General features: G+C 44.6%; 60 protein-coding genes, 1 tRNA gene, 1 pseudogene and 1 riboswitch (2 of these 63 cut by a window edge). Of the genes and pseudogenes, 26 read left to right on the plus strand and 36 right to left on the minus strand.

From position 1 onward, the window contains the following. The 5 genes from serS to AC58QG_RS12175 all read right to left on the minus strand — a co-directional run. Window positions 1-380: the 5' portion of a serine--tRNA ligase gene (gene serS, locus AC58QG_RS12155; protein ID WP_497362296.1), read on the minus strand. The gene continues 904 nt to the left of window position 1, outside the view; only the first 380 of its 1,284 coding nucleotides appear in the window; the start codon lies at window positions 378-380; its stop codon lies off the left edge, out of view. 302 nt (window positions 381-682) lie between these two features. Next, a complete protein-coding gene (gene pfkA, locus AC58QG_RS12160) occupies window positions 683-1,651 on the minus strand; it encodes a 6-phosphofructokinase (RefSeq protein ID WP_497362297.1) in 969 nt (322 codons plus the stop codon). 36 nt (window positions 1,652-1,687) lie between these two features. Then, complete coding sequence (locus AC58QG_RS12165) at window positions 1,688-2,713, minus strand: tetraprenyl-beta-curcumene synthase family protein (RefSeq protein WP_497362844.1); 1,026 nt, start codon at window positions 2,711-2,713, stop codon at window positions 1,688-1,690. A gap of 43 nt (window positions 2,714-2,756) precedes the next feature. Next, a complete protein-coding gene (locus tag AC58QG_RS12170) occupies window positions 2,757-3,389 on the minus strand; it encodes a hypothetical protein (protein WP_497362298.1) in 633 nt (210 codons plus the stop codon). 28 nt (window positions 3,390-3,417) lie between these two features. Continuing rightward, on the minus strand, window positions 3,418-3,732 hold the full coding sequence (locus tag AC58QG_RS12175; protein WP_497362299.1) for a hypothetical protein: 315 nt from the start codon (window positions 3,730-3,732) through the stop codon (window positions 3,418-3,420). Window positions 3,733-3,902: 170 nt separating this feature from the next. Here AC58QG_RS12175 and AC58QG_RS12180 point away from each other — a divergent pair, with 170 nt between their 5' ends. The 3 genes from AC58QG_RS12180 to AC58QG_RS12190 all read left to right on the plus strand — a co-directional run bounded on the left by AC58QG_RS12180 (window position 3,903) and on the right by AC58QG_RS12190 (window position 7,236). Then, the gene (locus AC58QG_RS12180; protein WP_497362300.1) at window positions 3,903-5,237 is read left to right on the plus strand and encodes a multi antimicrobial extrusion protein MatE; all 1,335 of its coding nucleotides are present in this window, start codon (window positions 3,903-3,905) and stop codon (window positions 5,235-5,237) included. A gap of 19 nt (window positions 5,238-5,256) precedes the next feature. After that, window positions 5,257-6,435, plus strand: coding sequence for an MFS transporter (locus AC58QG_RS12185; RefSeq protein ID WP_497362301.1), 1,179 nt, complete (start codon window positions 5,257-5,259; stop codon window positions 6,433-6,435). Between the two features lie 153 nt (window positions 6,436-6,588). Continuing rightward, window positions 6,589-7,236, plus strand: coding sequence for a nitroreductase family protein (locus AC58QG_RS12190; RefSeq protein ID WP_497362302.1), 648 nt, complete (start codon window positions 6,589-6,591; stop codon window positions 7,234-7,236). 49 nt (window positions 7,237-7,285) lie between these two features. Here the strand turns inward: AC58QG_RS12190 and AC58QG_RS12195 are convergent, their stop codons facing one another. Further along, on the minus strand, window positions 7,286-9,511 hold the full coding sequence (locus tag AC58QG_RS12195; protein ID WP_497362303.1) for an MMPL family transporter: 2,226 nt from the start codon (window positions 9,509-9,511) through the stop codon (window positions 7,286-7,288). A 126-nt stretch (window positions 9,512-9,637) separates the two neighbouring features. Between AC58QG_RS12195 and AC58QG_RS12200 the strand changes: the two genes are divergently transcribed. Beyond that, window positions 9,638-10,258: a TetR/AcrR family transcriptional regulator gene (locus AC58QG_RS12200; RefSeq protein ID WP_497362304.1), complete on the plus strand. Its 621-nt coding sequence runs from the start codon at window positions 9,638-9,640 to the stop codon at window positions 10,256-10,258. 169 nt (window positions 10,259-10,427) lie between these two features. Here the strand turns inward: AC58QG_RS12200 and AC58QG_RS12205 are convergent, their stop codons facing one another. Both AC58QG_RS12205 and AC58QG_RS12210 read right to left on the minus strand, forming a co-directional pair. Continuing rightward, window positions 10,428-10,625 carry a cold shock domain-containing protein gene (locus AC58QG_RS12205; protein WP_028556542.1) on the minus strand — a complete coding sequence of 66 codons (198 nt, stop codon included), beginning with the start codon at window positions 10,623-10,625 and terminating at the stop codon, window positions 10,428-10,430. Window positions 10,626-10,764: 139 nt separating this feature from the next. Beyond that, complete coding sequence (locus tag AC58QG_RS12210) at window positions 10,765-11,469, minus strand: class I SAM-dependent methyltransferase (RefSeq protein WP_497362305.1); 705 nt, start codon at window positions 11,467-11,469, stop codon at window positions 10,765-10,767. A gap of 189 nt (window positions 11,470-11,658) precedes the next feature. Here AC58QG_RS12210 and AC58QG_RS12215 point away from each other — a divergent pair, with 189 nt between their 5' ends. The 4 genes and pseudogenes from AC58QG_RS12215 to AC58QG_RS12230 all read left to right on the plus strand — a co-directional run bounded on the left by AC58QG_RS12215 (window position 11,659) and on the right by AC58QG_RS12230 (window position 15,755). Further along, complete coding sequence (locus AC58QG_RS12215) at window positions 11,659-11,904, plus strand: hypothetical protein (RefSeq protein ID WP_310225134.1); 246 nt, start codon at window positions 11,659-11,661, stop codon at window positions 11,902-11,904. A 261-nt stretch (window positions 11,905-12,165) separates the two neighbouring features. Beyond that, window positions 12,166-12,807 (plus strand): annotated as a pseudogene (locus AC58QG_RS12220) (TerC family protein); the annotation flags it as partial. A 740-nt stretch (window positions 12,808-13,547) separates the two neighbouring features. Next, window positions 13,548-15,338, plus strand: coding sequence for an oligoendopeptidase F (pepF, locus tag AC58QG_RS12225; RefSeq protein WP_497362306.1), 1,791 nt, complete (start codon window positions 13,548-13,550; stop codon window positions 15,336-15,338). A gap of 111 nt (window positions 15,339-15,449) precedes the next feature. Next, entirely contained in the window at window positions 15,450-15,755 is a 306-nt protein-coding gene (locus AC58QG_RS12230) for a LapA family protein (RefSeq protein WP_497362307.1), read from the plus strand. Here the strand turns inward: AC58QG_RS12230 and AC58QG_RS12235 are convergent. Next, entirely contained in the window at window positions 15,729-16,556 is an 828-nt protein-coding gene (locus tag AC58QG_RS12235; RefSeq protein ID WP_497362308.1) for a DUF92 domain-containing protein, read from the minus strand. The genes AC58QG_RS12230 and AC58QG_RS12235 overlap by 27 nt on opposite strands. A 189-nt stretch (window positions 16,557-16,745) precedes the next feature. Between AC58QG_RS12235 and AC58QG_RS12240 the strand changes: the two genes are divergently transcribed. Beyond that, window positions 16,746-17,933: an HD domain-containing phosphohydrolase gene (locus tag AC58QG_RS12240; protein WP_497362309.1), complete on the plus strand. Its 1,188-nt coding sequence runs from the start codon at window positions 16,746-16,748 to the stop codon at window positions 17,931-17,933. Between the two features lie 62 nt (window positions 17,934-17,995). Here AC58QG_RS12240 and AC58QG_RS12245 read toward each other — a convergent pair whose 3' ends face one another. Continuing rightward, on the minus strand, window positions 17,996-18,622 hold the full coding sequence (locus AC58QG_RS12245; RefSeq protein WP_497362310.1) for a fumarylacetoacetate hydrolase family protein: 627 nt from the start codon (window positions 18,620-18,622) through the stop codon (window positions 17,996-17,998). A 16-nt stretch (window positions 18,623-18,638) separates the two neighbouring features. Further along, a complete protein-coding gene (locus AC58QG_RS12250) occupies window positions 18,639-19,907 on the minus strand; it encodes a CapA family protein (RefSeq protein ID WP_497362311.1) in 1,269 nt (422 codons plus the stop codon). Between the two features lie 149 nt (window positions 19,908-20,056). Between AC58QG_RS12250 and AC58QG_RS12255 the strand changes: the two genes are divergently transcribed. Then, a complete protein-coding gene (locus AC58QG_RS12255; protein WP_497362312.1) occupies window positions 20,057-20,956 on the plus strand; it encodes a metallophosphoesterase family protein in 900 nt (299 codons plus the stop codon). Between the two features lie 628 nt (window positions 20,957-21,584). Here AC58QG_RS12255 and AC58QG_RS12260 read toward each other — a convergent pair. Beyond that, window positions 21,585-22,220, minus strand: coding sequence for an O-methyltransferase (locus tag AC58QG_RS12260; protein WP_497362313.1), 636 nt, complete (start codon window positions 22,218-22,220; stop codon window positions 21,585-21,587). A gap of 136 nt (window positions 22,221-22,356) precedes the next feature. Between AC58QG_RS12260 and AC58QG_RS12265 the strand changes: the two genes are divergently transcribed. Beyond that, window positions 22,357-23,502: a THUMP domain-containing class I SAM-dependent RNA methyltransferase gene (locus AC58QG_RS12265; protein WP_497362314.1), complete on the plus strand. Its 1,146-nt coding sequence runs from the start codon at window positions 22,357-22,359 to the stop codon at window positions 23,500-23,502. A 168-nt stretch (window positions 23,503-23,670) separates the two neighbouring features. On the opposite strand, the gene gloA2 is transcribed toward AC58QG_RS12265, so the two are convergent. From gloA2 to AC58QG_RS12285, 4 genes are all read right to left on the minus strand, one after another. After that, the gene (gene gloA2 / locus AC58QG_RS12270) at window positions 23,671-24,066 is read right to left on the minus strand and encodes an SMU1112c/YaeR family gloxylase I-like metalloprotein (RefSeq protein WP_497362315.1); all 396 of its coding nucleotides are present in this window, start codon (window positions 24,064-24,066) and stop codon (window positions 23,671-23,673) included. 73 nt (window positions 24,067-24,139) lie between these two features. Further along, the gene (locus AC58QG_RS12275) at window positions 24,140-25,054 is read right to left on the minus strand and encodes an exopolyphosphatase (RefSeq protein WP_497362316.1); all 915 of its coding nucleotides are present in this window, start codon (window positions 25,052-25,054) and stop codon (window positions 24,140-24,142) included. 145 nt (window positions 25,055-25,199) lie between these two features. Continuing rightward, window positions 25,200-25,505, minus strand: coding sequence for a hypothetical protein (locus tag AC58QG_RS12280; RefSeq protein ID WP_497362317.1), 306 nt, complete (start codon window positions 25,503-25,505; stop codon window positions 25,200-25,202). Between the two features lie 118 nt (window positions 25,506-25,623). Beyond that, window positions 25,624-25,717, minus strand: a riboswitch (cyclic di-GMP riboswitch). A 114-nt stretch (window positions 25,718-25,831) separates the two neighbouring features. Continuing rightward, the gene (locus AC58QG_RS12285) at window positions 25,832-27,055 is read right to left on the minus strand and encodes an MDR family MFS transporter (protein ID WP_497362318.1); all 1,224 of its coding nucleotides are present in this window, start codon (window positions 27,053-27,055) and stop codon (window positions 25,832-25,834) included. Between the two features lie 192 nt (window positions 27,056-27,247). Here AC58QG_RS12285 and AC58QG_RS12290 point away from each other — a divergent pair, with 192 nt between their 5' ends. Together AC58QG_RS12290 and AC58QG_RS12295 are read left to right on the plus strand one after the other, a co-directional pair. After that, window positions 27,248-28,138 carry a TIGR01777 family oxidoreductase gene (locus tag AC58QG_RS12290; protein WP_497362319.1) on the plus strand — a complete coding sequence of 297 codons (891 nt, stop codon included), beginning with the start codon at window positions 27,248-27,250 and terminating at the stop codon, window positions 28,136-28,138. Between the two features lie 70 nt (window positions 28,139-28,208). Further along, window positions 28,209-28,703 (plus strand): glutathione peroxidase, encoded by a 495-nt coding sequence (locus AC58QG_RS12295; RefSeq protein ID WP_497362320.1) that lies wholly within the window; start codon window positions 28,209-28,211, stop codon window positions 28,701-28,703. Between the two features lie 52 nt (window positions 28,704-28,755). On the opposite strand, the gene AC58QG_RS12300 is transcribed toward AC58QG_RS12295, so the two are convergent. Together AC58QG_RS12300 and AC58QG_RS12305 are read right to left on the minus strand one after the other, a co-directional pair. Further along, on the minus strand, window positions 28,756-28,977 hold the full coding sequence (locus tag AC58QG_RS12300; RefSeq protein WP_028556521.1) for a YuzB family protein: 222 nt from the start codon (window positions 28,975-28,977) through the stop codon (window positions 28,756-28,758). Continuing rightward, window positions 28,977-29,279, minus strand: a complete 303-nt coding sequence (locus AC58QG_RS12305; RefSeq protein WP_068662170.1) for a heme biosynthesis protein HemY — start codon at window positions 29,277-29,279, stop codon at window positions 28,977-28,979. The genes AC58QG_RS12300 and AC58QG_RS12305 overlap by 1 nt, the downstream gene beginning before the upstream one ends. 214 nt (window positions 29,280-29,493) lie before the next feature. Here AC58QG_RS12305 and AC58QG_RS12310 point away from each other — a divergent pair, with 214 nt between their 5' ends. From AC58QG_RS12310 to ytvI, 3 genes are read left to right on the plus strand one after another with little or no spacing between them, the layout of a single operon-like run. Beyond that, window positions 29,494-29,853: a winged helix-turn-helix transcriptional regulator gene (locus tag AC58QG_RS12310; RefSeq protein ID WP_056616422.1), complete on the plus strand. Its 360-nt coding sequence runs from the start codon at window positions 29,494-29,496 to the stop codon at window positions 29,851-29,853. Between the two features lie 37 nt (window positions 29,854-29,890). Next, window positions 29,891-30,637: a type I methionyl aminopeptidase gene (gene map, locus AC58QG_RS12315; RefSeq protein WP_310222393.1), complete on the plus strand. Its 747-nt coding sequence runs from the start codon at window positions 29,891-29,893 to the stop codon at window positions 30,635-30,637. Between the two features lie 18 nt (window positions 30,638-30,655). Continuing rightward, on the plus strand, window positions 30,656-31,768 hold the full coding sequence (ytvI, locus tag AC58QG_RS12320; RefSeq protein WP_497362321.1) for a sporulation integral membrane protein YtvI: 1,113 nt from the start codon (window positions 30,656-30,658) through the stop codon (window positions 31,766-31,768). 49 nt (window positions 31,769-31,817) lie between these two features. On the opposite strand, the gene AC58QG_RS12325 is transcribed toward ytvI, so the two are convergent. Beyond that, the gene (locus tag AC58QG_RS12325) at window positions 31,818-32,597 is read right to left on the minus strand and encodes a helix-turn-helix domain-containing protein (RefSeq protein ID WP_497362322.1); all 780 of its coding nucleotides are present in this window, start codon (window positions 32,595-32,597) and stop codon (window positions 31,818-31,820) included. A gap of 120 nt (window positions 32,598-32,717) precedes the next feature. Between AC58QG_RS12325 and AC58QG_RS12330 the strand changes: the two genes are divergently transcribed. Together AC58QG_RS12330 and AC58QG_RS12335 are read left to right on the plus strand one after the other, a co-directional pair. Next, on the plus strand, window positions 32,718-34,964 hold the full coding sequence (locus AC58QG_RS12330) for an FAD-dependent oxidoreductase (protein ID WP_497362323.1): 2,247 nt from the start codon (window positions 32,718-32,720) through the stop codon (window positions 34,962-34,964). 260 nt (window positions 34,965-35,224) lie between these two features. Then, complete coding sequence (locus tag AC58QG_RS12335) at window positions 35,225-35,404, plus strand: hypothetical protein (protein ID WP_497362324.1); 180 nt, start codon at window positions 35,225-35,227, stop codon at window positions 35,402-35,404. A 333-nt stretch (window positions 35,405-35,737) separates the two neighbouring features. Here AC58QG_RS12335 and AC58QG_RS12340 read toward each other — a convergent pair whose 3' ends face one another. From AC58QG_RS12340 to AC58QG_RS12360, 5 genes are all read right to left on the minus strand, one after another. Beyond that, on the minus strand, window positions 35,738-35,950 hold the full coding sequence (locus tag AC58QG_RS12340) for a hypothetical protein (RefSeq protein WP_310222383.1): 213 nt from the start codon (window positions 35,948-35,950) through the stop codon (window positions 35,738-35,740). 105 nt (window positions 35,951-36,055) lie between these two features. After that, the gene (locus tag AC58QG_RS12345; protein ID WP_497362325.1) at window positions 36,056-36,931 is read right to left on the minus strand and encodes a M14 family metallopeptidase; all 876 of its coding nucleotides are present in this window, start codon (window positions 36,929-36,931) and stop codon (window positions 36,056-36,058) included. 127 nt (window positions 36,932-37,058) lie between these two features. After that, complete coding sequence (racE, locus tag AC58QG_RS12350; RefSeq protein WP_497362326.1) at window positions 37,059-37,868, minus strand: glutamate racemase; 810 nt, start codon at window positions 37,866-37,868, stop codon at window positions 37,059-37,061. Window positions 37,869-37,981: 113 nt separating this feature from the next. Then, window positions 37,982-38,989, minus strand: coding sequence for a polysaccharide deacetylase family protein (locus AC58QG_RS12355; protein WP_497362327.1), 1,008 nt, complete (start codon window positions 38,987-38,989; stop codon window positions 37,982-37,984). An 88-nt stretch (window positions 38,990-39,077) separates the two neighbouring features. Further along, window positions 39,078-39,500 carry a disulfide oxidoreductase gene (locus tag AC58QG_RS12360; protein WP_497362845.1) on the minus strand — a complete coding sequence of 141 codons (423 nt, stop codon included), beginning with the start codon at window positions 39,498-39,500 and terminating at the stop codon, window positions 39,078-39,080. Window positions 39,501-39,705: 205 nt separating this feature from the next. Here AC58QG_RS12360 and AC58QG_RS12365 point away from each other — a divergent pair, with 205 nt between their 5' ends. Then, complete coding sequence (locus tag AC58QG_RS12365; protein ID WP_497362328.1) at window positions 39,706-40,368, plus strand: helix-turn-helix domain-containing protein; 663 nt, start codon at window positions 39,706-39,708, stop codon at window positions 40,366-40,368. Window positions 40,369-40,485: 117 nt separating this feature from the next. Beyond that, entirely contained in the window at window positions 40,486-41,616 is a 1,131-nt protein-coding gene (locus AC58QG_RS12370; protein WP_497362329.1) for a phosphodiester glycosidase family protein, read from the plus strand. Window positions 41,617-42,080: 464 nt separating this feature from the next. On the opposite strand, the gene AC58QG_RS12375 is transcribed toward AC58QG_RS12370, so the two are convergent. Next, entirely contained in the window at window positions 42,081-42,446 is a 366-nt protein-coding gene (locus tag AC58QG_RS12375) for a YtxH domain-containing protein (protein ID WP_497362330.1), read from the minus strand. A 14-nt stretch (window positions 42,447-42,460) separates the two neighbouring features. After that, the gene (locus AC58QG_RS12380; RefSeq protein ID WP_497362331.1) at window positions 42,461-42,907 is read right to left on the minus strand and encodes a DUF948 domain-containing protein; all 447 of its coding nucleotides are present in this window, start codon (window positions 42,905-42,907) and stop codon (window positions 42,461-42,463) included. 179 nt (window positions 42,908-43,086) lie between these two features. Here AC58QG_RS12380 and AC58QG_RS12385 point away from each other — a divergent pair, with 179 nt between their 5' ends. Next, on the plus strand, window positions 43,087-43,722 hold the full coding sequence (locus AC58QG_RS12385) for a bifunctional 4-hydroxy-2-oxoglutarate aldolase/2-dehydro-3-deoxy-phosphogluconate aldolase (RefSeq protein WP_497362332.1): 636 nt from the start codon (window positions 43,087-43,089) through the stop codon (window positions 43,720-43,722). Window positions 43,723-43,817: 95 nt separating this feature from the next. Here the strand turns inward: AC58QG_RS12385 and AC58QG_RS12390 are convergent, their stop codons facing one another. From AC58QG_RS12390 to AC58QG_RS12400, 3 genes are all read right to left on the minus strand, one after another. After that, window positions 43,818-45,071 (minus strand): S1C family serine protease, encoded by a 1,254-nt coding sequence (locus tag AC58QG_RS12390; protein WP_497362333.1) that lies wholly within the window; start codon window positions 45,069-45,071, stop codon window positions 43,818-43,820. Between the two features lie 274 nt (window positions 45,072-45,345). Next, entirely contained in the window at window positions 45,346-46,014 is a 669-nt protein-coding gene (locus tag AC58QG_RS12395; protein ID WP_497362334.1) for a helix-turn-helix transcriptional regulator, read from the minus strand. A 47-nt stretch (window positions 46,015-46,061) separates the two neighbouring features. Continuing rightward, window positions 46,062-46,493 (minus strand): DUF86 domain-containing protein, encoded by a 432-nt coding sequence (locus AC58QG_RS12400; protein ID WP_497362335.1) that lies wholly within the window; start codon window positions 46,491-46,493, stop codon window positions 46,062-46,064. 272 nt (window positions 46,494-46,765) lie between these two features. Between AC58QG_RS12400 and AC58QG_RS12405 the strand changes: the two genes are divergently transcribed. Next, window positions 46,766-47,827: an acyltransferase gene (locus AC58QG_RS12405; protein WP_497362336.1), complete on the plus strand. Its 1,062-nt coding sequence runs from the start codon at window positions 46,766-46,768 to the stop codon at window positions 47,825-47,827. A gap of 11 nt (window positions 47,828-47,838) precedes the next feature. On the opposite strand, the gene AC58QG_RS12410 is transcribed toward AC58QG_RS12405, so the two are convergent. Then, window positions 47,839-48,504, minus strand: a complete 666-nt coding sequence (locus tag AC58QG_RS12410; RefSeq protein WP_497362337.1) for a tetratricopeptide repeat protein — start codon at window positions 48,502-48,504, stop codon at window positions 47,839-47,841. A 157-nt stretch (window positions 48,505-48,661) separates the two neighbouring features. Between AC58QG_RS12410 and AC58QG_RS12415 the strand changes: the two genes are divergently transcribed. Then, the gene (locus tag AC58QG_RS12415; RefSeq protein ID WP_497362338.1) at window positions 48,662-48,925 is read left to right on the plus strand and encodes a hypothetical protein; all 264 of its coding nucleotides are present in this window, start codon (window positions 48,662-48,664) and stop codon (window positions 48,923-48,925) included. A gap of 17 nt (window positions 48,926-48,942) precedes the next feature. On the opposite strand, the gene AC58QG_RS12420 is transcribed toward AC58QG_RS12415, so the two are convergent. From AC58QG_RS12420 to AC58QG_RS12430, 3 genes are all read right to left on the minus strand, one after another. Then, a complete protein-coding gene (locus AC58QG_RS12420; protein ID WP_497362339.1) occupies window positions 48,943-50,739 on the minus strand; it encodes an ABC transporter substrate-binding protein in 1,797 nt (598 codons plus the stop codon). Between the two features lie 261 nt (window positions 50,740-51,000). Beyond that, entirely contained in the window at window positions 51,001-51,519 is a 519-nt protein-coding gene (locus AC58QG_RS12425; protein WP_497362340.1) for a VanZ family protein, read from the minus strand. A gap of 15 nt (window positions 51,520-51,534) precedes the next feature. Further along, on the minus strand, window positions 51,535-51,822 hold the full coding sequence (locus tag AC58QG_RS12430; RefSeq protein WP_497362341.1) for a hypothetical protein: 288 nt from the start codon (window positions 51,820-51,822) through the stop codon (window positions 51,535-51,537). A gap of 209 nt (window positions 51,823-52,031) precedes the next feature. Between AC58QG_RS12430 and AC58QG_RS12435 the strand changes: the two genes are divergently transcribed. Further along, window positions 52,032-52,104: transfer RNA gene (locus AC58QG_RS12435), tRNA-Ala, on the plus strand. Between the two features lie 90 nt (window positions 52,105-52,194). Here AC58QG_RS12435 and AC58QG_RS12440 read toward each other — a convergent pair. Next, window positions 52,195-53,370, minus strand: a complete 1,176-nt coding sequence (locus tag AC58QG_RS12440) for a tyrosine-type recombinase/integrase (protein WP_497362342.1) — start codon at window positions 53,368-53,370, stop codon at window positions 52,195-52,197. A 72-nt stretch (window positions 53,371-53,442) separates the two neighbouring features. Then, on the minus strand, window positions 53,443-53,631 hold the full coding sequence (locus AC58QG_RS12445) for a helix-turn-helix domain-containing protein (protein WP_497362343.1): 189 nt from the start codon (window positions 53,629-53,631) through the stop codon (window positions 53,443-53,445). A 735-nt stretch (window positions 53,632-54,366) separates the two neighbouring features. Here AC58QG_RS12445 and AC58QG_RS12450 point away from each other — a divergent pair. Together AC58QG_RS12450 and AC58QG_RS12455 are read left to right on the plus strand one after the other, a co-directional pair. Then, window positions 54,367-55,113, plus strand: coding sequence for a hypothetical protein (locus AC58QG_RS12450; RefSeq protein ID WP_497362344.1), 747 nt, complete (start codon window positions 54,367-54,369; stop codon window positions 55,111-55,113). A 16-nt stretch (window positions 55,114-55,129) separates the two neighbouring features. Continuing rightward, a complete protein-coding gene (locus tag AC58QG_RS12455; RefSeq protein WP_497362345.1) occupies window positions 55,130-55,681 on the plus strand; it encodes a hypothetical protein in 552 nt (183 codons plus the stop codon). 624 nt (window positions 55,682-56,305) lie between these two features. Here AC58QG_RS12455 and AC58QG_RS12460 read toward each other — a convergent pair. Continuing rightward, on the minus strand, window positions 56,306-56,628 hold the 3' end of the coding sequence (locus tag AC58QG_RS12460) for a transposase (RefSeq protein WP_497362846.1). It continues 448 nt past the right edge of the window; 323 of the gene's 771 nt are visible here — the last part of the coding sequence; its start codon lies beyond the right edge, outside the window; the stop codon is at window positions 56,306-56,308.

Consider the following 56,628-nt stretch of genomic DNA (forward strand, 5'->3'; position numbering starts at 1 on the left):
ACCTTCAGTTCTACGTTCTCCTGATCGCTCGCACCTATTGGCGTATCCAGCGAGGCTAGATTCGGTATCTTCATCATGAGCGCCTTGAACCTTTGTTCATACTCATTCAATTCCGCTTCCAATACCGCTAAGCTCTGATTCCAGCCACGAACTTGCTCTTTTAAGCTTTCTGCCTCAAGAGCCTTCTTCTGCGACATATAGGTAGCAATCTGCTCCGATGCTCGATTGCGCTCAGCTCGAAGTTGATCCACTTGCCCTAATAATTCTCTTTTCTTCTCATCGACGATGAGCAGTTCATCAACATGGCATGCTACCCCTTTTCGAGTAGCCGCTGTTTTCACTTGCTCTTGATTGTTACGAATCCATTTCATATCCAGCATTTCCCGTCACCGCTTCCTCTTCGAATGTGTGAAAAAGACAAAGAACGCCCTCAGTCCGATTGGGACGAGGAGCGTTCTGCTCGCGGTGCCACCCAACTTGATGATGACATGATCTGTCATTCATCCGCTTGGTTCCGCGATAACGGGCGGTGCCGGTTTATTTAGAGAAAGACCCTAAGATCTTTCCGATCATGAACGTCTCCGAGTTGGATGCTCTTCATAGACATGATGTCGATGTATACGTTGTTCGCTATTATAGCTGAATTATGAATGAAGATCAATACTCATTCACGAATTTAGGCTTATTGTGACAAACGGCTAGCCAATTCATAAAGCTCCATGTTAAAGGTACGTTTCGTGTTCACAACAAGATCGATATCTGTTGCCACAAGCTCACCTTTGATGATGCCGCAAGCTTTGGAAGAATCACCCTCCATGAGTTTACGAACAGCAAAATCACCTAAACGGCTTGCCAAAATACGGTCGTTGTGCGTAGGCGCACCTCCGCGTTGAATATGACCAAGCACGGTAACACGTGGCTCAATGCCGTTCGTTTCCGTGATCTTCTTAGCAATACCCTCGCCAGTTCCTGCTCCTTCAGCTACAAGGATAATACTATGACGCTTACCATGGTTGAAGTTATCCTTCATGCGGTTAGCGACTTCCGTAATATCAACATGCACTTCTGGTACAATAATGGTTTCAGCACCACTTGCTAGTCCCGCATACAGGGCAATTTCACCACAATGACGTCCCATAACCTCGACAACCGATGAACGCTCATGTGATGTCATGGTATCACGCAGTTTATTAATCGCATCCACGACAATGCTAACCGCTGTATCAAAACCGATTGTAAAGTCAGTGAACGGGATATCGTTATCAATCGTACCCGGTAGACCCATCGTTTTGATACCTAACTTACTAAGCTTGTTCGCCCCTTGGTATGAACCGTCCCCACCAATAACTACCAAGCCATCAATTCCGCGTTTGCGCAAGTTCTCAGCGCCCATTTGTTGACCTTCTGGCGTCATAAACTCTTTACAACGAGCCGTTTGAAGGATCGTACCTCCACGTTGAATGATGTCACCTACACTGCGCAAGTCCATTTTACGAATATCATCGTTAATGAGACCTTGATAACCACGTTGAACGGCATACACTTCGAGCCCATGGTATAATGCACTTCGAACAACCGCTCGAACAGCTGCATTCATCCCCTGAGAATCTCCTCCACTAGTTAAAACCGCAATTGATTTTACTGCTGACATTTTAATTTCCTCCTTCATAATTCTTGTGAATGACATTCATGATGTCGTACGGATGTACATGCTATTTATCCAGAAAAAGAGCCTTGTAAGAGGACTATTTTTCATCAGACGCTTTGAAATTTTCTTCACTTGGTGTTGACTGTTGACCTTAGGGTCAGATAAATAGAGAGCAAGCAAACCTTCGATTATCATACGATGAAATCTCGGATGTTCCAAGAACAAAATTTTAGATCTCGCCTCTTCAACAATGAAAGCGATTCGCTCCACGGTTGTATCTAACGAGTCATAGTAAGTACAGAAATTCAGGTCTCCACCTTCACTATCTTCTTCCTGATCTATCAAATAATCAAGCAGGATATGAAGTCCACACACATAAGGGAAATAAGCTTCCCGAATAGCATCCACCTGCTTGTCCGTCAGAACGGGGTCACATGCAGCCAAAAATAACATGAACATGCCTAATGTTGAGCCTGTTGCGGCGGCAAACTCATTCCAATCAATCTGGCGATACTTATGGTGATGGTTATCCCACCATTGATGCAGCTGAGGCTCACGCAAATCCTTACGGATATGCTTGTACACCTGCAAATCACAGTATAAGCCTACGAATTCTTTGACTTGATCAGCTACTTTCACATACGAGGGCATCTGGCTGATCGACGTCTGACATTGCTGAACAAGATCTGATAAATAACCGCCATCATCTTTCTCGGCTCTAAACGCATAGTAATCCTGCTGAGGCTTCGCAGGATCAACCGCATCCAGCATCGATTGGTGCAATTGCCGGAAATCCAATGGATCTAGCGAGGTGCTGCGATCACATAAATTATCTAAGTAATCGCTAATCGACTGGAATGCGACAATTAGCGGGATCAGCACATGACGCATCGATAAATGAGCAGCTGCATAAACAGCTCCTCCTTGGCAATGGAATTGCTTAGTGGTAATGCTGGCTAGTGCCTGGGTACGCAGCTCTTCATCAGGAATATTCGCTGCTTTGGTTTTCCATAAGGTCAATTGTTCATTGACTGCTGGCAAAATATAGCGATATACACTGATCATTAATCGGACGGGGCCTTGCGGAACTTTTGCATGGCTCCTAATCCTACTTCTGGCCAATGGCTTCAAGTAAACTTCCTCCACAACTTTGTTCATAGCAGAATTGAAGTAACAACTGCATTTCAGATCGCTGTATTTGGCGAAGCCAACTGTCTACGGTTGGATTCTGCACAAGCGACACCTGAATTTCAATCACATCAATAAATACATATGGATTCCAAACTGGCGATGTTACAAGTACTTCAAGCTTATGGCGAAGAGCTTCATTTTCCAATTCAATGAAGTCCTTGAGCGATAGATTATCTCTAACAAATTGGATTAAATTAGAAAAAATAGGATGATGACCAACATCATTAAACCAGTATTTCGCATTGCTATAGTCGCCTTCCATCCGATGCATGAGCGCATGCCAGTAGCTTCCCGTAGCATTCGTAATCTCCTGCGCAATATCGTGCGATTTATCGAGACTTTCATTTAGAAGAAAGAGTCCTGCTTTGATAGCTAAACCATAGGGCAGCTGCTCAGGGCTGCCTTCCGTAATCAACGAAGTCGAGAGCGCTTCAATCCGTGCATCCATCGCAACATCCCACTCTTCAATTGGATAAAGTGCCGGGAGATGCTCTAGAAGTGGTTTCGCTATCGTTCCAAGCCAGTTATTCCCATCCTTATTGCTATGCATGCAGTCATTCTCCCTTCGTTGACAACCATTAATGGTGGGTTTTTGATTCCAAATCCTGATTCGTACGGAACCAGAGATGAAGATCATTTATGATTGAAGCCAAGTCAGCAATATCGGAATTTAAACGGCAAGAGGTTACAAAATCGTCTTCCTTATCGAGTCTATTTTGCTTTTCTATGATTTGTGCTTCCAATTTGATAATCCTATCCGGGATAACGCCTCGAATTTGTTCCCACTGAAGTAAGAGATCTATGCGAACGGCAGCATCATACATGTCCCATTCCAATTCCAGAACGGGAATCGCAATGCCGAGCCTTTCATCATACTGAAAATAGCTGTTCATTCTTCTATACCTCCTTGCAGGCAAAACTGTCTGTCTTGTTCAAGAAACATTCTACCTTTAAATGTATCACTTCAAACCTTGGGTTTCCAGTTAAAATTGTATGTCATCCTGATTTCATTTTCTGATATACTTAAGAAATGTTTTGCAAAACGCGAAGGAGTGCGATTTGGATGAATGCTAAGACATTAAAGGAAACCATCACATGGAAACAGCTCATCTCCTTTTTCCTCCCCCTCGGACTTTCTGCAACGCTCGTAACCCTCTCCCATGTTATTATTAATAGCACTTTGGCTAGGGCTGATAACCCTGAGCTCGTCATTGCCACTTATGCTATACCCCTAAGTTTACTAGGATTGACGGAAAGACCCGTTGTATTGCTACGACAAGCGTGCTCTGCACTCGTGAGGGACAGGGTTTCGTTCCGAGCTATGAGCGTTGTCAGCTCTTATGTATTTGCCTGTATTATTCTGCTTGGTCTCATACTTTGCTACACACCGGTTGGCGAATGGGTGTTTCTTTATTTTTTCGGGGTAGAACGCGAAATACTAGCCTCAACCTTAAGTGTGTATCGCATTCTCATGTACGTTAGCATTTTCTCCGGTCTCCGATGTTTATTTCACGGGATTATTATATTTAATATGCGGACCAAGTGGCTAACCATCGGTATGGGCGTTCGAATCATCGCGATGTACCTCTTATCGTTATATTTCATTACAACAGATAACGTCTCCAGCGGTAAAGTCGGCGCCATTATTTTCCTTGTCGGTATGATTATCGAGGCCACAATTGCCATTTGGGAAGGTACAAGCTTGCTGAAGCGAGTCATTCCCGAAAAAGCACCTAATCATCCAATTGAAACGAAGCAGCAAATCTTCAGCTTCTATAAACCGCTCTTATATTCATCCGTTATTGCTGTAATTATCGGACCTTCTATTAATGCGATGTTAGGCAAAACAACACATATCCATCTAGCGATCTCTTCCTTTGCGATTGCTGGATCCTTAACGCAATTGGTGATGAGTTTCTTCTCGTACATACATCAAATCGTCCTGAATTTCTATCGGAAAGATGCAGAACGCGTGAAAAAATTCATTCTTATATTAAGCTTCATTCCAGGAACACTCATTGCAATCATGGCCTATACACCGATTGGTCCCTGGTTTATGACGCATGTCATGGGTGTGAATGCTGAGCTGAGACAAGCCAGCTTGAGTGCAATGCGTATTTTTATGATCATGACGATTGTATTCCCATGGCTTGATTATATGAATGGAATTATTATGCTGCGCGGCCAAACAAAAATCATGGTTTTCTCGCAATCTGCGAATGCTACTATTACGGTATTAACTTTATTCGTTGCCATTGCAACGGTTCCTGGCTGGAATGGGATGATTGGCGCACTTGCGCAATCGGTAGGCATGCTGGCTGAACTTCTTGTTGTCATCTATGTGCTCAAACGAACAGCCGATGTACAGCAGCCTAGTCTACCTCAAGAAAATATGTAACGAAATGGTGATGATTACCTTGTCTAACTCAAATGCTATAGATCGGAACGACCGATTGCTTAAAATGTTTACACTCTCTTTTTTTATGACGATGGGGATTGTAGTTACCTTTTTTCCCCTGTATTTCGATTATAAAGGATATTCTAAAATCCAAATCGGCTTGCTCTATGCCATTGGTCCGTTGATCGGTATTGCAACCAATTTACTCTGGGGCTTCTTGAGTGATCGGTTTCAAACGGTAAAAAAAATCATGATCATTCTGATCCTCGGTCAACTTCTGACAGCTATTATGGTATTTACTGCAGGGTGGTTCTCCCTGTTATATGTCTGCTTAGCAGCGTTTTTCTTCTTCCAGCAACCGGTTAACTCCTTGAATGATAGCCAAGTCATGCTGCATATTCGCTCTAGCGGAAAAAGTTATGCTTCCTTCCGCGCGTATGGCTCCATTGGTTTCGCGCTTTCTGCTGGAGGGTTCGGCTTACTATTGCGTGCTTATGGAACAGGACTAACACCTGTCCTTCTTTTCATAACGATCAGCTGTACATTAATCATTCTACTTCTGCTGAAAGATACACGCCAAGGCGGTAAGAAGATGGCCTTCGGCGGTATGGTTAACATTATTCGATCCAAAAAATTCATCTGGTTTCTTGTACTCGTGATCATCATGTCCGTTTCCCATCGCTTCAATGATGGTTTCTTAGCACTCTATATGCGTCAGCTAGGCGCTTCTGATTCGCTGATCGGCTATGCTTGGATGACATCAGCGCTAAGCGAAATCCCCGTATTTTTCTATCTAAGCAAGCACGGGCATCGCTTCAAGGAACTGCCTTTACTTGCTTTTGCGGGTGTGATTTACGCATTCCGTTTCGTGATGATGAGCTTCATCCAAGATCCAACTTGGATCATCGGCATCCAGCTTCTACACAGCTTAACTTTCGGTGTTTTCTTATTTACAGCGAATCGTTATTTGAGCCAGATTATTCCGGATGAATACCGCTCCTCTGGGCAGGCCATTTTCGCTGTCGCATGGTCGAGTATTGCTGGTTTGATCAGTGGAACAGCGGGTGGTTGGATCTATAACGCAACAAGTGGCAGTACGGTTTATCTCATAGCCGCTTGCTTATCAACTACGTCTGCTATTGGTTTTCTGTGCACCTACCTTTTTCAGAAGAATGAAGATGCCCTTCCTAGTCGATGATACAAGAGTACGTCACTGGCATAGCTTTAACAGATTAACTGTCGCGGTAGTTGTACTCCTAGCCTATCTCCCCTATAATAAGGATATAGTCTTAGTACCAAGTAATAAATTACATGGAATAATATGAGCAGCAAAGGTAGGTACACATTTAATATGAAGTATGAAGAATTCAAAACCATCGTTCTAGATCGACGCAGCATTCGTAACTTTACAGAGCAAGAAGTCGCAGTTGAAGATATTCGTGAAATTATAGACTGTGCGCGGTATGCTCCTAGTGATACGAATTCACAAACGTGGAAATTCATCGCCATTCGAAATACAGAAAAGATTAAACATATCGAGCAATTAACTTGGGATCAACTTCACTTGCGTGCCGCGGCAGCAGAGGAGAAGGGACTATCTAGAGAAGCTCGCATGCTCGTAAGATCTTTCGGACCTTACGCGACAGCCTTCTCGGATGCGCCTGTTCTCATCATTTGCTTGGCGACACCATATGAATCCAAGTTCCGCGATCGTATATTCGACCCTATTCAATTAGTCGATGATCATGTATGGGCTGAAGAAGGCATCAAGAGTTCCTGCCTTGCTTCACAGAACTTGATGCTTGCCGCACATGCGAGAGGATTAGCAACCTGTCCGATGACAGGCCCAGTTCTGCTCGCACAGGACCAAATCCGTGCTTATCTTGAGATTCCAGCAGAATATCAAATTAACATGGTGATTTCCCTTGGCTATCCGAAGGAACGACCTGGTAAGATGGCACGTAAAGAAGTAGACGATATTCTTCAAATTATCGACTAACAAGTAGGAGCTGTCCGCAACATGCGGGCAGCTCCTTTTTACACTTAAATTAGTTGTCGGACACAGCTTTTTGTGAGCCTCTCTTCACTTTGCCTGGCCAGAACACGGCATTTCCTAACAACATGGTAATCGAAGGAACAAGGAATGGTCTTACGATGAATGTATCTAAGATGACACCAACGGCACAAATCACACCGAACTGCACAAGTACTTGAATCGGCAGCGAGGCTAGTACCGCAAAGGTGCCTGCTAGAATCAAACCGGCTGATGTAATAACACTGCTTGTTGAGCTTACACCTAATCGAATCGCATCTTTCAGAGACAACCGATCCTTTGCCTGCCAAATGCTCGAAATCATGAAGATGTTATAGTCCTCTCCCAGCGCAACGAGGAAGACGAACGCATATAGCGGAATTAATCCTTGAATCGCAGCCGTATCCATAAAATAGTGTAAAATAAGCCAGCCTGCACCTAACGCTGAGTAATAGGAAAGCAGTACTGTTGCGATCAGATAAATGGTTGCGACAATGGAGCGTAAATACACGAGTAACAGTATCGCGATCACGGTGATAACTACGGGAATAACAATCTTGGTATCGCGCTCCACAACCGTTTTGGTGTCATATTGTGTAGCCGTTTCACCACCTACCCAAACTTGAGGTGAAGCTACACCAGCTTCTACAAGCTTCTGCTCCGCACTGCTCCTAATCTCTGGGATTCGATTGATGACATCCAAATCATAGGGATCCTGCTTAAAAATCAACTCATATGCCTTATAATTGGCATCCTTCTTACTATCCTCTGGCTTGCTTACGGATTCTACATAAGATAACTTGGCAAGTGCTCCTTGAACATCTGCGTTCTTACCCTCCGTGTTGACTACAACTTTAACAGGAGCAAGCGATCCTGGTGAAACATGCTCAGACAATAAGCTAAAGCCTTCTCGAGACGGCATTGTGGAAGGGAACGACTCCAAAATGTTATACGTGAACTTGATCTGTGGGGCAAAAGCAGCAAGCGCAATAAGAATGATTAAAGAGATAGCCAGCACACTTTTTGGTTTCTCAGTTACTACACGCCCTAATGCAGCATTTAATGCGCCGACAGACTTTTGCTCGCGAATACGTTTCCCTTTGCGCGCTTCTTTCTCCGCTCGCATTTCTGCCGTCAGAGGAATGAACGGGAAGAAGGACACGCGGCCGATGATGGCAAGCAGTGCGGGAACAAGCGTTAGACTGGCAATTGCCATGATGAAGATCGCTACACTGAATGGGATCGCGAACCGATGATTGGATCCATAGTGAGCGAATAACAAGCCAAGTAAGGAGACAATTACGGTGAGCCCGCTCATCCCGATCGCACCAGTTGAACCGCCGAATGAAACGCGAAGTGCGTTATATTTGTCTTTCTCCTCCAATAGCGCTTGTCGGTAACGAGCAACGAAGAAGAGGCAATAATCCGTTCCAGCGCCGAACAATAAGACGGTCATAATCGAGATGGACTGAGCGTCTACCGTGATCCAACCTTGTTTCGCCAGAAAACCGAGAATTGGTGAAATGATTCCGTAGGCAAATCCTACTCCTACCAAGGGGATAATAGCCAATATTGGCGACCGATACAGTAAAATGAGGAGAATAAGTACGAGCAGCACGGTAGCCATCAATAGGGCAAAGTCGGCTCCTTTGAACAGGGCAGTCGCATCCGTTTGAATCCCTACAGGACCTGTTATCCGGGCATGTAATCCTTCTTCATCTACGTTAGCTTCGAAAGGGTCACTGCCTAACTGACTAACTGTTACTTCTTCCAGCTGCTTCATGCTTTCCTGAAGAACTTCCGTTTGCGTTCCTTCGTTGAACGAAATCGGCAGAACCAGAAGCTTGCCGTCCTTGGATACCATGCCTTTTAGCGCTGGCGCCGGCATCTGATGCAGCGGAGGCAATCCCTTCTGAGCGGCTAACGGTGTTTCGGTAAGCTGTTTCGTTACCTTTTGAATAGCTGCCAAATCTTGATCTGTCAATCCTACACCTCGATACCAAACGACAAGAGCGGGAATGCCTTCATTACTTGGAAACTGCTCCTTCATCAGCTCAGTTGCTTCAAGCGACCAAGCATCGGATGGCAGTTGCTGTGCAGCATTATTTTCTTGTGAATTGACGTTAGGTAGAAAGACAGATAGAATGCCAGTAAGTAAAATCCAAATGGCCAGTGTTACCCATTTGCTGCGACGACCTGCAACTAGGCCGCCAATTTTACTGAAAAAAGGGTTTTCATGCATATCGTAGCCTCTCTCTCAAAAAATGAAATAGTGATATAATTAATCTTGTAGCAGAATTAATTATATATACTACATAGTTAATTAATCAAGCTTTATTTAGAATTGTCTCAGGAGTGACACAAACTTATGGAAAAAAAATCAAAACCTCTCGGCAGACCCCGTGTCTCACACGGAGAAATGCCTCTTAATCAGAAAATTTTAATGACGGCCATTCCCTTATTCTTATCTCGCGGCTTCGAGTCTGTCTCCATGGATGATATTGCCAAAGAATGCCAAGTGACAAAAGCATCGGTTTATTATTATTTCCCTTCCAAATCCGATCTGCTTACAGCTTCTATGGTTCAGCTCATGGATAACGTCAGGCAAATAACCATCAAGCGCTTAAGTGAGCCCGCTCCTCTTCGTGAGAGACTGCTCGGAATTACCGAAGGACATCTGAAAGCAATCGATTTCGATCTCCATTCCTTCATGCGCAAGATGGAAGCTACACTCTCGGAGGAGCAAATGAAAGCCATGCGTAAATCCGAGCAGGGCATCCTAGATGTACTCGAGCATGAGTTTCAAAAATCAATCGATACTGGTGAAATCGGTCCTGTCAATCCTCGTGTGATCGCACGCGCCTACACCTCCCTCCTTATGATGGGTCATGCGCGTGATGGGAACGGGCATAACATGTTTCCACATGAGGGTGAAGCTGCATCTCAAATTATCGACATTCTCTGGCATGGCTTATACCCGCCGAAATGAATACACGAAAAAAGAAGCAAGCCCGAGCAATCTCCGTGACAAGGAGGCGCTGGGCTTGCTTCTTTCGTGAATGTTACTCAGGAACAAAAAAGACAGCCCCGAGTGAACCCGAGAACTGCCTTTATTGCTTGTGCTATGACACTATTTATAAGTAGGGAGTCCCAGAATCTTATAATTTGGTGACGTTAGCTGCTTGAGGACCACGGTTTCCTTGAGTAATATCAAACTCAACGGATTGGCCTTCTTCTAATGTTTTGAATCCTTCGCCCTGAATTGCGGAGAAGTGAACGAATACATCGTCGCCTCCATCAACAGAAATAAAACCGTACCCTTTTTCTGCGTTAAACCATTTCACTGTACCCTTCAAATGAACAACCTCCTAAAAATATCGCCATCTATGACGAATAAGGAAATTATACCATTTGCATGGTGAAAAATCAACGGAAATTCCGAGGTGGATAAGCTGAAATTTGTTGATGTACCAAGGTTTTCCACTATGCAGAGGGCTACTTTTTTATGCTTAAATATTGATGAGAATTTGGTAAAAAAGGTAGACTAGCTTCTCTCTTTTGAACGGTAAAACTGTCACCTTCCAATTCGCTGATTAGGACATGGAGCTGGGCATATTCCACTTGCCGGAAACTCAGCAACGGATATAATCTCACTTCGCCGCCTTGCTTGCAAACTCGAAGCAGTTCCCGAATCGCAGCTAAGTGAAATGCATAATCAAACTGCTCTTCATATAGAAACAGAAAATGACTGCACAACACGAGGTCGAAGCTCTCCGCTTCAAACGGAAGTGAAGATAAAGAAGCTGTATGATATCTAGCTGCGCCTTCCGAGCTTGCATAGTCTTCGATAAATCGCTGAAGCGCTTGGATACGACCTTCCTTATGGTTCTCAACAGAACCGTAAAAAGTCCAATCGTACACATTCGTTAACTTCGCCATCTTCGCAGCAACAAGTTCAATCTCATGCCGACCATGCTCGGCAATTGCACTTGGCGACTTCTCATACAACGGATCAACCGCCTCAGCGTAGGTTCCAAGCTGCCTGGCTTCTGCCGTAAACGAAGATGCGCCACCTGCGACATCCAATACCCGTTTGCCAATTAATTCGGCTGTCTGTAACATAAACATTTTCTCATACTCCACATACGATCTCGAGGTCATAGCAACCCCAACTTGCTCATAAACAGGCTTCTGTTCCATGCTCATCTCTCCTCAACTCGGCTCATAACCCCTTCCCTCTGGAAAGGATTAGGAGAATTCTATCATGAGAGATTCCCCAGCGCAACAACAAAATAACGAAAAAAACGATCCCCTTGTTTGGAAATCGCGGCATTTTATGATACCATTGTTTACATCTATAAGCTTATTACAGAAACGAGGAAAAAAGCCATGTCGCATCAACCCTTCAAAAGACATACGATTTATAAAAAAGATAAATGGAACATGCTCAATGTCGAGGTTCAGGGCACGAAAATTGTGCTAACCGAAATTTCCGACCAATGGGGCGAAGAGTGCCACACTTTTATTGGACGACCTGCTATGCTGCACTGGGCTAGCGAGCGATTTGCCAAAGATAAATTCGATGGCACCGAAGAAGAATGGCAAGCCATTATGGATGCTTTCAAAAACGTATAATTTTTTTGTTCTATTTTGAAACGCACTGCATATAATAAACGTATAATCTCATAGTAACACTCCAAAGGGGAGTAGCTGATACAGTAAAGTCGTCAATTCGGATCCTCATCAGATCCCGGCTTTATTGGCAACGACAACGTTGTTAGCAAGACCTTTGCCATGTTCATTGGTGAAGGTCTTTTTTGATGAATTAGAGCCTTCACCGGTCATCGGTGCTGGGCTCTTTTTGCATCTAAAAACCTTGAAGGAGTGTGTTCGCGTATGGATTGGTTGTCAACGGGCTTTTTCGTCTCTCTGCTTAGTATTATCTTGATTGACTTGGTGCTGGCAGGTGATAACGCTATTGTAATTGGGATGGCCGCACGTAATTTGAAAAAGGAAACGCAAAAGAAGGTCATTCTCTGGGGCACGGTTGGCGCGATTATTATTCGAGCTTTGGCCACGCTTATTGTAGTTACATTGCTCAAAATACCTGGACTGCTGTTAATCGGCGGTATCTTGCTTCTATGGATTTCGTATAAGCTTCTCAGCGAGAAGAAAAATCATGAAAATATGCAAGTGAAGGACAGCATGTGGGCCGCTATTCGAACCATCATTATCGCTGATGCGGTCATGGGTCTAGATAATGTCATCGCAGTAGCTGGTGCCGCACACGGCAATTTCCTACTCGTGGTTATTGGTCTACTGATCAGTGTTCCAATCGTGGTCTGGGGAAGCACATTATTCATTAAGTGGATTGAAAAGTATCCGTCGATTATTTATATCGGTGCTGGCGTACTTGCACTTACCGCAGGAAAGATGATTACAGGTGAAAAGTTCCTTGCCCCCTTCTTCGAATCCAACCTGTTAGGGAAATGGTTATTCATTGGTCTTCTTATCGTCCTCGTGCTGGGCGCGGGCAAATGGTCGAAAATGATTGGCTACCAGGTAAGTGTCGGGGATAGCGGACAGTTAACACTTCCCAAAGAGCTTAGTGAAGAAGCACAGATATCCCCTGAGGATCGCTATACCGTCAAAATGGATTCTCGCGGCAAATTCATTCTTGTTAAAGAGGAAGACGAGGAAGAGTCGACTAGAGACACGATGCAGCATGCCGGTTGAAAAAGGAGTTTGACCCCGCATAGCGAAAATTAGTATGATACGAAACAAGTGTCATACTCTACAGGAAAAAGGATGATTTTCGATGACCGATTCTGGATCTATTCTCACATTTGTAATTGTATCCTTTTGCCTGGCGATCATTTTGATAATGAAAAAAGACAGCCTTCCGGCACAAATGAAACGTTACCTTGCTTTATTAGCGATTGTTATGGTTTCCATATCCTTCGTTCTGATCTTACTTAGCTTCTTCCGAGCAGGAACTTGAATTTCCTTCCATATGCGCTCGTACATCATGGACGACAGAGTCGTTTGTTTTGTATAATAATAATTGATTACGCAATCGGTCATACTAGGTGAAAACCATGGAATGGGATTTCAGTTAGAACATCCCTCATGGGAATACGCCGGGAGCGATGACCGCAATGCGCCTTCTTTATGTAACGGCTGTAATGGGAATTCTGCTAAGCTCAATCCCTATAGCTGACTTACACGCAAAGGATACCAGCTTACCCCAATCTCAAAACAAGGACAGGAGGGCTCCGATGACTCAATTATTGGAACGCAAGCAAGTACCGGCCGAGCACCGTTGGCAGTTGGAGGATTTATTTGCCGATCAGAAGGCTTGGGATCAAGAATTTCAAGATGTGAAAGGCTCGCTTAGCAAAGTCAGCGCCTTCCAAGGAAAACTTACCGACGCCGCAGCTGTGAAGCAAATTTTCCAGTTGGAAGATGAGCTCTCTGTAAAGATGGAAAGATTATATGTCTATGCCAACATGAAGCATCATGAAGATACAGCTGAACCTGTTTATCAGGCATTATCCGAAAAAGCAAAAAAACTCAGTGTTGAAGTTGGAGAAGCAGCTTCCTACATTTCACCTGAAATTCTAAGCCTTTCGGACGAAAAGCTTCAGCAGCTTGTGAGTGATCCTTCCTTATCTTTTTATAAAGATACGCTTGAAGAAATGATTCGTCAGAAGCCTCATACGTTAAGCAAAGAACAAGAAGCGCTTCTTGCTCAAGCGGGTACGATGGCAGGCGCGCCTAGCACGATTTTTGGCATGCTGAACAATGCTGATCTGAAGTTCCCGAAAGTGAAGAACGAAAAAGGTGAAGAAGTCGAGCTTACGCATGGCAGTTATATTCAATTCCTTGAGAGTCGTGATCCGGAAGTTCGAAAAAATGCGTTCAAAGCGGTTTATGAAACGTATCGCAATAATCGGAATACCATTGGCGCGACGCTAAGCGCAAACATCAACAAAAACATTTTCTACGCTAAAGCGCGTCATTACCCTTCCGTTCTTGAATCCACACTGTTTGGGGACAATATCAAGAAAGAAGTGTATACGAACTTAATTTCCACCATTCATGAATCCTTGCCTCAGCTGCAGCGGTACCTCAAACTCCGTAAAAAGCTGCTCAAGGTCGATGAATTACATATGTATGACCTATTTGCACCGCTCGTTGAAGAGTTCAAAATGGATATTACTTATCAGCAAGCAAAAGAAGAAATCAAGAAAAGCTTGGCTCCGCTAGGTGAAAATTACTTGAAAATTCTTCAAGACGGCTTCGACAATCACTGGATCGATGTCTATGAGAACAAAAATAAGCGCAACGGTGCTTACAGCTGGGGTGCTTACGGCACACATCCTTACGTACTGTTGAACCATAAAGACAATTTGAACAGCATGTTTACACTGACACATGAGATGGGTCACGCGATTCATTCTTATTTGTCGGATGAGAATCAAGAGTATCGTTATGCGCAATACACGATTTTCTTAGCTGAAGTTGCTTCAACGCTCAATGAAGCCCTGCTCATGGATTACCTATTGAAGCGTGTAACGGATCCGAAGGAAAAAATGTACTTGCTCACGTACTACGCTGATCAGTTCCGTACGACGGTATTCCGTCAAACGATGTTCGCTGAATTCGAAATGATCACGCATGAAAAAGCAGAAGAAGGCGAGTCTCTAACTCCACAAGAGTTCAGTGAGATCTACTATGGCTTGAATAAGCTCTACCATGGCAATGACATGGTTGTGGATCAAGATATCGAGATGGAATGGGCTCGGATTCCTCACTTCTACAACAGCTTCTATGTTTATAAATATGCGACAGGCTTCTCTGCTGCTACTTCCTTTGCGAAGCAGATTTTGGATGAAGGCCAGCCAGCGGTTGACCGCTACCTCGGCTTCCTCAAAAGCGGCGGCAGTGACTACTCGCTGAACATTCTCAAGAAGGCCGGCGTGGATATGTCTACACCTGAGCCGATCAAACAAGCGATGAGCGTATTCAGCTCGTTGCTGGATCAAATGGAAGAGCTCACGAAGTAATTGAATGATCGATATACCCCCTCTCCAAGTCAGAGAGCGGAATGTAAGACTAAAAAGGTTGAAAGCCTCTGCTTTCAACCTTTTTCTTAAACTCGAGAGGATGATGGACACTTGAAAATACAATGGATTCTCATCAGTGCTTTAGTGTTTGCTTTACTTACGGCGGTTTTTGCTGTCGTCAATGTGGATCCCGTGCAAGTGAATTTCATATTCGCAACGACTTCCACACCTCTGATTCTCGTCATTTTAACTTCAACCTTACTAGGTGGTCTAATTGTCGGTCTCTTCGGTATGGTTCGTCAATACAAGCTGCAGCGTAAAGTGAAACAACTAGAAAAGCAACTTCAAGAAGCGTTACATCCGACAGCTGCATCGTCAACTGAATCCAATTTAGAACAAAGCGAACCAAGTGTATAAGGCGAGACAAATTCCCCCTCCGATGAATGATGATCCTGCATTAACGGCATCATTGCTCATCCCTCGGAGACCACGAATTTGTCTAGCTTTCCTATTACAATGCTCCTGTTTCTCAATCGTTTTACCACAAACCTCACAATGAAACATCACCTGCAACGTACCCCCTAGCCAGGAATCGACGAGCGATCCTCCTAATCCTGCAAGTGCACCCAGCAAGATTAGGAGCACGATCGAGCTGTTCACCACTTCCGACTCCCCGAGTTGATTTAGAATCCCCCCTATGAGACCGATAAAAGCCCCTCCAAGAATAGAAGCTAGCAACCCTAAACCCGTAATTCCTCCTGAAGTTCCTGCCGTTACCCTTTTCCCTGTTACGATAGAGCGTGGGATTGACTTACTCAACCCGCCGATTTCCGTAGCCCAAGTATCCGCGGTAACTGTTGCCATAACGCCTATATATATCAACCACCAGACCGGATTTGGCCAGATGGCATTTCCGATGCAAAGCAACAAACCCAAACCTCCATTGGCAGCAACTTGGCCTGCATCACGTCTCCCACCTTTGGCATAGCCACTTTCAGCTACAGCCTTACGCTGATGTTTGAGATTCGATAGCAAGCTAGAAGAGATAAAGAACGCGATAAGTGTCCCAAACCACGCTAGGCTGCCAAGTGCATACATCGTTGTTCCTAGCAGCACCGCTGCAGTCAGACCCGATACAGATAAGGAACGTTTCCAAAAGGCTGCGCCTGCTATGATCACGCTGCCTACGAAGCCATAAACTATCGGCAAAAACAGCATAATTAGAATTCACTCCTTTCATATTTCTGAGATCAAATTTATATGTATATTGTATCATAATCCACTCAAGACTCTTTATTGCGCGACTCGTAAAGTAAATTCGACAAATTTCAGTAATTTCTGCAGAATCATAACCAATAACAGCCAAATATATGATACTATGATAGGGAAAAGCGATAGGAGGCTGACATGGAGCAAGATCAATTCACTACCAATTCCCGATTCAAAAGAGACCTGGAGCCCGAGGAAATGCTGCGTGTCATTTTCGAATATGCTTCCAAGATTGCGAACGAACGTATTCTTGATCATGTACTAATGCTGATGGCGGATATGGGTCGTGAGATGATTGTCTCCGATCGTTGTACTGTCTGGCTGCTCGATACACAAAAGAATGAGCTTTGGTCCAAAGTCGCTCATGGTCTTGATGAAATTCGGATCCCCAGCACTGCTGGTCTAGTCGGCTATTCAGTAACGAATGATCAAGCTGTCTTCATTCATGACGCTTACACCAATGAGGAATACAAATCATATTTGCAAAATGGTGCTATCCGTACGGATCAACAAACTGGTTATCGTACGAAAGCCCTCATGGTGATCCCCTTCCGGAATAGCCAAGGTGAGATCATGGGTGCTTATCAAGCGATTAATAAACTAACGGCTAGCGAACAATTCTCCGACAAGGATATGGAATATTTAACGTTGGCCTCCTCCTATGCAGGAAAATCATTAGAATCTGCTCTGCTCACAATGGAAATTGAAGAGACGCAGAAAGAAATTATTTTCCGAATGGGCGAAATTGGCGAAAGTCGTTCCAAGGAAACAGGAAATCACGTAAAGCGTGTTGCTGAGTATTCATATTTGATAGCACTTGAGTTAGGCATGAGTCAGGAAGAAGCGGAACTGCTCAAAATCGCGTCCCCGATGCACGATATCGGCAAGGTAGCGATCCCTGATGCCGTCCTGAACAAGCCGGGCAAGCTGACAGAAGAAGAGTTCAAGCTTATGCAAAATCATACGCTGATCGGCTACAACCTGCTTCGGAATTCGACCCGCCATATTCTTAAAACGGCTGCAGTCGTTGCATATGAACATCATGAGAAATGGAATGGGCGTGGTTACCCCCGCGGTATTAAAGGGGATGAGATCCATATCTACGGTCGTATCACGGCCATTGCCGATGTTTTCGATGCTCTTGGCAGTGATCGCGTCTACAAAAAAGCCTGGGAGCTCGATCGCATCCTACAGCTGTTCCAAGAGGAACGCGGCGAGCATTTCGCCCCCGTTGTAGTGGATGCCTTTTTCAAACAATTACCGGCCATTCTCCGCGTAAGAGAGCAATACTCGGATGCAGCCTTAGCCAATTCTATTGAATCTTAATACATAGAAGTTGAAAAGGCAGTCTCACAGGTCGATGTGACCTCGGAGACTGCCTTTTTATATTACATACGAATGGTAAAAGCTCCGAATTGCTCTTCTCCCCAGAGAAGTTCTAAACGGTCGCCATCTTTGACAGGACCTACGCCTTCTGGAGTCCCTGTGTAAATGATGTCGCCAGGCCCCAAACCATAGTGCTTCGCAATATAATCAATGATGGTTTGAAGATCGAAGATCATAAGGGAGATGTTGCCGTCCTGCACCACTTGCTCATTCTGATGAAGCTGGAAGTTCGTTTTCGTCAATTCCGAAGCTCCAGGGAACGGACGGAAATCGGTGATCGGCGCCGACTTTAGAAAGCCTTTGGCAGGCAGCCATGGTTGTCCCTTTTTCTTAATCACATTCTGCACATCACGAAGTGTAAAATCAATCCCAAGTGCATATTGATCAACGATTTCATCGACTTTAATGCCTTCTGTGTACGGCTTCGAAATATGTAAGACGAGTTCAGCTTCATAGTGAATCTCACCTTGATCACTAGGAAGTGACAGAGCGCCACCATCTATCTGTACTAACGCATGTGTAGGTTTTGTAAAAATCATCGGTTGTTCAGGAACATCATTTCCAAGTTCTGCGGCGTGTGCGCGATAGTTGCGTCCAACGCAATAAATGTTTCGGATCGTTGCTGTCATGTTAGATGAACTCCTCTTATTTCTTAATCAGATTTCCTTGGGCATCTACACCAGCCCCTATAGAAATTTTGCTTAATCGTTGAAATAGCTTTTCTCCATCTTCCGTACTCATCGGAGTCGGCAAGGCTGATTTGGTCAAAATGGGTACCAGATGAATATTGCAAGACTTATCCTTCGAGCAGGCAGCTTCCAGGATGACCGTTTCCCAAGTTTTTGGGGTGTCATTCGTCGTAAAGATGAAGTTGCCTAAGCTATACGCAATCCATTTGCCCTTGTATTGCTCAAAGCCTTGCAGGACATGCGGATGTCCGCCAATGACTAGATCGGCTCCAGCATCAATGTAACGATGCGCGAGTTCCTTTTGGTTTTTGTCCGGATTGTCATCACGTTCAACGCCCCAATGTGCCACAACAACTACAAGATCAGCCGATGCTTTCGCTTTTTCAATCGATTCAACAGGTACCTTATAGCTGTAAGTTTCGGCAACACCTGGATGCCCAGGGGCAGCTTTCCATGAAGCTTCTGGCACGACGCGGCTGAAACCAAAAACAGCAATCTTAATGCCATCTTTTTCCACGATCACCGGTTGGTAGGCTTCTGAGTTATCCTTACCTGCACCCACTCGTTTAATGCCCTCTTGATCCAGCGCCTTCATCGTATCTAGCAAGCCTTCTGTTCCATAATCCATCACGTGGTTATTCGCTAGATTCACAATGTCGACACCTGCTTGCTTCAGCGGGGGCAACGCCTCAGGCGAAGAACGATACACATACTCCTTACTTTGAACACTGCCTCTAGTCGTTATCGGTGATTCCAAATTTGCAATTGTAAAATCAGCTTTAGTTAAGTAGTCTTTCACATTCGTATACGGGTAATCAAAGCCTTTTTGCTTTAGAATATCTTCCACTTTGGAGGCCATAATCACATCACCCACAAACGTTAATTTCACTTGTGAGCCTGTACCCACTGGGTTTACCACTGTTGCATTCGCAGATGGTGTTGGTGTCGGGGTAACGACAGTAGAAGCTTTGGGACTAACAGTAACCGTCGAGCTGCCATTCGAAGTGGAGGTCGATGGTTTAGGCGAAATAATTGCCATCGGTGTTGAAACCGCTCCGTCTTCTTCCCCATTATTAGAAGTGGAGGTCCAATAGGAAGCCCCGATTCCAATGGCGAAACAAGCAATCGCTGCAACTGTAAAGCCACCCAAAACTTTAAGTGAAGGCTTTTTACTTGGGTTTGAATCTTTTTTCGATTTACCGTGACGTTCTTGTCTGGATTCCAATTAAAACATTCCCCTTTCCCCCTACAAATTATAACAGATGTCGACATCGTTGGGTAATAGGGAGAGACTCACATTTTCAGATTGTCTGCCTTGTGGTATAACTAAGCAATACTAGGTTCGTTTTTTGGGAAAGAAAGGAAACGAGTGACATGGAGAAAATTGCAATAATTTCTGATATACATGGTAACCTGCCTGCTCTAGAAGCCGTACTTCACGATATTTCGCGCAGAGGCATCACACGTATTTTCTGCTTAGGCGACCTCGTGGGCAAAGGTCCTAACTCCGCCGAGGTTGTAGATCTCATTCAACAAACCTGTGAAGCCGTCGTGCAAGGCAACTGGGATCTAGGTATTACGCTTCCGCAGGAGCAGCCGGCTGGCTTGTGGCAACAGCAATCGCTTGGTGAAGAACGTCTTGCTTATTTGAAGCAGCTTCCCTATGCGATCAATGTGAAACTCAGCGGGAAGCATATACGATTGTTCCACGCATCAGCTCAGAGCGTCTTTCATCGATTGAAGCGTGAAGCTACGAAGAATGAGCGATTAGCGATGTTTGAAAATACAGAGATGACCGGATCCTTTGCCGATGGGAATCTGCCGGATATTGTCGGTTATGGGGATATTCATATCCCTTATATGTTGACGCTGAACAATCCCTCAGAGAAGAGGGATTGTGAGGGTACGGATGCAGGGAAAAGGAGTGTGCTGCACAACGAGGGTTCTGTGCAGTTTGCAAGTGCGAATAGCGAGACACGTAGTGAGATGCTGGACGAGAATTCTGTGCAGTGTGCAAGTGTTGCCGATCGCAGCGGGTTGCTGCTGTTCAACGTTGGGAGCGTCGGTGTTCCCTATGATGGCATACCCCAGGCGAGTTACTGCGTAGTGGAAGGTGAGACTGATCCTGGGGCTGAAGCAGGGTTCGCACTACAATTCGTGCGGGTGCCTTATGATTTAAAGCGTGCTGTACAGTTGGCGTATGAGGTTCAGATGCCGGATAGCAGACGATATGAGCTGGAGATCACGACGGGATTGGTGCATTTAGGTGGTTAAGTATAACCACCCCCTTCACCTAACTCCTATCTCCCCACCTCCAAACAAGAAAATGGAAAATATCCAGCTATTTTCAGCTCAAAACACACTTTTGCTCAAATAACTGGATTTTAGGTAGTTAATTTTCGCTCCTTCCTTCATTTCCGCGTAAAACGAGGAATTTACATGTAGTTTTTGAATCTAATCCGTTCAATCTGCAAAAATCCCGAAAATTAGATGGAGGTTTTCCATTTATTCGACAGCCTTGCGAATCCATAATGATTTTACCCTTGGATAAATAATTATGGAAATTAATTCCACCACATGCTAATATAGGGGTACTGGAAAGTGAGGCATGGAAACGAATGAAGCTAAACTGGCGTAAAATCATACTTGTTATCGTTTGTGCTGAGTGTTTGTTCATCTACTGGAACGGCCTTAGTACAATGAGCTTCAAGAAACAACAGACGACCCACCTCGCTCCCACTACTCAACCTCAGGCACCATTAACACGCATTCCACCACAAATTCAAGAGAAGCCAAGAATCGATTCCGATTTACATACGAAGGATAAAGCCTCCTAACAACCTAACATAGCAAAAGAGCGATAGACTGCCGTTGCAGCCGATCGCTCTTTTTGTCATCTACGCTATTTCACCCGAGCTAACGCTAAACCATCATACGCTGGAAGAATGGTGCTTTCCAACCTCTCATCTGTCGCGATCCGTTGATTAAACGTTCGCATCGCTTGAACCGATGCCTTCGTTTGCTTCTCATCCACGACTTTGCCGCGCATCAGTGTATTATCGCCTGCAATGATCGCACCTGGGTTCGCCAGCTTGATCGCGAGCTCCAAATAGTTCGGATAATTCACTTTATCCGCATCAATAAAGAAGAAATCGAAGCGCTCTCCTTGCTCCAGCAGCTCGTTCAAGTGATCGAGAGCTTCGCCAATCCGATACTCCACTAATTCGCCGAGTCCGGCGTCGGTCACGTTTTGCTTCGCCACATCGGCGAAATCCTGCTTGAGTTCGAGTGAAATGAGCTTGCCGCCCTCTTTTAACCCACGTGCCAAGCAAATTCCGCTGTATCCGCCTAACGCACCGATTTCTAACACCCGCTTCGCACCTATCATCCTAACCATCATGGTTAACAGTCTGCCATATCCTGGCGCGATGGAGATCTCGGGCATGTTGTGAGCAACAATGACCTCCTTCACCTTTGTTAGAACGGCATCTTCCTCGTATAAACCTTCCATGTAGCTTTCGGCTGAGATGGTTTCCATGTATTTGTCCTCCTAAAATCGCATCATTCGAATGATCTTTGTGCTGCTCGTTTGTAAGTGTAACCTATTTGTCCTATACTTGTTAATTGTATGAGTTTTCTGAGCGTTGTACAACCCGGATGGAAGGACTATACCTATGCCACAAAAAATTGAACTAATCGCCACTTGCCCGATGGGACTTGAGGCAATCGTCGCCCGTGAAATCCGTGATCTCGGCTATGAGGAAATGACCGTCGAGAATGGACGTGTTCGTTTCTTTGGTGACGAATTAGCTATCTGCCGCACTAATCTTTGGCTGCGAACGGCAGATCGCGTCCTCGTACTTATGGGGCAATTCAAAGCAACCACCTTCGATGAGCTATTCGAAGGCACCAAAGCTCTGCCTTGGCCAGACTGGATTCCAAACGATGCCGAATTCCCTGTTGAGGGTCGTTCCCATAAGTCACAGTTATCCAGCGTTCCTGCGTGCCAAGGGATCGCCAAGAAAGCCGTCGTCGAGAAAATGAAGCTTCGCTACGGCACCGAGTGGTTCCCCGAGAACGGGGCACGCTACGTAATCGAGGTCGCACTTCTGAACGATATCGCGACATTAACGATTGACACAACCGGACCAAGCTTACACAAACGCGGCTACCGCAAGCTCGTGACCGAAGCGCCGCTGAAGGAAACCATGGCTGCAGCCATGATCATGTTGAGCCGCTGGAACGTGGATCGGCCGCTTTACGACCCGTTCTGCGGGTCGGGGACCATCCCGATTGAGGCTGCGATGATCGGTTGGAACATCGCGCCAGGCCTGCGGCGCAGCTTCCCTAGCGAAGCTTGGGGGAACATCCCCCGCAAGCTTTGGGACAAAGCCCGCGACGAAGCCTTCGACGCGGTGAAAGACAACGTGCCGCTGCACATCGTCGGCAGCGATATCGACCCTGCTGCCATCGAAGTGGCAGAGGCGGCCGCCAAGGCAGCTGGACTGACGAAGCAGTTCCAGCTAAAGGTTGAGCCGATCGCCAAGGCGCGCCCGCGCGGCGACTATGGCTGCTTGATCACCAACCCGCCGTACGGCGAGCGTCTTGGTGAAGCACCGGATGTTGAGCTGGCGCTGCGCGAGCTCGGCGCATTAACGCGTCCGATGCCGTCGTGGAGCCTATTCATCCTAAGCCCAAGCACACAACTCGAACATTATATGAACCGCCGCGCCGACAAGAAGCGCAAGCTGTTCAACGGACGGATCGAGTGTAATCTGTTCCAATATCTAGGTCCCTTGCCTCCGCGCAGAAGAGACTAGTTAAACAAAATCCCTCACAATGACCTCTATTCTCGCTTGCATTCGTCAGCAGCCAGACCGAGCCTTGTGAGGGATTTCTGTTATCCTGATGTTCTGTTATTGATGTTCTGTTACTGATGTTCTGTTACTGATGTTCTGTTACTGATGTTCTGTTATCCTGATGCTCTTTTATTCAACAACCTCTACCAACTCCAATGGCAGCCCATCAGGATCAGCGAAAAACGTATAAAGATTCCCTGTGATTGGATCAATGCGAACAGGCTCAACCGCGATGCCCTTCGCTTCGAGTTCTTGTACACTTTGCTCCATGTCTGTAACAACAAAAGCCAAATGCCGTAAACCCCGCGCCTCTGGTTGATTCACACGTAAGGGCGGATTCGGAAACGAGAACAATTCAATCTCTTGCTCGGTTTGCCCAATACGCAAATCCAATTTATACGAATCTCTCTCAGCGCGATAGGTTTCCTGAATGACCGTGAGTCCCAGTAGCTCCACATAGAAATGCTTGGAGTGCTCGTAATTCGAACATATAATTGCAACGTGATGCATCTGCTTTAAATCCAATTTGATCATACCTCCCGACAAAGAAAAAAACCGCATGCTGGGCTGCTCCCATCCTGCGGCTTATCCTCTTATTTTACCCTGCTGCTTGCATGGTTTCAACAATTTTATGTAGAACTTCATCAGCATGCTCGTATGCGACTTGGCAAGTACCTGCAGCGTGGTGTCCGCCTCCGCCATTTTGAAGCATCAAGTCACCAATGTTCGTTAACGCTGTACGATTGACAATGCTGTGACCACATGCGAATACGCAGTTTTGTTTATTTCGGCCATCCACGATCCAAATCGACGTATTTTGCTCTGGATGGAGCGCATAAACCATAAAACGATTGCCTGGATATATCGTCTCTACATCGCGAAGGTCCGTAATAATAACATTGCCTTCTACCCGCGTGTAGGTTTGCAGCATGTCCCTGTAAAGGGCATCCAACTCAAAGTAACGAGCTACACGCTCTTTGACATCTGGCAGCTCCATAATCTCGCTAACGGACTTCGTTGCACAATGTGCAACCAGATCCTCCATCAACTGATAGTTGCTGATTCGGTAATCCCGATAACGCCCCAACCCTGTACGAGCATCCATGATAAACGAAAGCAAATCCCACCCGTTCGGATTCAAAACATCTTCTTTGCTAAACTGAGCAGAGTCCGCTTTATCTACACCTTGCATAATATCGTCGATATCACGGAAGGTTTCTTTGCCGCCATAGTAATCATAGACAACGCGTGCGGCGCTTGGAGCGAGCCGAGTTTCCCCTTTAAACGAAACCTCTTCACCCATCCGTGTCAGTTCACTTGCATGATGATCAAACCATAATCCGCAGCCTGGAACATAAGGCACATTGGCCAAAATATCATTCTCATTTACTTCAATAAGGCCGTCCTGCATATCTTTGGGATGGACAAATTTCATTTCATCCACCATGTTTAATTGTTTGAAGAGCATCGCGCATACTAAACCATCGAAATCAGAACGTGTGATTAATCTCATGCCATGCATCTCCTTTGATATAGTTCTTAAGAACTACGAGTTATGATGGTCATATTATATCAGCTAGTGTCGATACGTGACAATGAGAAAATCACTCGCCATACGCATGGCATGATTTCTGATTATAAAAAAAAGAACGATTCACCTAAATAGGTTGAACCGCTCTCAATTTGGAGGATAGGCACTGAAATAATCTTGTTAAAAAACCTTCGATTTGAGCCATTGGGGGCATTTTCACTGACAGCTTAACTTCGCCCTTCCAGTAGAAAATGAGAATGCTATTGTTTCTTCCGTGAAACATTTCAACATCCCAACAAGCTTCGTTCAATGCATATTCTTCTCGGTTTATCATGAGCTTAGGTCCATCCGTGGATGGCACCAAACGCGCAACATGGTTACCGCATAACGATGTTGCTTTCTGTTCATCCTGCAATTGCTCTTCCGATTTCATGCCGCTAGGGCCTCCTTCGTTCAACTTGTTCCATTTGTTTTAATTTGCTTCGCTATGACAGAGAAAAACCCCACCTTAGTGAACCGACTAGAGGGGTTCTTAAGTGAATTCCCAATCGTTCGGCGGCTGGCTGGCCGTTTGTCCTTTTCAGGAGAAGAGAGGCCCCTGTAGCTTTGCGTCACTGGCTTTCGCCAGCTTTGCCTTTATCGAGATGACTTACAAATTCTGATTAGATGAAGCGATAAACGAGACATCCTACACTCTCAAGAATAAGGGATGACGATTTGAATTCGAATAGTTCGCAGGAACTATTTTTACGAATTCCATCAAAATGTTTGCATTTTCGACGTTATTTTTACCGAATTTTGACGTTTTGTGCCTTTCCAATAGAAAATGGACCCTACCAAAGACAAAATAGCAATCACGAGAAAGAGCGTTTGACCTCCATATGAAACCAATAAGAAGCCGCCAATCCATGGCCCCATAAAATGTCCGATATTCGTTAACGTTTGAGCACCATAGTAGGTTCCACGCATTTGTTCAGGCGCCAGCTTATCAATCAACATGTTTGCTGCCGGATAGTTTAGAATTTCACCAAATGTGAAAATTCCCATGGAAATAATGAGCCATATGAGCGAGTGCGAGAAAGCAAACCCGATATCTCCTAATGCGAACATTAAATTCCCAACGACAATGGCTGTTAACGGTTTATACCTCTCCGCCCATTTACCGAGCGGTATCTGCATAACAATAACGACGATGGCATTGGCGCTCATGAGAATCGCAAACATTTTGACCCCATTAGCAAAATCTCTCTGGAGGTACTGCGACAACGTTACCATAACCTGAGAGTACCCAATCGCCCCGATAATTCCCCCGACAATGTACAAACGGAAGGTCATATCCTTACGAATGACTCCCCACGCCGAACGGAAAGTCACAATCGCTTTCTTCTCACCTTCGATTTTCTTAATGCCGAACTTAATAAGAAGTGCGTAAAGCGTAATGCCATAGATTAAATAAATAATACCCGTGAGCAAAAATGGCAAAGCTCCATTCATTGTCGCAAAGAATGCTCCCAACAATGGACCTACAGCCACACCTACGTTAATCGCCATGTATCGAAGTGAAAATACCTGCCTCCTTTTGGACGTCTCTGTGAGATCTGCCATTAAGGCTTGCGACACGGGCTCGTAGAATGAGCGGCAAAGTCCATTCAACATATTAAGCAGCATAAATAGGACTGGTAACTTCACTACGCCGAAGCCAAGGAATACGAATCCCCACCCGAAGAGCGCCGCGAGCATGATCACGCGTCGTCCAAAACGATCTGACAAGGTGCCCCCGACAAAACCGCCGAAAGTACCCGCTAAAGCCCCCATGCCAATGACGATCCCAATAAGCCCTGGGCTCATGTCCGAATGCTTAGCCAAATAGATCGCTAGAAAAGGTAAACTCATGGAGGACGCAGCCCGGGCCATGACCGTACCTAAGAGTAGCGTATGTACGATAGGATGATAGGATTGAAGAAAATAACGTATACGATTCATAGACGATGACTCCTCTCGCAGACACACGAATTACCCTACGGTTAATTAATTGACGCCGAATTTCAATTATACACGAAAAGCGCGGAATGTGTCGTAATTTCGAACTGGGAACTTCAGCTTTTTCTATGTGCCTTCACTCAGATGGTATTTATTGGGTGAAGGTTTTATAATGGCGATATGGAGGTGCTAGCGATGAAAATAGCGATTACAGGTGGCAGTGGTTTTATTGGAAAAAGATTAATTTCCTACTGGTTGGGGCAAGGTCATGAACTTATCAATATATCACGCTCATCCTCAAAGCAGATTTCCGGTGTCCGAACGATTACATGGGATGAGTTGGAGAAAAATACTGACCTTCTTCACGGACTCGATGCCATTGTAAATTTGGCGGGTGAATCCATTAGTCAACGTTGGACAGCCGCGGCTAAGACTCGGATTGTTCAATCCCGATTGCAAGCTGGGGAGCGAGTAGCCAAGCTAGTTGCCAACATGAACCCAAAGCCTAAGGTTGTTGTGAATGCGTCTGGTATGTCTTATTACGGCACTTCAGAGACGGATACCTTTGACGAGAAAAGTCCTTATCGACATACAGACTTCTTAGCAAGTGTCGTCAAGCAATGGGAGGCTGCTGCTGATCTTATTCAAGGCACACGTGTCGTAAAGGTTAGGGTTGGCCTTGTTTTGGATAATAAAGAAGGTGCCTTTCCCAAAATGGCACTCCCTTACAAGCTCGGTGTAGGCGGCACCGTTGGCAGTGGCAGGCAATGGGTTTCGTGGATTCACATCGAGGATATGGTTAGACTGATTGATTTTTGCGTTCACAACGAATCCATTGTAGGTCCTGTGAATGCTACGGCGCCCAATCCTGTCACCAATAAAGATTTCGGACGCGAGATTGCGAAAGCGATGCGAAGAGCGAATTTGTTTCCAGTTCCTGCTTTCATGATGAAGTTAATTTTTGGGGAGCTTTCTGTGCTGCTCTTGGAAGGTCAGAAAGTGATTCCGCGCGTATTGCAACAGAAGGGATTTGAATGGCGCTTTCCTACGGTAGCAGGTGCTCTTGGAGATTTGGTAAAAAAATAGCTTTTCATTCAAATAAAAATTGTGTACAATTAATTTGTGCGAAATAATAGCGACGGAAGGTAGTGATAAGATGAGCGTACATCAATTTCAAGTGAAGACGATCCGCGGTGAAGAGACATCCCTCTCTGCGTATAAAAACCAAGTCCTGCTCATTGTAAATACAGCAACGAAATGCGGATTTGCACCTCAATTCAAAGGGCTTCAGGAACTCCATGACACCTATAAAGATCAAGGCTTTAGCGTTCTTGGGTTCCCTTGTAACCAATTCAAGGATCAGGAGCCTGGCGATGACGCGCAGGTTGAACAGGCGTGTCAGATTAATTTTGGCGTCAATTTCCCGCTTTTCTCCAAAATTGATGTGAATGGTGCGGGGACCCACCCGTTATACCGCTATCTGAAAAGCAAGGCATCTGGTCTATTCGGTTCGGGCATTAAGTGGAACTTCACTAAATTTCTCGTGGATCAGGACGGTAATGTGATCAAACGCTTCTCCCCGACAACGACACCGCGCAAAATCGAACAGCAGATTAAAAAGCTTCTAGAGAAATCCCCTGTTCATGCTTAACTCGACTCGCATGAAAAAAAGCATCCAGTCCAATTGGACGGATGCTTTTTGGTTATTTTACGTATTTCTTCGCTTTTTCGATGGCTTCGTCTTCCGTTGCGCCTGTAATGTAGCGGCCATTAATAAATATAAATGCGAACCGCGAACATGGACCGCAATACGACTTGCACGCAACCTTGACTTCAGTATCCGGTGCGATAGCACTTATTTTGGCAAGTGCTGATTTCACCTTCATGTGTTTGCATTTATCACAAATGCGAATATCATTCCGCATTAGTGGTCTCCGTGGTTCCCCTTGCTTGGGTTAGTAATCATGAAGCCTTCTTCTGGTGTGTAGAAGTAGTCAATACGAATACCGTCTAGAAGCGGCTCTGTTTGATCTAGCAAAACATCAATGCCTTTATCCGTGTTTACGACAACATCATTTGCTGTTTTATCATCAAGACCCAAACCATAGTGAGCATGATCACCATGCTTATGCGTCACTTGTACACGAACCAACAAACCTTGGTTTTCTTCTTTATTAAGCTCCAATTGAAGTACCTTTGCTGCATTACGAGAAATTTTGACTTTCATATGTACACATCTCCTGAAACAATAAATTTTAACTCTATTGTAAAGAATCTAGAGCATGAAATCAACCTTGTCCTATTCTGCCCTTCTATTGCCAAATTTCCTAAGGAACTTTAAAATAGATAGTAGTATGAGTATTCATCCCTTATTACAAAATGTTAACTTACTAACCTAAAAGTAAGTATCCTACACGACTTTGATGAAAGGAAGCGATCTCATGTCAACGCTTGAAAATGAAAAAGTCGCTCCACTTAGCAATTATGTTCCCAAAATCCCCAAGGAAATCGAATGTTCCGTCGAACGAACACTAGAAGTCATTGGCGGGAAATGGGCATTTCTTGTACTTCGTGAATTGTTCTGTGGAACGAAGCGCTTCGGAGAGCTGCAGCGTCAAATTACGGGCATAAGTCCGAAATCCCTCACGGATATTTTGCGCCACCTTGAAGAACATGGGGTTCTAGAGCGTATGGCATTCCCAACAGTTCCTGTTACTGTCGAGTACACGTTGACACCAAAAGGGCAGGATCTGCATCAAATTATTAGAGAGATGAAGCTTTGGTCAGCAAAATGGACATAATGAACAATTAGGGATACACGAAGAGGAGAGGAACTTGATGATTACAATCAAATCAAAAGAACAAATTGAAGCCATGGGGAAAGCAGGCCGAATCCTTGCCGATTGTCATAAAGAAATCGCGAAGATGATTCGCCCAGGCATTACTTCATGGGAAATCGATCAATTCGTTGAAGGCTTTCTGGCTAAACATGGTGCTACTCCAGAACAGAAAGGCTATCACGGCTATCCCTATGCAACCTGTGCATCGGTGAATGACGTCATCTGCCATGGCTTCCCCAAGAAGGAACCTTTGAATGATGGTGATATCGTTACGATTGATATGGTCGTTCGCATCGATGGATGGTTAGCAGATTCCGCTTGGTCATACGCAGTTGGCAATATTTCGCCTGTTGCTGAAAAGCTTCTTCAAGTTACGAAGGAATCTCTCTATAAAGGCATTGAAAAAGCTGTGGTCGGCAATCGCATTGGGGATGTTTCTCATGCTATTCAAGTCTACGCGGAATCACAAGGCTTCTCCGTTGTTAGAGATTTCATTGGTCATGGTATTGGCTCCGAAATGCATGAAGAACCACAAGTGCCTCACTATGGACCTGCAGGCAAAGGGCCGCGCATTAAGGAAGGCATGGTCTTCACGATCGAACCGATGCTTAATGTTGGTAAATTTCATTCTAAAGTCGATCAAGATGGGTGGACAGCTAGAACGTACGATGGCAGCCTATCTGCACAATATGAGCATACGATTGCGATTACAAGCAATGGACCGATTATTCTAACTGAACAATAATGATCTGGAGGAACAGGGATGCTTTCTTTTTACAAGAAATATTGGCGAACGGTATTTGACATTGGGCTCATCGCATTAACCGTCTACTTATTCATGCTGTTGTTCAGTTATTTGTACGCCATCGCCACGCCAATCTTTCTGGCCTTGATCATTTTCATGATGATCGAGCCTCTGGCTCGCTTCTTGAATCGCAAAGGCATGAGCAAATCGTTAGCCTCAGCTATTTCAACCTTACTGTTCGTATTGATCATCCTTGGTGCTTTGGCCGGTGCTGTCGTCATATTTACCAGCCAGATCATGAGTCTTGTTGACAAAATCGATGATTATGCTGCGGTATTTAATGACCAGATCATCAATCGAATCGCTGAGTTAAATGATCGATTCCAAGCTTTACCTGATGATGTAACTGGCAAAGCGAAAGATTATGCTGGACAATTTGCCGGAAAAGCTTCTACCTTCCTTGTTGCCTTTTTATCTGGATTGGTCGCTTCCCTGACCTCTTTCTCCACGTTCATGTTCAATTTCATCGTCGGCATCATTCTCGCATACTTCTTAAGCATCGAAATTGAATCTTGGAAACGGATCGCAACTGAACAAACGCCAAATACCTTTAAATCAGCTTTCTTTTTCTTAAAAGAAAATGTCGTTAAGGGTATTGTTTCTTACATAAAAGCACAAGCCAAGCTCATCACGTTGACCTTCATCGTTGTATTTATTGCCTTGCTCGTACTTAATGTGAACAATGCATTTTCTATCGCGCTTCTGTCTGCGATCTTCGATGTCCTGCCATTGCTCGGTGTTTCCACCTTATTCATTCCGTGGATTATCTACTTGTTCATTGTTGGCAATACAACACTAGCGATCTGGCTTAGTGCATTGCTTCTCGTCGTCATTCTCGTAAGACAGATTATGGAGCCCAAAATCACAGGTGAATCACTGGGTGTATCGGCATTTACAACCTTGGCCTTCATGATTGTATCGCTATCCCTATTTGGTGTGGCAGGCGTAATTCTCTCGCCCGTGCTGATCATTCTGATTAAGGCCTTACATACGCAAGGGTATTTACAGCGCTGGATCCGCAAGCCTGAGAACGAATATACCGAAGGAAAGCTGCCGTATACCGGCAATTAGCTGTTATTACAAAACCCCCAGTCTTCTGTTGAAGATCTGGGGGTTTTTGCTATACCCGATGCATACTGCGATACAAAGAGGGGGCCTTGCCAATTTTTTGCGTAAATACACGGCTCAAATAAAAGCCATTCTCATACCCACATTGTGATGCGATCATGTCTAGAGTAAATGTCGTATTTTCTAAAAGATGCTTAGCACGCGTCAGACGCAAGTCGTTAATAAATGCCGTTGGTGTTTGGGCGAAGGCTTTCTGAAACCTGCGGGTAAATTGAACAGGCGTCAGCCCCAGTGAAGTGGCTAAATCCAGCATCGATAAATGGCCAAACGCTTGATCGGTCAGAAAGCTCCGAGCTTGATCCATCTGTCCATCCATGATGGTTGTAGGGGGACTTTCTTGGATAAACCTATCCATATGGGCCATTCGCAAGAGATCATTCACAAGGTGAAGTTTGTGCTGCGTGCTCTCTTCATCCCACCCTTGCAAAGTTCGCAAATAGCGATAACTGGACGTCAAGCGCGGCAGATCCAACAACGACAGTTTTCCCCGCCAGTTGGCATCGTGTTCAATGTGGGCCTCCCCAATAAATTGTAAATAGTGAAAAGTAAGCGGCTCCAGCGTTTTTCTTCGAAACACGGTACGAGGGGGGCAAAGCACAAGATCTCCGAATCTAGCCTCACCTTGCTCCTCTCCAATTTCATAGAAGAAGCTCCCCTCCTCCACTGCAAATAAAGTCCATGGAGCATAGTCATCTCGCTCGAACATAAATTCTTTTTTCTGATACCAATACACATGAGATAAGAGCTTTAAGGCAGGATCCCGATAGGTCATCTCACACGCTCCATTATTTGAAATAAAGTATATGCTCATTGTAACTCGCTGTATGTTAAAAGGATATCATCTATTTTACAATGCATGGGAGAGATATTATGACAAGTGAGGTGCTCATAAATGAAGCATGAAATCGTTACATCTGATATCACGGTCGTTGGCGGTGGCTTGGCAGGCGTTTGTGCAGCTGTTGCTGCAGCACGATTAGGTCAAACTGTTTCACTTGTCCAGAATCGTCCGGTTCTAGGCGGAAATGCAAGCAGTGAAATACGCGTATGGGTGTGTGGTGCCACCTCGCATGGTGTCCACCGTAATGCCCGAGAAACCGGCATCATGGGTGAACTCTTCGTAGAGAACCAATATCGAAATATCGATGGCAACCCTTACATTTGGGATTTAGTTGTCCTTGAAAAGGTGAAAGCGGAGCCTAATATTACGTTATTCTTGAACACAGATGTGCACGAGGTTGATGCGTCAGGTGATGAAAATAATCGTTCTATTCAATCTGTCACAGGTTGGATGATGGGCTCGGAACGAAGAATTCGTTTTGAAAGTCGTGTATTTCTCGATTGTACGGGTGATGGTCTGGTTGGTTTCCTTGCAGGCGCTAAGTTCCGTATCGGTCGTGAAGCACAACACGAATTTAACGAGGAATGGGCACCTCTTGTCCCGGATGATATCACGCTAGGAAGCACTCTACTCTTCTACACCAAGGATGCTGGGCGCCCAGTCAAATATATAGCGCCAAGCTTCGCTAAAGATATCACACAAACGTCGATTCCTATGAAGCGAGTCATTCGCAGTGGCGATAACGGCTGCTCTTACTGGTGGATTGAATGGGGCGGGGAGCATGATACGGTCCATGATAATGAACGAATTCGCGATGAGCTTTCTTCTGTTATCTATGGGATCTGGGACTATATCAAAAACTCTGGGAAATTTGACAGCACGAATTTAACACTAGAATGGATTGGATCAATTCCAGGAAAAAGGGAATACCGCCGTTTCGTGGGCGATTATGTCCTCAATCAAAATGATGTGATTGCACAGGAGCTATTCGAGGATCGCGTCGCCTTCGGCGGCTGGTCAATTGATTTGCATCCGCCGCAAGGCATGTATTCAACCGCCAGTGGCTCGAAACATATGCATATGGATGGCTCCTACCATATTCCATTCCGTTCCCTCTATTCGACCAACGTGTCGAATATGCTCATGGGAGGACGCAATATCAGCGCGTCCCACGTTGCTTTCGGCACAACACGTGTCATGGCGACATGTGCTGTCATTGGCGAAGCTGCGGGTACTGGCGCCGCCCTCTGCGCAGCCAAAGGGATCTCGCCGCGTGAGTTGCACAGCGAGCACTTGAACGAGCTGCAGCAAACGCTGCTGCGGCAGGATGCGTCCATTCTCGGCGTGGTGAATACCGATGAGGCTGATCTTGTTCGCAGCGCGACGCTGACGGCCTCCAGCACGCTGACAGAGCTGGCATTGGAGCAGTCGGCTGGTGTGTATCCATTGCAGACGCATGCAGCGCTTCTAGTGCCTGTAGATCCGTTTATGAATGGCATAGAGCTATTACTCGATGCCACCGCTGCTACAGAGCTTACTGTCGAACTGTGGGACACAGGCAAGCCTCAGAATTACGTCCCTCATACCCTCGTAACGTCCGTTGTAGTGCCTGTAGCTGAGGGTATAGGGCAATGGGTTACCGCTTCACTGCAATGGGAGCCTGAACACGCACAGAACGCGTTCATCGTGCTCAGAAGCAACCCTGCTCTAGCTGTACATCTCTCCGATCGTCCGCAATCTGGGGTGCTGTCCTTCAAGCATAATGCCGTCTCTAGCGATACCGTTGACTTCGGGGATATGCATCATCATCAACCGGTGATTGACTGGAGCCCGAAAAGCTTCCTTCGGAAGCCGTTCTGTTTCCGACTTCTCTCACCAACTTCCGCTTATGCGGCTGGAAAAGCAGCTGACGGCTACAAGCGGCCTTACGGCAGTCCGCATCTATGGTCTTCCGCTGGAGACAGTGGTGCTGAGGAATGGCTTGAAGCCAGCTGGTCTGAGCCTCAATGCATTGGGCAAGTGCACGTAACGTTCAATGATGACGTCAACGAGGATTTAATTAATTTGCATCATCATCGGACAGAATTTGAAATTATTCCTGAATTAGTTAAAGATTATAAGCTGCAGGCTTGGGTTGGGGAATCGTGGACAACAGTAGCTGAGCAGATGAATAATCACACTCGGCACCATGTTCATAAGTTAAATAGTGCAGTTTCAACCAACCGTCTGCGCGTTGTTGTTGCAGCCACGAATGGTTCTCCGCGTGCTGAAATCATGGAATTGCGTTGTTATCAATAAATGAGTATGTGAAGAAGAACCGGTACGGCCACTGGAACAGTGGTTGATATCGGTTCTTTTCGCACATTCACGTAGGGAAAAACGTTGGCGGCATACCGCTTTAATGGATTCCGTTATGTGTTAAACAGCTCGGACAAGCACCTCCTAATTATTTGAAAATAGGCACCGATTGCTCTTGCTTAACCTAACATGATGTGTTATATTAAAAGTGCGTAGAATCAAGGTTTTCGCTTTAAATAGCTGACATAGGAGTGATAAAAATGTCCAACAATTTCGTACAAATTCCGCATGGTGAAGAAATAATTCGTGTTGAAATGACAATCAAGGAAGCGCTTGCACTGACTGGCACGAAATTCAACCATAACCACAAGTTGGAAACCGACGCAATCAAGAAGCTTAAACAATCTTTAGCAGATAAACTACTCACACCAAACCATTAATTCATACACATATTGGCCTCGCGAGCTAAGCTCGCGGGGCTTTTTATTTGTGACGTCGAACTTCCGAGAGCTGGAGTCACTGGTTCGAACAGATGACAGGATTAGATGGATTTAATACAGCTAATTTTATCGTTACAGTGGAAAAATGCCGAATAAATGGAATTTATACAGTCTAAATCAAGCCATTTTAGGCACATTGGCTGTTTTGGTAAAAATTAACTACATGATTTCCAGTTAAATTGAATTTGGGGCGGAATAGCTGGAAATTTGATGGCGTTTTTCCAGTTAATCTAAAACAATAAATCCGCCCCTCAGACAAGGGACGGATCCAGTTTAATTGATTTTCCTACGTGTTAAAATACACGGCACACCTCTGCCGACAGCTCCAGGCTGTGACATCATTTCCAAATAACGCATTCCTCTTGCGCAAGGTGTTTTGCACACCGAACATGTGGCCGATTCAACCATCCTCATCGTGTATTGAGCCCGAGATGAGGGATCCTTTTTCTTCTTAACAACCTTGCCTTTACCTTTAGGTGGTGCCATGTTCACGCCTCCCCTACAGCTTCCTTTCTTCAGTATATGAAGTCTGGGCTAATCGGTTCGTGGCGAACGCGCACAAGTTGGCGTGACTTGTCTAAGTCCTCATTTTTATAATTCCAAGGCCGTCAATAGAATGGGAACTACTTCCTCGTAAAGCAATGCAAACGTTTCGACAGGCAGCGGATTAACACCGAATCCCACCTCGATCGTAAAACCGGGACGTCGGAATTGTTGGATGAACCAATCCTTATACCCCGCATCACTACCTGAAAGCTTAACAGCCTCGTAATTACTGGCTAATGCCAATCGCTCCGCAAGTGCTTCGGATTCGGCAGGTTCATAGTCACGATAATTCCAATAAATTTCTCTCCCCTGTGTATGTAAGGCAACGACAAGCTCGAAGTCATGGCACTCCGTAAAATGAGCTAGTGCAGCAGCCTCGGGTTCAGATAAAGGAGCTTCTCCGCCATAGTCACGCTCGCCAGGTCCTTCATGTTCTCTTCTCAACTTTTCTTCTTCCCAATGTGCAGGGAATTGATCGTTGAGATCTACACCACGTATATTCGCCTTCCAATTCAAGAACGATAAGGAACCTTTATTCCACGCTAGCAACGCTTCTCGATGCGGATGCTCCTCAGGCAGTCCATATAAAACAAGCTCGACACCGTCAGGATTGACCATCGGCACGACCCACAATGAATATTCCGACAAAATACGTCTCACATTGCGTCCCTGCCAAGCCGTCCCTCTAGCATAGGCACATGCAAGGTCTTCCACAAATTGCATCAGCAATGGTGCGGTTATCCATTCATTCGCATGCATAGCTGCATTGAAATGGATTTCCTTCGAACCATGTCCAATACGCACCGCATGTATATCCCTGCCCATCACACTTTCGCCGATACACGCCATTTGCAAAAAAGGATATATTTTGCCTAAACGATTCAGCTCCTCAATCAATGTCTGATAACCATACCCTAACACACGACCACCTCACAGCCTTTTACTTCTTTCGTATGGCTATGCTTATGCCTAAGTTGCAGGAATCATGCGGTATCTCAGACGCGGTAAGTGAAATAAAAATAGACCCTAAAGGGTCTATTTTCAATGCTCAAATAATAGTAGGCACCTGCCACACGACAGGCATGAAAGCAATATATTCCTTGAGCCAGTTCTCCGCAATCTGTCGGAAAACAGTAGGCGCACCACTGCAGAAAAACTGATGAATCGGCACTTCTTCGGATTTCGTTTGCATGCCTCTCTGAGAAAGAATCGTACTTATATCTCTGGCTGTCTCTTCCGCCGAAGAAATTAAAGTCACTTCAGGACCCATAACGCGAGAAATGGATTCCATCAGAAATGGGTAATGGGTACAGCCCAGAATTAAGCAATCGATCGGCTTTCCTTTCAAGGGATTCAGGGATTGCTCCACGATGCTATGCGCACTATCACTACTAAAAAGCCCTCTCTCAACAAATGGAGCTAGTAACGGACACGCCTCACTATAGACATGGATATTAGGCGAAATCTGCTTCAACGCTGTTTCATATGCTTGACTGCGTATCGTTCCATCTGTGCCAATGACACCGACCATCCCGCTTCGTGTCATTTTGATTGCTGCTCTTGCCCCTGGTGAAATCACACCAACGACAGGAATCGAGACACGCGCACGTATGTCTTCTATCGCGACCGCGGTCGCCGTATTACAGGCAATCACAATCATTTTGGGATTAAACTGAAGTAAGTAATCTACAATTTGGCGAGTAAAATGACGAACTTCATTAGCAGGTCGGGGTCCGTAAGGGCTCCTAGCCGTATCTCCAAAATAAATGACTTTTTCATGCGGTAGCTGTCTCATGACTTCCTTTACTACAGTTAATCCTCCGACTCCGGAGTCCAGTACGGCTATCGCTTGCTGCACACATATCCGCTTCCTTTGCCGGTTGATGAATTCATATTAACCACATGGTTAGGATATGTGAGGCCAAGCTTAAAGGTACCAAGAGTACTACACAGTTTTAGACCAATTCTTCTTTACTTTTTAGGTTGAAGCTCCGTCACAAGACCAAATTCGTACCCTCTCTTTTTGATTTCTTTACAAATACGATCAAGCGCCTGCATGTTCTCAACAGACCCCTGATGCATCAAAATCACGTTACCCTCATGCAGATTATTCATAATATCGTTATATGGATCCTCCGCACCATTCGCTCTGGGCTCCCAGTCACGCATGGCGGTAGACCAGAATACAGAGGTATAGCCCATCTCAGAGACCAAGCTTAAATTATGCGGATTATAGTGACCGTAAGGAAAACGGAAATAGTTCCCGACTTCTTTACCGATGATTTGCTTATACAAGACTTCAAAATCCTTAATTTCCTTGCGTATCTGATCGTCAGAGAGCTCGTTAAAATCCGTATGTGTCATTGTATGATTCGCTACATAATGACCATCTGCCACAATTCTTTTCAAATAGTCCGGGTTCTTCTTGATGTTGTTTCCAGTAATAAAGAAATTGGCTTTGACATTGTTTTCTTTGAGCGACTTCAGCATGAGGTCAACCTCGATTAATGGCCCACCTGCGTCAATCGTTAAATAGACCTTTTTCCCAGTCCCCACCCAGACCGCTTTCTGGTCACTGCTAAAGGACTTGGTTTCATGCGGGAAATCAGGAACCTGACCTGTTTTCTTCTTCATATAGTACCAAGAATACGGCGTCCGATCTGCTGGCAAAGGTTTGGATTTTGACGCATCCGCAACTACTGCTTTAGGTGTTGCACTTGGCGTCGGTGTAGCTGGTGGCGCAGTTGGCGTCGCGCTTGGCAGTGTTGTTGTATGTGGTGTTGGCGTAGGTATCGTTGTTGGCGATGGCTTAACCGCTTGCGTAGGAGAAGGTGTTGGCGAAAACTTAGGGGAAATTACAGGAGTAGCATTGGAAGCCGCTTCATTACCGACAGGGGCAGTTAGGCTTATATCTGCACAACCGACCAATGAAACGCTCAGTACGATCAGCAGTGCAGCTTTATGGGTAAGTTTAATCATGAGTTACACCTCAATAGGGAATGGATTCTTCTTCCATCCTATTCGACAGTGAATGACAAATTACCTGCCTAAATTAAGATTCTTGGGGTTATTTTGTAGCTCGATAGGTTAAATATTGTAGAACAGTAAGTAGGATGAACGCAGTTCCTGCCAGCATCGGAATCGTGATAAATCCAAGCCAGTTTAAGTAATCGGTATCACAAGCAATGGGACCGCAGCCTGTACCCGTTTCTTTGAAAACACCCATTTGTAATAAAACGTGATAGATGGAGATACATGCTCCCCAAATCGTTAACGGCAAAACGTAAATGGTTATCTTGTAATCTCTGCGGACTGCTGCAATTCCTAAAATAATGACTAATGGGTACATAAGTATACGCTGATACCAGCATAGTTTGCATGGTGCAAAATGCATGATTTCCGAAAAATATAAGCTTCCAAGCGTCGCAACTAAGGCAACAAGCCATGATATATGCATGCCGTTGTCTCTCAGCCATTTTTTTGTCATGATGAAATCGTCCCCTTTCTACTACCCTATTATAAAAAAATAGAAGAAAGAAGTCACGGGATTGATTCTCTCGACCTACTAAATTCGCATATCGCTTACGAATCGTATAAGATATACGTTGCCAGCTGAGGTAAGTAGTACCATTAAGTGCTATAAACGTTTCTATTTAGAGCTAATTCATTTACAATTAACATATGGAGGGATTCCTATGATGAAACAGTTTGAAGGATTCGGTAAATTTTTGGAGAGCTTGCGTGGGAAGATGTCCTTGCGTGAAGCAGCTAACAAGAGTGGCCTGTCCCATGCCTATATTCGTGATTTAGAATTAGAACGAAACCGTTCAACGAACGAGAAGATTAAACCATCCCCTGTCACTTTAAAGAAACTGTCGGACGCTTATAAGTTCTCATATACAGATCTAATGGAGAAAGCAGGTTATCTTGAAAAAGAAAGCCTAGAGAATCAAGCTACGCCTTTGACTCTCCCTTTGGACGACATTCTTTTTATAGAAATTGGTCCCACTGAAATGACTTATCATACGCGGATTGGCAATCGCAGGATCTCTATGCAATCCCTATTGGATTTCAGTCTTTTCCTAGATCAGTTAGATGATCATGGGTTCAAGAAAATGGACACCGATTTATTCGTCAATTTGTCTCACGTTAAGAAATATGATGCCCAAGAGGGTAAACTTTATTTCGACCCACTTGGTGTTAGTCTAAACGTGAAAATTGCAGCCTTACGTCAAAAGAAGTACCACGAGCTTATCGTTCGTAGTGTAGCCCGCCATGCAGGGAACGAGCTTGAATATCACTATGAAAAAACCTTGCTGAAAGAGTCGCTTCTCATGCCCATACAACGACATAATTAAGCTTTTACAAAAAAAGGAGAAAATTTCAGGAAATTCTGAAACTTATTCTCCTTTCTTTTCGTCTTATAAAGATGACAGTATGGCTTGATTAGCGTGAGAGAGGATAGATGCCTTACCATGGCTGTTCAACAAACAACCACCCGACAGACAAACCTGCAAGCCCGTGTACAGCGTAAACGTTCTACAGGGATACGCTTTATGTTGTATGCAATTTGTAGTATTACAATTCTATCAACCTTAGGTTTATGTTGGTTTTTCCTGACATCTTCGGGCACGAGTCTGCGTTTCATGATGGCAGATACCATCATCACTACACAGCATCGGGACTGGGCTAAATATTTAATAGGCTCAACCGAGCTACAGAAACGTGTGGCTGCGTATTCGAAAAGTTTTGACGAGATGGGTACTGAGAAGGATCTGGGACTTGTTGAAATTGCTCCCCAGCCGTCCTATGCTCCAGCTGTTGTTGCAGAAGCTCCCATTAAGAAAGATCTAGTAACAATCGAGAACATTTCGGGTCCCAATTTCAAAGGTAAGCTTGTTACCATTTCAGACCCTACCAAGCTTCGCATAGCAGTGCCAGAGAAAGCAGGTAAGGGAGAGAAAGTATCCTCCATGGTCAAACGTACCGGCGCGATCCTAGGTGTAAATGGCGGCGGATTTATTGACCCGAACTGGGAAGGCAATGGCTTTCAACCTGAAGGCGTTGTGATCTCCGGAGGCAAAATCTTTTACAATGACAAGGGTATGAACGGTACCGTACAGATCGTTGGGATTGATAAGCAAGGCCGTATGATTTCAGGAAAATACAAAGTATCTGAGCTGCTCGAAATGGGCGTTCAAGAAGCCGTTTCCTTCAGCCCTCGTTTCATAGTAAACGGTGTTGGCCAAGTCAAAAGTCAAGCGGACGGCTGGGGCATCGCTCCTCGAACGTGCATGGCTCAAACGAAGGATGGCGCTATTCTATTCGCCATTATCGATGGCAGACAAACCCACAGTATTGGCGCAACGCTCTATGATGTACAGGAAATATTTTTAGCCCACGGAGCAATCACCGCGGCGAACTTGGATGGGGGCGCTTCAACCGTGCTCGTCCACAATAATGCTATTATTAATAAACCTTCAAGTGAATACGGAGAACGATATCTCCCTACCGCATGGCTGCTCTTCGATCATCCAGAGACGGCTGATATTAAGAATGTTTGGGAAGGTCTGGATATAAGTAAAATTGATCCTTCCAAATGGTAAAATAAATAAGAGGCTTTCCCAACCTCTGGAGAAAGCCAATATTCGAATGGAAATGGAGCTAAGTTGCGTGTTTGCGCCTAGCTCCTTTGTGTTTTGCAAATTATCTGGAAGAGTAAAATGCCTATTGTAGGCGGTAAATAGTCAAAGATGCTAAAGTGCACGCATTTTCGGGGAAAATGGCTACACATAGTGCAAAAGTGCATCCTTTAGGACCGAAAAGGTTCCAAAATGATGAGCGCGGGCAGAAATAGTTGCACTTTTGCAAGCATTTCAGATTAAGAGCTTATTTCAATAAAAAAGGTTGCACTTTTGCATCCTTCACAACTGTATTCACGATACGAACAAGCTGATTTGGAGGAAAGTCTTCCTTCTAGTCCATAAACAGGATACGTTTATTTCTAATGCAAAAAGAGGGTCCCCCGCCACTACATGGCTTTAGGGATACCCTCTTATTTTTTATGCGCTTAGCGACCTACGATGACTAAATCTTCTGCAGCTTCCGATGCTTCGATATCATCGAGGAGCTCATCGCCAGTTGATGCTTCCTTCCAAGAGCGAACTGTCTCGACAACACTTACAGCCGTATCTTTGGCTTTGCCAACGAGATCTGTGGTCGTAGTGCTTACTGTTTTAGCAGCTGCTTGTGTTTTTTGACTTACTGCGCTTGCTAATTGAACCGTCTTGTCGCTAACCACAGTCGCCCCTTCTGCGATGTCACTGCGCAGCTCACGACCGGATTTCGGTGCGAATAGGAGCGCTGCTGCCGCTCCAACCAAACCGCCGACGACAGCACCGATAAGTAGATCTTTCCCTTTTTTTCCATTGGACATGTGTTATCCACTCCTTAATGATCTGATTTCGCATTCCGATGCGCCTGCCATCGCTGCCATAGCTCAAACCCTGTCGTTGCCCATTCCATGACGTCGTGGATACGCTTCTGGTGCGTATGTACGACCTTTTCCGCACCATGTAAGGAATCGTTCATCATACGTGAGGCCTTGCGCAGTGTGGATGCTACTTCCCCGACTGCCACCCCTGCCTTTTCTACCGATTGAATACTTGGCTCTAACGCAAGGATTTGCAAATGTACCTCTTCCGTAAGCTGCCCTATTTGCTTCATTAGATTCTCCGCATGTTCTGTCGTATGGACAACTTGTTGTTTAACTTCAACAACAGTATCCCCTAACAAGCGAAGCGTTCGTGTAGCCGTGATGAACATACGAACGGTAAATGCAATGAGCACTAAACAAGCAACAGCCAAGCTGACGATACTGATCTCACTCCAAGTCATGTGGGTCACCTCCTGTGAGCTGAAAGCTGTGAGGATTGATGTGGCTTCTAGACGAATGCCTATGAATTACTACAGTATAGGTAGGCAGGGCTTGTTTTGACACAAACTGACTGGAAAAATTTCTGGAACCTGTCATAATAAATGACAAATGCATGGTAGTTGAGTTGGGGGAATCCGATATGAACAGAGAACAAGGCTTACAAGAAATTGAACGTACACGTATTATTGCAATTGTCCGCGGCGTGCAGGAGGCGCATATCCTCGCAGTTGCAGAAGCACTTCTCAATGGCGGTGTCACCGTCATGGAAGTAACGTTAAACACACCTGGCGCTCTTGCCATGATCACTCAGCTACAGAAGCAATGGGGTGATCAGATGTTTATCGGAGCTGGTACCGTACTGGATCTGGAGGACGCCAAACAAGCTGTTCTCGCTGGAGCCGCATTCCTCGTCACACCGAATTTGGATGAAGAAGTCATCCGCTGGTCGCAGCAGCAGGGGATTCCGATTTTCCCAGGCGCTATGACTCCGACCGAAGTTGTGAAAGCATGGAAAGCCGGGGCTACAGCCGTTAAAATATTCCCAAGCGCAAGCTTAGGCTTGCCCTATATCAAGGAATTGATGGGACCTTTGGACAAGATCCCAATGATGGCTGTCGGTGGCGTAACGGAAGGCAATATCAAACAATTTCTGAGTATCGGCTGCTATGGTTTAGGCATTGGCGGCTCACTCATCAACCTGAAGGAAATTGAGGCCGGTAATTTCGGCTGGATTACGGACAAGGCGGTTCAATTGCTGGCAGCGTCTCGTGCATAAACTCGTGCTTGAAGCACGAGGAAAAATAGAAAACGGAGCTCGCGAATGATCGCGAACTCCGTTTTTATTGTTTTTAAGCCTATTGGAGTGGAACCTTAGCTTTCATAACCAGTTACCGTATTTTTATCCCCGACTTTCACCGTTACATCTTTCGTTTGGCCATCACGCGAGATTTTCACTTTCAAGGCATCTCCTACCGCCGCGGCTTGAACAGCTTTGGTAAGCTCTTCCGTGTTCGAAATGGCTTTCCCGTTCACATCAAGTATCACATCATACTGTCGAATGCCTGCTGCAAATGCCGGGGACCCTTGCTGCACTTCAGCGACAACAGCCCCATTTGTGCTGTTTATTTTCAAATCTTCCAGCATGTCTTCAGTAATATTTTGTAGCGCTACGCCGATATAAGGCGCTGGATCTTTCGGAATCTCTTCGTTATTTTTCAGCTTATCCACGACAGCGTTAATTGTGCTTGCAGAAATTGCAAATCCCATCCCCTGTGCTTCAGCGTTGACAGCCGTATTGATGCCGATGACTTCACCGTTCAAATTTAACAGTGGACCGCCAGAGTTGCCTGGATTGATCGCTGTATCCGTTTGAAGTAGATGCTTGTAATTCCGTGTGCCCTGCTCATCATCAATGCTGATCTCGCGTTCCTTAGCACTTAATACGCCCGTTGTGACAGAGTAATCAAAGTCATAGGGATTGCCAATAGCAACAACCCATTCTCCTACTTCAGCAGTGTCCGAATTACCAATTTTTAGCGCAGGAAAAGCTTTATCTCCTTGAATTTTTAGCACCGCTAAATCTAAGTCATAGCTGCTTCCAAGAAGCGTCGCCGTAAATGGCGTATCATAGCCCTGAACGTAAACTTCGATTTCATCCGCTCCATCAATTACATGCTCATTCGTTAGAATATAGCCGCTATCCTCAAAGATGAAGCCGGATCCGATTCCATTTTGAATCGTATCACCGCTTTCTGTCCCTTGCTGGAGCGAGTTCCTACGATTACCTGATGCGCTCGCTTGTTTTACTTTGGTTTCAATTTTGACAATGGCTGGACTCGATGCCTTCGTAATCGCTGAAATACTATTCGTACCCAAATTGTTCAGTGATGCTGTTTGGACACCGGCTGCCGCACTGTTAGCTGCGGAAGCAGCTGTGACGCTTGACTGAACCGTTTGCGTATCATAACCAAAAAGATTCATCTTATCTGAAGTGAACATCAGTCCACCAACAACAACTGCCCCTGCCATAAAAGCTGCAAAAATAGGCTTCACTCTGGAATTGTTAGATTTGCTTTCAACTTTGATATCCGTCAAATTCATTTTATTGTTCATATCTTCATTCATACGATTACCGCCTCTCAATTTCCCTCAAATTGTCTTCTTGTTGATAGGTTAAGTATAGACCTCTAACCTGAAGTAAGACTTAAATTGGGCTGATAGCTGTATGAATGCTAGCTGAAAGTATGCTGAAGGTTTGGACACCGCGGCGGCGCGAGGTGGGCGGGCTGTAGCGGTGTTTTTGCGCTTACAGCTCGCGGGGACTTGCTAGTCGATCGGTTTCACGCGACGCAAAAAAAGGAGTTAAGCAGCTCCTGTCTGCTTAACTCCCTTTTGAAAGCTATTTATTTTGACGTATGATATACACACATTTGCTAGCACCTTTGGCAAGACACTCCGTACGTTCTACATCGGCATCCAACAAATTACGGAACAGGGACAACTCACACTGGCATGCCTGCTGAAACGTATTGGCCACCTTCGCAATGGGACAGTTGTGCTCATTGAAAATATATGCGTCCTCGCCTTGTGCAGACCAGTCCACCATATAGCCATTCTCGTTCTGAATGTGCGCTAATTCAGCCACGCGATCTTCTAAACTTTTGGCTTGCATCCTCGATTGATACCGCGCTTCGAGCTTCCCCTGTCTGCCTTCAAAGAGCCGCTCAATTTTATCATGACCCTCGTCTTCTAATAACTCATCTAATAAATCCAACGTTAACTGCGAATATTTCTTGGGAAATAACTCATCCGCCTGAGGCGCTAAGGTATACACATTGGTCGGACGACCCATGGCTTGCCTAACGAGCTTAGCCTCGAGCAAATCATCCTTCTCCATCGAATGAATATGTCGTCTTACCGCCATCTCTGTGATCCCGAGTTGCTTTGCAAGATCCTGAACACTTAACGCTCCTTGCGTTTTGAGCATAGAAAGAATCACTTTACGCGTAGATGTTTCTAGTGTTTGATTCACGCTCTCACCTGCCCTCGGAACTCGTTTAGGTCTCATTTTACAGCATCACAGGCAATAAGTAAATTACGAAACACATATGTATGTTATGCCAATTCACTCTTGATAAACGCACGAACGGATGCCGCGAATTCCTCAAAAGCCGCCGGGAGTTTCGGGATTAATGGATGCAAGGTTTGACGATTCCAATCTACAAAATCCTGCACAAGTGGTTTACGAAGCTTCACTAATTGCAGCAATGTCTCGGTCAAAGACTCTGAATAAGCTCCTTCGCCATGTACAATTTCCACAATGTCTTCATAACTGCTTGCATCTCTTAAAATAAAAGCATCAATAAGCAAGCTGCCAATATCCGTCACGGTTTCTATAGCTAAATGAAGGATTCTTTCCTGAGAAAGCTGCCAAATAAGATCCGGCTTACCTTGTGTCCATTGCGCTTCTAATTGCTGACTAGCCTCAGCCAGAACACTCAGAAACTGAATGCGCCCATCAATTTGTTCATGATTAATAAAATACATGGTCTATCTCCGTCCTCTTTTTCGCCATTTCGTCCATACCAACATAGCAAAAAAAGTGATAATCACCAAAAATATGAGCAAAACTGCTTGCATCAAATATTCATAACTCACGTTCATTCACCCTCTTGATTGATCTCTTTGTACATGCTATCAACAGTTTATCTCGGGTGGATGTGAGCGTCAAGCTACGCGTGTTATCGTTACTAGGGCCATTGTCCTCCTCTTGGGATCATGTTACAGTGAAATGAGAGATAAAGAGGAGAATTTGCATCATGATATCTAAACCAAAACTTTCAGAAATCGACATTGTACGCGCGATAGCGATCATGGCTGTCGTGCTCATTCACAGTACCTCCAGTGCCACACAACTCCCGATTGGGACAGCGTCTCAAGCTATTTTTTTCATCCTGAACAAAGCTAGCCTTTTTACCGTGCCATTGTTCATCTGGATAAGTGGTCTCGTTTTGTTTTATTCCTACTATGACCGATGGGAGCCTGGAATGGCACGTCTTTTTTGGACAAAAAGACTCCAAAAGATATTAATCCCTTATGTTCTGTGGTCCATATTCTATTATTTGTATAATCAAATCATGTTTCATGGCACGATACATTTCGATGCGATTCATCTATTTAAGCTGCTCCTATCGGGAAATGCGAGCTATCATCTCTACTACATGGTCATTATCGTTCAGTTCTATGTGCTGTTTCCATTGCTGATTGCAGCCGTGAAACGATACACATGGCTGCGTCGCACCCTGATTCCTCTAGGTATCGGCATTCAAGCGGCTTCCTATACGTTTCATCATTGGGTATTTCCGTTACCTGAATATGCCTCACTGTTCCTCAGCTATACCGCTACCTTCTGCTTTGGTGCTTTCATGGGCATCTACTATCCTACGATGATAACTTGGATGGCTCGTTACAAAAGGTGGATAGATAGCGCCGTTCTGCTCGCTGGCGGCGCTTTTGTAGGCATGCTCCTCCTACAGCAATATGAAATCGCTAACTTCGAAAACACTTGGTTCGAGCTGGCGCTTCTCGCCTACTGCATGACCATCCCACTCGTTTGCGTACCGTGGGCGCGCAAACAGCTGGCGCGCGGCTCACGCTGCTACGCCTGGTTATCTGCCTTAGGCGCAGCCTCCTTCGGCATCTATCTCGTGCATCCCGCGATTCTCACCCTGTGGGATCGCGTATCGCCAGAGCCAGCGCCTGGGCGCATCTGGCTCTATGATGTGCACACCGTAGCAGCCGTCCTTATCGGGCTGCTAGGCTCTTTACTGCTCACGCGCGGCTACGCTCGCGTCGCAAAAAAAGGTTCCGCTCGCAAATGAGCGGAACCTTTCTATTTCATGCGCGCTAGCCATGCCCAGCGCCGCTGCTGTCTGCGGCTGTAGCGAGGCAAGCCGCGGTAAATGTCCAACGCTTCGCGATACGCGCGCTTGGCATCTTCCTGACGGCCGAGTTGCTGATACAGCTGGCCGAGCCGGTAGTAAGCCTCGACCGATGAGGAGTGCAGGTCGCGGAAGTGTTCAATAAATTGCGCCGCCCGCTCCGGTGCAAGGGGAGCCAAAGCCTCGCCAAGGCGCAGATTGGCTTCGCCATATTTTACACGAGGATTGAGATCAATCGCTTTCAGCATGAAGGTTTCACCCTCAGCTGTACGGCCTAGTTTCAGCAGACAAAGTCCAATTTCGTAATGTACGTCGGCAGATTCCTGCATGATCGGTAGCGTTTGCTCCAGGTAAGGCAGCGCTTCTTGATATTTTTTGCGTTCAATTAGAATTCGCGCCAGGTCTAGCTTTGCCGAGGTATTGTGCGGGTTCGCATGAAGGTCAATTCGCAGGCGAGATGCTCTCCGTCTTAACTGGAACGGCCTCCAAATATTCGGCAATATGCCAACGTATCTTCTATCCAATACGTATAGAATGACGAGTAAAATGAGCAGCGCGAGAAACGGATTACCCACGATTCGCCAAAGCAAACCAAATAGTAATATTTTGATAAGCAACTTGTATTCCCCCTTTTCAACTTCCTAATACTACCATATTATGCGATCATTGTTCATCCCTCTCCTAAGAAAAAACAGTTAAAACAGCACGGAGCTTCTACCATTCGAGATTTTTCGCCAGCAGTGCTATACTAGAAAGAAAAAAGGGAGCTTTGACATGAAAGATTCGCATAAAGCTATATGGCTTAAGAGAAAAAAACTAGGTCGCTCTAGATATTTAATTATGTTCGGGATCGTTCCTTGGGGAATCGGAGTTGCGCTCCTCACGACCTTACTCGAATTTATAAGCTTCCAATCCATTAATTCCGCTTGGATTCCTATTCGACTGCTCGTATTCGCATTCATCGGTTTTTTCGTTGCGAATGGACGCTGGGTTGCGATGGAACACCGCTTTGAACCGCCTGCTCCTAGACGACCGTAAGGTCGTTTTTTTCATCATCAAACACTTGGGGTAAACCAAATTTCCCGAAAATCAATCCATCCTAAATCATTGATCGTTACACCTTTAATCGAATCATGATAAGTCGTTTGTTGAGATCGATGAAGGACGAATAAGAACGATTTCTCCGCTTGCAGCTCAGCAATCAATTCATGTAAGCCAGTAATACGCTCATCCAGACTAGGATTACTCAAGATCCCTTCCATTTTCGCATCTACCCATGCCAACCGTTCTTCATTCAAATGTGCACGCACGTAACTGTTACTTTGTTTCAACGTTTGAATAATATGAAGGTCATAATTGCTTTCCATGCAAATGTGATAAAAAATAAGATCCGCTTCGTCAATGGTCGTCATCTGTGTCATGTCGGACTCACTCCGAATCGTGATCTCTATAGGAATCCCAATCTGCGCGCACTGACGGCAAATCCACATCGCATCCTCATTGTTATTCCGATAGACATACATATGTATCGTCTCACCGTTGTAGCCCATTTCATTGAGCAAACGCTTTGCTTCGGCCATATCCGTTCTTGACTTCACAAGCGGCTCCATCGTAGGAATAAAACTGTGAGCTGGTGCTTCACGAAAACCACCTAGCTCTTCAATCATACGCTCACGATCTATAACCAAATCAACCGCTTTCCGAAAGTTAGGGTGGCACTGCGGCCCTCTCTTATTGCGATTAAACGTTAATAGACTGCAGCCCATAATCGTTTGTTCAATTTGATGCCACTCTGAATCTTTATCAATTACGCCTACCGGTTTGCTAGAATTCGTTTGCCCACGATACACTTGGATCTTATCCCAGCTTGGTGTTGCTTCTTGCAGATCCGAGGGTAGCAGCCAAATTTCGATGAGATCCATATGCGGCCTAACGCCAAAATAACTATCAAACGCACGCAGCTTGCAAATGTAATCATCGTTTCTCTCCAGCCTGAACGGCCCCGTTCCAATGGGCATTCGCCCAAAAATCGATTCATTATCCCGGCATATTTCCTCGGGAACAATGGCCATCGAGGTATGTGCTAGCTGTTGAAGGAATAGCACATTTGGCTGACTCAATTCAATTGCGATCGAACTTCGATTAAGAACCGTTATCGCCTCAATGCTTTCGGTAATCCAGCCTTGCGTCGCGGCCAGACCTAACTTCTTTAATCGCGATAACGTGTAACTCACATCATGCGCTGTCATCTCTCTACCGTGATGGAAAAGCACACCTTTACGCAAATAAAAAGTATAATGCAAGCCATCCTCGCTGATTTCCCAATAGTGAGCCAAGTGCGGCTCGATCACCTTTGTCTGCGAATTGTAGCGTATGAGGGTATCAAAAATTTGACTCACCAGATGGAAATCAAATGCAAAAAAAGAGTGCGCAGGATCCAACGTCACAAGCCACTTGTAGACTGGCACACGCAGTGTATCCTTAAACCGCTCCTCATGTTCAATCGCTCGGTAGCCAAAAAAGCTGAACAACCACTCAATGAAGGAGTCCTGTAGTGCTTCACCTTTACCAAGTTGATGTATCAGCTCAATCGTACCTAAATAATCGCCTCGACTCGCAAGCGCCATCGCTTGTTTCGAGATCATGTCCTCCGAAGAGACCAAAAATGTAAGCTCTGAAATATTCCCTCTACCTCGTCCAGGTTTCCAGGAAATCCAATTCTGATCGCTCATCTTCTTCAATAAAATCTTCACATTCCGAGTCGAGCAATATAATCGATCCGCTAATTCCTCTAATGTAATAGGCTGCGGCTTGTGCTCAACACCATGCTCAAAACTCGCGCGTAGCTCCAAAAAATGAGTAAGCAGCTGCATCTTCAACGTCCTTTCTATAAAAGGGGAAATCATTGAAGTGAATTATACTCTTTTTGTTCCCCTTATTCCAGCGTAAACTAAACGTATTAGGAAAAGAAAGGAAAGTGAATCGTATGCAACCAACAGACCTCTATGTATCAGAGAAATTGATGGAATGGCAACAACACGACTTAGAAAGCCAATCCCGCGAACATTGGAAATGGAAATCCGTTCGCAAAAGAAAAGTCTACGTGCTTCTTACTAGCTTGTTCTTCTGGATTTAACTCTCTTTCGTATTGTAACTACCACCACAATCAGAATGAGCGCACACACGATACCAACTCCATCGACGACAACATCGATACCGTGCCCCGTTCGGTCTTTCACGAACGATTGATGCCATTCATCCGTCATTGCGTAGAGCAATGAAATTAGGAAGGAGCTGAACAAAGCTATGTTCATTCTGAGAGGCTTTGCTAGTAAAGCTATTGACCAAAGCAGGGCAAGCACAGCGTATTCGCTAACGTGCCCTGCTTTTCTTATGATGAATTCAATCAAATTAATGGGATCTTGCCATGAAATCACTTGATGATCATACGTGAATTTCACTTTGGGAATATGCTCTTTCAACTTTTCGCTGGAAAACTTCGATTCCAAGTATGGCTTCAAGCTTTGCTGTTGATACGGCTCGGCAGATTTCATATAGATGAAAGCCATCCAGAGGATAGCTGCAACTAGGAACACGTAAAATACCGTCTTTGACCCTGTTAACTTCGGCATAACGGCTCCTTCCTCTCACTGATTCATTTTTTTACGAATGCTAAACAAGGCAAAAAATTCAAGAACCATGACGTTCACTGCGGATACGCCATAAAAAGCCATCCCGAACATCATCTGAAACTGATCGGTCGTCACTGATTTCCACCATAACGCCGCTAGTCCAGTCAGCACGATATTCAAAGCCGTCGTGATCCAAAACGAGAACCCTAGCCGGTTCGTTTTCCTCATCAGAATAACACCAATACCAAACGGCAACACAAAAGCGATACCTAATAAAACCCAATACAACACCGCGTTTGACACTTCTTCGTCACTCCCAAACGATCTACTAGTTTATGCTACTAGGTTAGCATGAAAATGCGCATGAAAACAACGTTCTGTCCCTTTTGCAACAGAATCGACATACAGCTTCTAGGATAGTCAACTACAAGAAAAATCCCTGATTTCAGGTATTGCCTGTCATCACTTATTCATGTATAATACAAAAAGTCGATGTTTGTAAGCGACAACACGGGGCCTTAGCTCAGCTGGGAGAGCGCATCGCTGGCAGCGATGAGGTCAGGGGTTCGATCCCCCTAGGCTCCATACCTTAAAACCCTTACCCCGTAAGGGTTTTTTAATTTCCTCAATTGCCTGTTTTACTTCTAAAAGACAGGAAGTTCACAGAAGTTCACATTAATCCTCGTCGGCTTTTGTTTTTCTACGTTTCCCCAACTCATTTTCAAGGTTTTGAACGGCTTCTTGATCGGCATTAGGCCAAAGATGACCGTAATACTTAAAGGTGGTTTCGATATCCTCATGGCCGAGACGCTTCTGAACAATACTGGGATTTGCTCCACTTCGAATGAGCATGCGGGCGTGCGTATGACGAAGATCATGGAAGGTGATTCTTCGAACGCCTCCCTTTTTCATGAGCCCGTACAATTGTCTTCGTACGTTGGATGGGTTTTGGAATCCCCCGCCACTAGTTGGGAAAACGAGATCTAGTTCATGCTCGTAGTTGTCACCAAATCGCTTCTTCATCTGCTCCTGATTTTCTTTGTGAACTTTTAGCTTCGCTAGCAGGATTTTTGGAAGTGTAATGGTCCGGTAGCTCTCTTGTGACTTTGGAAGAAGCTCTGGATTTCCATCTTCATCATAGGCCACACTTCTAGTTACAGTGATGGATCTATCCTCAAAATCAAGGTTGAACCATGGAAATGCGAAGACCTCTCCTTGTCGTAGTGCGGTTGAAAGAGTGAAATCGTACATCACGTCTTTATGAACTTTTTCAGCATACTCAAGAAATTGGACGACTTCTTCATAACTCCAAGGATTTGCAATCCGAACACGATCCTTCGGCCTGTCTCCTTTTTCAAAGTCACTCAGGGGATGGGTTTCTAAATATCCCTTTTTAACGGCGGCCTTTAGAAGACGGGATAGAAACTTGTGGTAGCTGTTAATGGATTTTTCCGCGTACCCTGCACGTTTTTCATGCGCATAATACGCTTTAACATCTTCACCCGTGATATCTTGAATGTATTTATCACTGAAGAAGGGTAGGATATGCCCTTCTAAGTAATAACGTCTGTTCACGAAGGTACCCGGTCGAACACTTTGAAAATAATCCACTTCAAACCAGTTCACAGCAAAATCTTGAAAAAGAACTTTGACAAGTTTCTTTTCTTTCTGGGTCGCTATTTCTTGATCTGGTTCTAAGGTGAGGCGAGCAACAAACTTCTTTGCTTCAGCATCTGTTTTGAACGATTTCTGTTTTTGATTTCTTTCTCCCGTTTTCGAATCCTTTGCTCCGTCGTAACGAACAACATATCGTTTCTTTTTTCCTGTTCCTTTTGCTTTGATATAAGCCATAATTTTTGCTTGCCTCCTGTTTTTATGGGCAAGCACGTGGTCATTATCCAGTATGATCACGTGCTTGCTTTTTTATAAGGATTGTGATTCGAGCCATTTAAAGAACTCATCGCGAATGACTCGCATTATTCGTCCTTGGGAGAACAATGGGAAATCTTTATGTCTCATTAACTTATAAGCTGTCGGCTCTGAAACGTCTAAAATCTCAGCAATATGGCTCGCCTTAAGCACGACAGGGTAATGTTCTTTCGTTTTAATCATGGATACGAACCTCCTTTGAAAAATAAGTAATAAAAAAGACAAACGGATTGTATACAATCCATTCGTCCTGGTACTTCCAGTCCTGAATGCAGAAAACCGTGTTATGAAAATTGAGATCTAACTTGATTATAGCTCATAGGATGTTGGACGGATATTTCAGGGGAAAACACAAAATTTTAAAAATAATGTGGTTAAAATAGCCCCGTAGGTAAAAAACTGACTCAACTTAAACGATATGTCCTGAAAGCACGATATGTCAGTGTATTTCAATTATCAATCTGTTACAAAATCTTATATATCATTGGTTTCATGCTTGTAAAACTGAAATGCAGTCGGAGAAATTTGAGATATTACGCCTTCTGAGCGCCACTCCCTCAAGATGAGAGACGCTTATTACGAGCATCAAAAAAATGCGAAGAAGCCCTTATACTTTAAGGGGTTATTTGCATTTTTAATCATTTCTTACAATATTTGCACTTATAGTTATAATTATTTGTTTGCTAACTCTTAAGCTGCAACATTATTCCAATTATTCCGTCTTAATAATATCAACAATATAAATACAAAATTAAAGTAAAGAAAAGTGTGAATTTTATCCCGAACTGTTCTAATGAAACTTCTTCAAATAATTGATCATTCAAATGAATTTTCTTGGTAAAAGTATATATGTTTCAACCCTTCACTAAGAGGTTAATTATTTCAAGTTGAGGATAATTATACCAGGAGGTAATGACCGTGAAAAAGAAATTCATTTTGTCGGGGATATTTACAATGTTTTCGATTTTGTTAGCTGGGAACATGACTTTTGCAGCACAAACTCATCAGTACAATCAAGTTTCATTGCCAATGTCTTCAATAGCAAGTGGATATTATTATAACGGATTTTGGATGAAATCCACGTTACCGAGTCTAAATCCAGGCTGGGTTTCTGGTAATGAAAATAAAATTAACCATGAGTTCTGGATTCCAATTAATGATAAGGACCTCACAGATAGTTGGGTAGAAATGGGATATCACGTCGGTTATAACTGGGATACTACAGGTGGAGCTTTAACAAATCAAACTTACGTTGGTTTATTTACAGCAAGAGCTACCTCTACTAGTTGGAGAGTTGATAAGTTTTCTGGAAGCAGTTGGGGCTCATCTCAATCTCATACTTCTGGAGTCGATTTTTATACAAGCGGCACTAATAGACTCTGCGATATGCGAGCTGATAGTTCAGTTGTTATTACTTATACAAACACATCTTCATCAAACAGTGGAACTATTAATGTTGGGGAAGAATGGGGATTCGAGACAGGAACTAATCCAACACAAAGTATGACATTACCAACATATGTGACAGATTTAAATGTTAAAGCCTCAAGCAATAATGCTTGGTACACGTGGGCATATTTAGGCGGAACATTTGCTTCCAATAATCACCCAGGCGTTAACGCACATATGAGTTCCACAGTTTCCAATCGAATTGATATACAATAATAAAGGAGGTTTTAAGATGAACAGAAAAAAAAATATCATTCTTTCTTCTTCGCTGTTAGCATTTTTAGCAATTGCTTTTTCAACAGTATCTAGTACATCAGCTATTACTCCTTCGAAATTAGATAAATTTAAGCAAGATATAAATAGTCATGAACGAGTAAAAGACCCTGATGGTAAAGAAGTAAAAATAAGCGACTTTAAATATGTAGCAAATACTGATAAGAAAGATAAATTAAAAAAGGTTGATGAATTATCTGGTACTATCTCTGATGCAGAGATAACAAAACAAGGAGGTAAATATTCATTAAAGAAATTAATGACTTATCAAGAATTTGTAGAACTTGGTTTAGATGATACAATAAGACATGATATCGATCCTAATCGAATGATTTGGGTGTTAACATCAAAGTTTGATAATACTCATAATGTCGATGGCGTACCTGTAGAAAAGGCAATTGTCACAACAGTTTATGATGCAGAAACAGGAGAATCCCTATTCTTCTTCGTAAACTCTCCCGACCCTCACGGATTAGATAAACTTAAACAAAAGCACCAAATAGATAAATAGCATTAAAGCAAAAAAGAATCGATCTTAAGGTCGATTCTTTTTTGCTTTTACATACTTTTATAACTATTATTAAATTTACTTGGGAGATACACGTAATGTTTTTTACAAAGAGAAAGCAGATTGCCCCTGCATACAAAATACTCGGACTAAGATGGAAGCACGTGGACTATGAACCTACTGTTTAAGAATGACCCAAACGATCAGCAATGATGGCAAAGAGTCAACTGGGCACATTGTATAGCAATCACGACCTTGTATTTGCAATGAAGCAGGTTTGCCATCAAACATCAGTAATCTCCGTAGAATCTTCCGTGTTGTTAACAAAAGAGCAGGGAACCCTCAAATTCGTTTTCACCACATACGACATACTTACGCTACCCTCTTGCTACTAAAGTGAGTAAATCCTAAGATCGTGTCTGAACGACTTGGACATACTGACGAGCACATTACGTTGGACACTTACAACCACTTCTGTCCCAGTATGTAAAAAGAGAACTGCCCAAAACTTAGGGAGAGCACTGAAAAAGTCGTTGTCTTGTTGCCTTGAGCAACAGAACAACGACTTTTTTGTCATTTAGAAAGGAGCTAAGGCTCCTATCTAAACCATTTTCGGTGTTGTTAATTTCACCATCCGTTTCGCATTTTAACAATAGCCGTCAGAATAGCTTGTACGCGCATGTCAAGCTGACCTCGGCTATATTGAGAAATTGCCAGGCCATGATGAGTCTTTAACTCGTTATTCTTTTGTTCAATCTTGTACCTCATCCGGTAGCGCACCTTAAAAGCTTCAGATTCGTGGTACTCAACTGCTTTTCGTTTGAACTCAGGAACAATCGGAATTGAGTACGTTTTGGTTTTAGATCCTGGTTTGTAGCAACCTTCTTGCAGAGGGCAAGTGCTGCACTTATCTACATCAAAGAAGAAGGTCAGCCACTGGCACTCATTTC

It is taken from the genome of Paenibacillus sp. J22P169 (assembly GCF_059691995.1).

Bases quoted from the DNA above. Each gene is read 5' to 3' on its own strand.
- pfkA (WP_497362297.1), bottom strand. From the start codon at position 1,651: ATGTCAGCAGTAAAATCAATTGCGGTTTTAACTAGTGGAGGAGATTCT.
- AC58QG_RS12165 (WP_497362844.1), bottom strand. From the start codon at position 2,713: ATGATCAGTGTATATCGCTATATTTTGCCAGCAGTCAATGAACAATTG.
- AC58QG_RS12170 (WP_497362298.1), bottom strand. From the start codon at position 3,389: ATGCATAGCAATAAGGATGGGAATAACTGGCTTGGAACGATAGCGAAA.
- AC58QG_RS12175 (WP_497362299.1), bottom strand. From the start codon at position 3,732: ATGAACAGCTATTTTCAGTATGATGAAAGGCTCGGCATTGCGATTCCC.
- AC58QG_RS12180 (WP_497362300.1), top strand. From the start codon at position 3,903: ATGAATGCTAAGACATTAAAGGAAACCATCACATGGAAACAGCTCATC.
- AC58QG_RS12190 (WP_497362302.1), top strand. From the start codon at position 6,589: ATGAAGTATGAAGAATTCAAAACCATCGTTCTAGATCGACGCAGCATT.
- AC58QG_RS12195 (WP_497362303.1), bottom strand. From the start codon at position 9,511: ATGCATGAAAACCCTTTTTTCAGTAAAATTGGCGGCCTAGTTGCAGGT.
- AC58QG_RS12200 (WP_497362304.1), top strand. From the start codon at position 9,638: ATGGAAAAAAAATCAAAACCTCTCGGCAGACCCCGTGTCTCACACGGA.
- AC58QG_RS12210 (WP_497362305.1), bottom strand. From the start codon at position 11,469: ATGGAACAGAAGCCTGTTTATGAGCAAGTTGGGGTTGCTATGACCTCG.
- AC58QG_RS12215 (WP_310225134.1), top strand. From the start codon at position 11,659: ATGTCGCATCAACCCTTCAAAAGACATACGATTTATAAAAAAGATAAA.
- pepF (WP_497362306.1), top strand. From the start codon at position 13,548: ATGACTCAATTATTGGAACGCAAGCAAGTACCGGCCGAGCACCGTTGG.
- AC58QG_RS12235 (WP_497362308.1), bottom strand. From the start codon at position 16,556: ATGCTGTTTTTGCCGATAGTTTATGGCTTCGTAGGCAGCGTGATCATA.
- AC58QG_RS12240 (WP_497362309.1), top strand. From the start codon at position 16,746: ATGGAGCAAGATCAATTCACTACCAATTCCCGATTCAAAAGAGACCTG.
- AC58QG_RS12245 (WP_497362310.1), bottom strand. From the start codon at position 18,622: ATGACAGCAACGATCCGAAACATTTATTGCGTTGGACGCAACTATCGC.
- AC58QG_RS12255 (WP_497362312.1), top strand. From the start codon at position 20,057: ATGGAGAAAATTGCAATAATTTCTGATATACATGGTAACCTGCCTGCT.
- AC58QG_RS12260 (WP_497362313.1), bottom strand. From the start codon at position 22,220: ATGGAAACCATCTCAGCCGAAAGCTACATGGAAGGTTTATACGAGGAA.
- AC58QG_RS12265 (WP_497362314.1), top strand. From the start codon at position 22,357: ATGCCACAAAAAATTGAACTAATCGCCACTTGCCCGATGGGACTTGAG.
- AC58QG_RS12275 (WP_497362316.1), bottom strand. From the start codon at position 25,054: ATGAGATTAATCACACGTTCTGATTTCGATGGTTTAGTATGCGCGATG.
- AC58QG_RS12280 (WP_497362317.1), bottom strand. From the start codon at position 25,505: ATGAAATCGGAAGAGCAATTGCAGGATGAACAGAAAGCAACATCGTTA.
- AC58QG_RS12285 (WP_497362318.1), bottom strand. From the start codon at position 27,055: ATGAATCGTATACGTTATTTTCTTCAATCCTATCATCCTATCGTACAT.
- AC58QG_RS12290 (WP_497362319.1), top strand. From the start codon at position 27,248: ATGAAAATAGCGATTACAGGTGGCAGTGGTTTTATTGGAAAAAGATTA.
- AC58QG_RS12295 (WP_497362320.1), top strand. From the start codon at position 28,209: ATGAGCGTACATCAATTTCAAGTGAAGACGATCCGCGGTGAAGAGACA.
- AC58QG_RS12300 (WP_028556521.1), bottom strand. From the start codon at position 28,977: ATGCGGAATGATATTCGCATTTGTGATAAATGCAAACACATGAAGGTG.
- AC58QG_RS12305 (WP_068662170.1), bottom strand. From the start codon at position 29,279: ATGAAAGTCAAAATTTCTCGTAATGCAGCAAAGGTACTTCAATTGGAG.
- AC58QG_RS12310 (WP_056616422.1), top strand. From the start codon at position 29,494: ATGTCAACGCTTGAAAATGAAAAAGTCGCTCCACTTAGCAATTATGTT.
- map (WP_310222393.1), top strand. From the start codon at position 29,891: ATGATTACAATCAAATCAAAAGAACAAATTGAAGCCATGGGGAAAGCA.
- ytvI (WP_497362321.1), top strand. From the start codon at position 30,656: ATGCTTTCTTTTTACAAGAAATATTGGCGAACGGTATTTGACATTGGG.
- AC58QG_RS12325 (WP_497362322.1), bottom strand. From the start codon at position 32,597: ATGACCTATCGGGATCCTGCCTTAAAGCTCTTATCTCATGTGTATTGG.
- AC58QG_RS12330 (WP_497362323.1), top strand. From the start codon at position 32,718: ATGAAGCATGAAATCGTTACATCTGATATCACGGTCGTTGGCGGTGGC.
- AC58QG_RS12335 (WP_497362324.1), top strand. From the start codon at position 35,225: ATGTCCAACAATTTCGTACAAATTCCGCATGGTGAAGAAATAATTCGT.
- AC58QG_RS12340 (WP_310222383.1), bottom strand. From the start codon at position 35,950: ATGGCACCACCTAAAGGTAAAGGCAAGGTTGTTAAGAAGAAAAAGGAT.
- AC58QG_RS12355 (WP_497362327.1), bottom strand. From the start codon at position 38,989: ATGATTAAACTTACCCATAAAGCTGCACTGCTGATCGTACTGAGCGTT.
- AC58QG_RS12365 (WP_497362328.1), top strand. From the start codon at position 39,706: ATGATGAAACAGTTTGAAGGATTCGGTAAATTTTTGGAGAGCTTGCGT.
- AC58QG_RS12370 (WP_497362329.1), top strand. From the start codon at position 40,486: ATGGCTGTTCAACAAACAACCACCCGACAGACAAACCTGCAAGCCCGT.
- AC58QG_RS12375 (WP_497362330.1), bottom strand. From the start codon at position 42,446: ATGTCCAATGGAAAAAAAGGGAAAGATCTACTTATCGGTGCTGTCGTC.
- AC58QG_RS12380 (WP_497362331.1), bottom strand. From the start codon at position 42,907: ATGACTTGGAGTGAGATCAGTATCGTCAGCTTGGCTGTTGCTTGTTTA.
- AC58QG_RS12385 (WP_497362332.1), top strand. From the start codon at position 43,087: ATGAACAGAGAACAAGGCTTACAAGAAATTGAACGTACACGTATTATT.
- AC58QG_RS12390 (WP_497362333.1), bottom strand. From the start codon at position 45,071: ATGAATGAAGATATGAACAATAAAATGAATTTGACGGATATCAAAGTT.
- AC58QG_RS12395 (WP_497362334.1), bottom strand. From the start codon at position 46,014: ATGAGACCTAAACGAGTTCCGAGGGCAGGTGAGAGCGTGAATCAAACA.
- AC58QG_RS12400 (WP_497362335.1), bottom strand. From the start codon at position 46,493: ATGTATTTTATTAATCATGAACAAATTGATGGGCGCATTCAGTTTCTG.
- AC58QG_RS12405 (WP_497362336.1), top strand. From the start codon at position 46,766: ATGATATCTAAACCAAAACTTTCAGAAATCGACATTGTACGCGCGATA.
- AC58QG_RS12415 (WP_497362338.1), top strand. From the start codon at position 48,662: ATGAAAGATTCGCATAAAGCTATATGGCTTAAGAGAAAAAAACTAGGT.
- AC58QG_RS12425 (WP_497362340.1), bottom strand. From the start codon at position 51,519: ATGCCGAAGTTAACAGGGTCAAAGACGGTATTTTACGTGTTCCTAGTT.
- AC58QG_RS12440 (WP_497362342.1), bottom strand. From the start codon at position 53,370: ATGGCTTATATCAAAGCAAAAGGAACAGGAAAAAAGAAACGATATGTT.
- AC58QG_RS12445 (WP_497362343.1), bottom strand. From the start codon at position 53,631: ATGATTAAAACGAAAGAACATTACCCTGTCGTGCTTAAGGCGAGCCAT.
- AC58QG_RS12455 (WP_497362345.1), top strand. From the start codon at position 55,130: ATGAACAGAAAAAAAAATATCATTCTTTCTTCTTCGCTGTTAGCATTT.